Raw genomic sequence first — 57,493 nt, forward strand, 5'->3', positions numbered from 1 at the left:
ATTATATATCAAAATCCTTGAGAATAGGGTGTCAACTTTATTTATACAACATCATTGACTCGCTTTCAGAGCAGAGCGCAAAGGATTTTTTGAAAATATGCTTAAAAATGGTTTCCGCGCATTTGCGCGGAAACCAAGATGAACAGAGGTGAAATCCCATGCCAGACGAATATAGAATTGCCGCTGCATACATCCGCGTCAGCACCGAAGACCAGACAGAGCTGTCCCCTGCCAGCCAGCTTGTGGAGATTCGCAAGTGGGCGGCAAAAAACGGCTGGATTATTCCGGAGGAATACGTCTTTGTGGACGAGGGAATTTCCGGACGAAAGGTCACAGGGCGGGGCGCTTTCCGTCATTTAATCGGCACGGCAAAATTGAAGCCCAAGCCCTTTGATGCAATTTTGCTATGGAAGTTCTCCCGGTTTGCCCGGAACCGGGACGACGCGGTGTTTTATAAGTCCGTCCTGCGCAAGCAGCTCCACATTGAGGTACTTTCCATCAGCGAGCCGATTGCCGAGGGAAAACTCGGCATTCTCATGGAAGCGCTGATTGAAGCCATGGACGAATATTACTCCATCAACCTTGCTGAAGAAGTCAAGCGCGGCATGGAGGAAAAGCATCGCCGGGGCGAACTGCAATCCAATCCTTCCTTCGGATACACGGTGCAGGACAATGTTCTGGCTCCAAAGGAACCGGAGGCCACTTACATAAAAGAGATATTCCGCCGCTTCTCTGAGGGTGAGGGCTTCTTCCACATTGCCAAGTGGCTGAATGATATCGGTGCCCGGACACACCGGGGGAATCTTTTTGAAAACCGCACCGTGGAGTATATTCTTCGCAATCCGGTTTACATTGGAAAGCTCCGCTGGAATCCCTCCGGCATCACTCGCCGCGATTTTACGGACCCCGCTATTGTGCTGGCCGACGGAAAGCACGAGCCTTTAATAGATATGGACACATGGAACATTGTGCAGTCCCGCATCGCGGAGCTGAAGGCCACATGGAAATATCATGGGCGGCCTCTGGGAAGCAATAAGGACTGGATTTCCGGCCTGATCCACTGCTCTTCCTGCGGTGCCACCTTGATTTTTGCAAAGCCGAACTATTGGAAGTGCAATCACTATGTTCGGGGCCGCTGCAAAACCTCCCAGCACGTTTCCACGGACCTCTTAAAAGAGGCTATTATCCGCCGTCTTCAAGTTGACCTTCAAACCAGCTCGCCCATTCAGTACGAGATCATTCGGGCAAAGGATGTCGGCGAGGACGAATTAAACGCGCTGCGCACTCAGCGGGATTCTCTCGCAAAAAAGCTGGACCGTTTGCGTGATGCATACCTTGCCGGAGCCGATACTGTCGAGGAATATAAGACCACAAAAGAGTCCACTCAGGCAAGGCTGGCCGATGTGAACACGCAGATTCAAGCGGCAGAAAAAAAGAGCGCCAAGATTGGCACCCCCACTGCTATGAAAAAATCTATACGTTCCGTCTTAAAGACGATTACTTCCGATTCCACTACCATGGAGCAGAAATCCGAAGCGGCCCATTCCATCATCGAATACGCCACCTGGGACAAAGCCCAAAACCTCCTGCAAATACATTATCGCCTTGTCTTTTAATTTTGCTTCGTAGTCTGCTGCACTACGGGGGACCACACGGAGAGCTTGGTGCATCGCTGCGGTATCTCAGCCAGCGGTACTCCATGCCCTATCCCGAGCTGAAAGGGCTTTTAACCGATATAGGGACAGAAGAACTAGGCCATTTGGAGATGGTGGGTACCATTGTCCATCAGTTAACCCGGAACCTCACGGAAGGTGACGTGAGAGAGGGCGGCTTTGCCCCCTATTTTATCGACCACACCACCTCGGTCTACCCCACCGCCGCGTCCGGCTCTCCCTGGAGCGCAGACGGTATTGCCGTCACTGGTGATACCATCGCAGATTTGACCGAGGATTTGGCGGCAGAGCAAAAAGCACGTCTGACCTATGACAACATTTTGCGGATGAGCGATGACCCGGATGTCACCGACGCCATTCGTTTCCTCCGCGCCAGAGAAATCGTCCACTTCCAACGCTTTGGCGAGGGACTTCGACTGGCCAAGGACCGGATGAACGAGAAAAATGTGTACTACATGAATCCGTCCTTTGACAAATAAGCGGACTGCAATGAATAAAAGGCGATATGACTGTAAAGTCATATCGCCTTTTTTACTCGCCTTCTCTTTCGAGGCAGTTTACCACACTTCAGCCCATTTGAGACGGCGGACGTAGACTATCCTAATTCTACCATAAAAAATCGTTATTGATTTTTCTGAACTGCCGATATCAGGATTGGCCTGTCGCAACACGTCCATACCGAGGCCCCATTTTTCCAAGGTACCGGTGCGGAAGTTCTCTATAATAACGTCACTTTTAGCCACCAGTTCCAAAAAGGGCTGCTTGCCCTCTTCGTAGTGGAAATCCAGCGTAATGCTCTTTTATTACGTCCCATAGATGGCCAACGTATACTGACGCCATCCTTCAGCGGCCCATGGACAGGCAATGACTGTGGTATATCAAGAACCCGAATTCCCTCCAATACTTCTATTGTGCTCTTCCTCTTTCTGTAAATAATCAATTTTCTCTGCAATCAAATTCTGATTTTTTATCATTTTGCTTGTGACAATGTGGGTATGATTATCAGCCCCTTGCAGTCCACCACATATTTGGCGTGCGGCTTGGCTGGCATAGAGGTTTCCGTCCCCACCCCTGAAGAAAAATTTCGGTTGGATTAGCATTATACTGTGCGTTGTGGCATTGATAATGGGCACAATGTCCATTTATTGAGTTTACATTCCTTTTGCAATGAACTAGTACATGACCTGAGCAAATGCCCCGGGTCTTGTGCTAAATATTGCTAAATCAGATCATATTGGCTAAATACCTTGCAATTCTGGCGGATCATATGCAGTAACATCTGGGTACTCCTCCAGAACACCCGGCTTTACAAATAGGATACCACAACAGGAGTGGTTTCGTGGAAATCTTTGATTGGGAAGATGTTCATCTTGTTATTCAACTCCTGATTTAATTTCAGTACGCTGGGAAGAGGCAGAAGCTGGCCGTATAATCCCGCATGGATGCAGGTCTGGGTGGCTGGAAACATGGACGCAGTCGAGACTGGCTCCGATTTTCTCCAGATGCCGCTTTAGCAGCATACTGGAATTGAAGTATGGCAAGTTGAGCGCAAAGGGCATCTGCTGAAAATTCCGTAGGTCAGCGCCTTACGTCTCCTGCAATTCCGGCGAAGCTGCACTGACGATACGCAGATGCACATCTGAAGAAGCATTTTTAAAATCGTTGATGAGGTTGGGCATCAAACTACGGAATCGCCCTTCCGTAGTTCCCAAAGTAATTTCTCCGCCTCGATCGTCCCGCAAATTACGCTCCAGCGATTTCACTTGGCACAGCGCTTCATACATGGATTGTTCTGCCGAAGTCAACCAGAAAGAAGGCTTGCGCTCAAACAGGGTTATACCAAAATCTGTCTCCAAATTGGACAGATACTTACTCAAATTCTGGTGAGAAATGAATAGATGCTCCGCCGAACGGGTCATATTGCCCTCCTTGGCCAGAACTAGGAAGTAATGATAATTGGTAAACATGAGATTCATCCCTTCTTCTTTAGCTTACGATACCGTCCGGAAAAGCTCAGGCGATTTAAGCATAAACACTGTAACAGTATGGCGATTTCTCGTTCTTTAGAAATTTATAAGGGAGTTCTGTGATAAAGGCAGCAAAAGCTTGTAAAAAGGAGTATGACTGTAAAGTCATACTCCTTTTCATGCATTGTATACTAGGAAACTTTTCGGGTACATCTATCAGCGTCAGACCAATCCAGTGAGCAAGATAGTTCATCTCGTTTCACGGTCAAAACGTCCTTTTCAGATTTCATCTGCCGCAGAGATAGGGGGGGGAAGATTAGGAATGTCGACAATCAGATATGCAATCCGCGTCATGCTCTTCCCTGCACCTGCTCTTCCCTGCACCTGCTCAGCTCTCATTTCAGCAGCGCCGCAAACTCATCCTCCGTCAGCACGGGGATACCCAGCTCCTGGGCCTTTTGAAGCTTGCTTCCTGCGGCGTCTCCCGCCACAACATAGGCCGTCTTTTTGGAAACGGAGCCGGATGACTTCCCACCCCGGGCTTGAATCATCTCCTCGGCGGACTTGCGGTCGAACTGGGTCAGCGTACCGGTGAGAACGAAGGTTTTTCCTGCGAAGCGGTCGTCCACCGCCTCTTCCGTGCAGGTAGTATTCACTCCGGCGCTGCGGAGCTTTTGCAGCAGGTCCTGAGATTGAGGGCTTGCAAGCCAGTCCAGAATGAACTGAGCCGTGACGGCTCCCACGCTGTCAATGCATGTCAGCTCTTCCGGTGTGGCACGCTCCAGCGCGTCAAGCGTTCTAAAATGCTGCGCCAACACCCGCCCTGCTTTTTCACCCACCTGCCGGATGCCCAGCGCGTAGAGCAGCTTCCCAAGGTCATTTCCCTTAGATTTCTCGATGGCAGCCACCGCGTTGGAAGCGGACTTTTCTCCCATGCGCTCTAACTGGGCAAAGTCCTGCTCCGTCAGGCCATAGAGGTCCGCGGCGGAGTGAATCAGCCCGGTTTCAATCAATTGTTGAAGCACGGCGGGTCCAAGACCGTCGATGTCCATAGCGTCCCGGCTGACAAAGTGCGTAATATTACGCAGAAGCTGGGCCGGGCATTCCGCGCCGGTGCAGCGAACCGCCACCCCGTCTTCGTCCCGGGTCACAGGTGCGCCGCAAACCGGGCAGTTTTTTGGCAGCTCATAGGGAATCGTCCCCTCCGGCCGCTTGGAAACGTCCACCTCCACGATTTCGGGGATAATCTCTCCCGCCTTCTGGACCAATACGGTGTCGCCCACGCGAACGTCCTTTTCAGCAATATAATCCTGATTATGCAGCGTGGCGCTCTGGACGGTAGTGCCTGCCAGATGGACCGGTGCAAGCACCGCCTTGGGCGTCAGCACTCCAGTGCGACCCACCTGAACCACAATGTCCAGAACCTTGCTCGGCTTCTGCTCCGGCGGATACTTGTAGGCAATGGCCCACTTAGGGCATTTCACAGTGCTGCCAAGCGATTCTCTGTCGGACAGCCGGTCAATTTTAATCACTGCTCCGTCCATATCGTAGGGATAGCTCATTCTCCGCTCGTTGATGTCATAGATTTCCTTCAGGCACGCGTCGGCGGTAAGGACCGTTTTATGGGGGATAACGGGGAAATGCTGGCTTTCTAAATAGTCCAGCGTTTCAGAGTGGGTGGCAAAGCTTCGTCCCTGCGCCAATTGCAGGTTAAAAATCCGGATGTCCAGCCGCCGTTCCGCCGCAATTTTCGGGTCAAGCTGGCGCAGGGAGCCTGCGGCTGCGTTTCGGGGGTTGGCCATGAGGGGCTTCCCCTCTATTTCCCGGTGGCGGTTGATTTCCTCAAACACGGAGCGGGCCATATAAACCTCTCCCCGGACAATGAGCCGGGGCAGCTTCTCCGGCAGCGTCATGGGAATGGAGCGGACGGTGCGCAGGTTCTCCGTCACATCCTCCCCCACTCTGCCGTCGCCTCTTGTCCCACCGCTGACAAATACGCCGTCCCGATACTCCAGCGCCACCGACAGTCCGTCTACCTTCGGCTCCAGAGAATACGCCGCATTCCCATCAAGCGACTCCTCCATCCGGCGGCAGAAATCCTCCACCTCTCCGGCGGTAAACACATCCTGCAAGCTCTCCAGCGGAACCTCGTGGCGATAAGGGGAAAAGCCATCCTTCAGCTTGTCCCCCACGCGCTGGGTGGGGGAATCCGGGACGATTTCCTCTGGATGCTCCTGTTCCAACTGCTGAAGCCGACGGTTTTTCATGTCGTAATCATAATCCGATATGGTGGGTTCGTCCAATACATAGTAGCGGTAGGCATTCTCGTTGAGCTCCTCCCGCAGTCGCTTCATTTCCTCGCGATAGTCCATGCGCTCGTTCCTTTTCCTTTCCTGCCCGGACTGAAAGCGGGAGGGCTTCCTCCCGCTCAGCCCTTGTTGAGAATCAGCTCTCTGGCGTCATCTGCTTGATCACCCGTATTGCTGAAATAGGTATAGCTCTCCGGAACCGTACCCACAATCACCGTTTCGGCCACGGTAAAGGCGTTGCTCACCTGCGTGGCGGTGTTAAAGCCCGGCAGCAAGATTGCCACGGATACATCCACCTCCAGCAGAATCCGATGCTTGGTCTGGTTGATCCCCGCGGTATCAAACTGGTTTTCCAGATGTGCCCTAGACGATCCCACGGACTGCATCCGCACCTTTACCCCCGGCCCACGCCCGGACAGCAGAGCAGACCCGGTAAGGCTGCCCACAGGGATGGACAAGTCTTTTGTGGATACGTCGGAGAGCCGCTCTAAAATCACCTTTAAAATTTTGGACTGCAAGCGGTTAAACTCCGGCATATTGCTTTTTACCGCCGTAATTTTCCCTTCGTTGTCCTTTTCAAAGGAAATTAAATCGTCATATTTAATCTCCCCACTGTCAATTGTTTCATTCACCGCCTGTGCGACGATGCCGTTCACCGTGTTGCTTACCCGGGTAACAGCCAACTGGGTCAGTAGCTGTTTCATCTGAAGACCCGCCACGGCGGCAAAGATCCCCAGCGCCAGAAACACCGCCGCCAGCAGCAGCCGCACCAGCGTCCGCCGAGTCAGGGGGCGGCGGTAGTATCCGTAAGATCTCATAGAATCACCCCATTGGAAGATTCTATGCGAAAGGGGCTTTTCCCTATTTCAATCCGGACACAATCTGCTTAAAAGCCCTGCCCCGCTCCATAAAGTTTTTAAACTGGTCAAAGGCCGCGCAGGCGGGGCTCAGCAAAATTACATCGCCCTCCCCTGCTCTCTGTGCCGCCGTTTCCACGGCAGCGCGAAGCTCAGAAACAGTCAGCATTTCCGGAGTTCCTTGATAATTGGGCGCATTTTCAACGCAGCCGCGGATTTTTTCCGCCGTGGCCCCGCAGAGAATCAGAAGCTTCACATGCTCCACAAGCTCCGGCCCCAGCGTGTCGAAGGGAATGTGCTTGTCGTAGCCCCCCGCAATAAGAATGACTTTTTCCGGGAAGGACCGCAGCCCCGCGATGGTACGGGAAGGGCTGGTTCCGATGGAGTCGTTGTAGTACCGCACACCCCGCAGCGTCCGCACCAGCTCAATGCGGTGCTCTACACCGGCAAAGGTCCGGGCCACCTCCCGCATTGCTTCATCGGGCACCAAACCGTCCATGGCAGCAATCGCCGCCATATAGTTTTCCACGTTATGAACCCCGGGAAGCAGGATATCGGATGTGTGCATAATTTCCCGCTCTGCCCCGTCTGCCCGGGAGACAATCACATCGCCCCGAAGGAATACGCCCTCCTCCGGCTCCTCTTTGCGGGAAAACAGCCGACGGCGGCCGACGGCGCGGCCTGCTTGCTCAGCCGTAATATCGTTGTCAGCATTAAATACGGCAATATCCGATGAAGACTGATGTGTAAAGATGTTTTCCTTTGCAGCTATATATTCCGCCATATCCCTGTGTACATCCAAATGATTGGGTGCCAGATTTGTAATTACGGCGATGTGGGGGCTGCGGGTCATGGTCATCAGTTGGAAAGAACTCAGCTCCAATACGGCATAGTCCTCCGGTCGCATTTCATCCGCCTCGCACAGCAGCGGACGGCCGATGTTTCCGCCAACGTGAACGTTTTTTCCGGCCTCCCGCAAAAATTCGGAGATCAGAGTGGTCGTGGTGGTCTTCCCGTCGCTTCCGGTAACAGCGATCAGCATGCAGGGAGCCACTTGAAAGAAGACCTCCATTTCGGAGGTAATCTCGCTTCCCCGTGCCGCTGCTGCCAAAAACTCCGGAACGTCCCGCCGCAATCCCGGCGTGCGAAAAATCACGTCCTGAGTCAGATCCTTCAGGTATTCGTCTCCCAGCTTCAGCGTTACGCCAAGACTTTCCAACCGGCCGGCCTCACAGCCCAAATCCTCCCGGCTTTTGCGGTCGCAGGCGGTGACGCGAACGCCCGATTTTGCCAAAAGCTCAATCAGCGGCGTGTTGCTGACGCCGATCCCCACAATGGCCACGGTTTTTTCCCGAATGGATGCAATATATTCCTGTAACGTCATAAGCGGTCCCTCCAAAAGCGCCCGCAGGGGCGGAAAAATTACTCAGAACAGTATACCGCAAAGCGGTAAAAATAGCAATCAGGCCCCATAAATTTTTCATCTTCTTTGCTGTTGACAAGCAGTGAAAGAGCGGGTAAAATAAACGGGCAAGTAAAACAGACAGTCGCGTAGGCAGGCCGAAAGGCCGTCTATGAGGAAAGTCCGGGCTCCACAGGGCAAGGATAACGGGTAACGCCCGCCGAAGGCGACTTCAGGAAAAGTGCAACAGAGATATACCGCCTTCTTTTGCCGTTCCATGGCGGTCGGGCCGCGTCGGCTAGCGCCGTCCTCGGACGGAACGCGGAATTGTCGGCTTCCGTGGATTGGCAAAAGACGGTAAGGATGGAAAGGCGAGGTAAGAGCTCACCCGACGGCTGGAAACAGTCCGTCGCTGTAAACTCTATCCGGAGCAACACCGTGGGGAAGCAATAGGTTGGCCCGACCGCTTCCAGGAGGTGGCTTGAGCGCGTCGGCGACGGCGCGTCGAGATAGATGACTGTCAAATACAGAACCCGGCTTACAGTTTTGCTTGCATCAGATATGGCCCTGGCTGCGGAATACGCAGCCGGGGCTTGTTCTTTTCTTCAGTGCCCTTCGTTCCCTTTTCGACCCTCCTTCTTTCGTAAGCTTTATACTGATATATTCAATAAAACCTAAGTTTTGTTGAATATATCAGTATAAAGCAGCCCGGGAGCAGTTTGCTCCCGGGCTGCCTGTTTTTTCAATATAGCCTTTAAACTGCTTCGGTCAGCAGACAAATGGGGCGGCTCAGCTTAGTCCTGCTCCCAGTTGTGCCAGACGTTCTGCACATCCTCATTGTCCTCCAGCATATCAATAAGCTTATCCATGTTTTTCACATCGCCCTCGCTGCTGAGCACAATGGTGTTCTGGGGGACCATCTCGATGTCGGCGTTGACAAAGCTGTACCCCTTCTCCTCCAGTGTCTTCACAACAGTGTTGAAGGAATCTGGGTCGGTGTTGATCTCAAGAGCCGGTCCGTCGGCGGTAAAGTCCGCCGCGCCGGCTTCCAGCGCATCCATCATCACGGTGTCCTCATCCAGCTCTCCATCCTCGTTGTCAATGACGATGACGCCTTTGCGGTCAAAAGACCAACTAACGCAGCCAGGCGCTCCCATGTTGCCGTTGCACTTGTCAAAGGCATGGCGAACCTCCGGCGCGGTGCGCTGGCGATTGTCGGTGAGGGCCTCCACAATGACGGCCACGCCGCCGGGACCGTAACCCTCATAGGTAATGGCCTCAAAGCTCTCCGTATTGCCCGCGCCCATGGCTTTCTCGATGGTGCGCTTGATATTGTCGTTGGGCATATTCACTGCCTTGGCCTTTGCAATGACCGTGGCAAGACGGGAATTATTGTTGGGATCGCCGCCGCCGCCTTCCTTCACGGCAACGAGAATCTCCTTTGCCACCTTGGTGAATGCCGCGGATCGTCTCGCGTCCGCCGCTCCCTTGGTTTTTTGGATATTATGCCACTTGGAATGTCCAGACATATGTTTATTCTCCTTTAATGTAGAATTGAATGACTTCCCGGTGGGAAGTGGATTTTTCAATAGAAAGCCCGGGGAATTTTCCTTGCAACCAGTCAATCAGCGCATGGCAGACCGGGTCCTCCGTGGGGAAATGGCCTGCGTCCAGCAGATTGATGCCCTTCCCCGCCGCGTCCAAAAACGCGTGATAGCCTAAATCCGAGGTCACAAAGGTATCACAGCCAGCAGCGGCTGCCGCATCTGCGTATTCGCCGCAGGCTCCACCGCCCACGGCCACGCGAAGCACCGATTTTCCGGCGTCGGCATAGCGCACGCCGTTGCAATCCAGTGCCTGAGAGACATAGCCGGCAAAATCCCGCAGCGCCATGGGCGCCGGGAGCCGCCCCATGCGGGCAAGCCCATTTGTCCCCGGAAGGGGCCCAGGGTCCTCCAGACGGAGAGTATAGGCCAGCACGTCATTCACGCCGCCCTCCGCCACATCCAAATTCGTATGCATGCAGATCACGCACATATTCGCACGGACCAGCTTCCGCAGCAGCCGCCCCTGCGGGGTATCCTCCCGCAAGGTTTGCACCGGAAGCCACCGGCAATTCATCACCGGATGGTGAGCGACAATCAATTGGCAGCCCTTTGCAATCGCCTCATCCGCAACCGCTTCCGTCACATCCAGCGCCGCCAAAGCGCGGGTAATTTCCGCAGCCGGGTCGCCCACCAGCAATCCCACGTTGTCCCAATCCATTGCACCGGCTTTGGGCGCGAGTTCAAACAGACTTTTCTCAATTTCAAGAGCCGTTGGCATGACGCCACTCCTCCCATAATTCCAACAAGGACCCAATTACATCCCTCAGCCGGTCCGCCTTTTCCCACGTTTCCGGTCCGCTCCCTCGGTTAAGCCCAGCCACCGCCGTCTGGAGCCTTAAAATCTGCTCCACAAGATATCGTCCGCCCAGCGGGTCCCCCATCAGATGAGCGCCACCGTATATCTGCCCCGGAGACAGGCTCTGCGAACCGGCTCCAACCTCCAGCACAGGATAAATAGTTCCCCGGTCCTCCACCAGACGCTCTCTGCTAATGGCGTAGCTGTTGGCACTGAGAAAGGTCCGCAGCTCCTCCGCCCGCGACTGGGGCTGGAGCAGCAATGTATGACTGCCGTCGGCCGTCCAGGGGGCGGCGGCGAGAATGGAAACGATGTTCTCTCCGCCCATCCCCGCGATCACCACAGTATCCGCCTCTTCCGCCTCCACTCCGGCAAGCCCATCGCACAGCCGAAATTCAATTCGCTCCAAAACGCCAAAGCGGCGCGCGGTGTCTTGCCCCCGGCCCAGAGGACCGGACCGCAGATCGCAGGCGATGGCGGAGCGAAGCCGTCCCTCCAGCGTCAGCCAAACCGGGAGATAGGCGTGGTCCGTACCCACGTCCGCCAGAGTGGCACCTTGAGGGACCCAGTCCGCCAACAATTGAAGCCGGGCCGACAACTCGGGTTTCCGTGCATTCATTCCGTCATCAGTCTCCTTCTGGCCCGCTGTAAACGGGAAAATTTCTGCCGTCGCCCGGCAACCGCTGACAAACGGAACGCATACGGATTTCCCGTATGCGTTCTGTCAGATTCTTCCTCGGAAAAGCTTTATTCCGCAGCCTTGTTGGCTTCCTCGTTGACCAGTGTCAACAGCTTGTCAACGTCCACGCCATGGACCATGCAAGCCTCTTCCACGGTTTCGCCGCGAGAAGAAGGGCAGCCCAAGCAGTGCATTCCAATGGAAAAGAAAATCGGCGCGGTCTGAGGAGCCACGTCCAGAATATCACCGATGATGGTGTCCTTTGTAATTTCAACCATAAATTTGCCTCCAAAAGTTCAGTTTATCGGAGCAAAGCTCCGTTCACTTTTAAGTATTATACCCCGTTTTCTCTCTAATTTCAAGAGAAATCCGGGGAAAATTTCATGTAAAAAGGCAAAACCTGCCCTTTTTGCGCTAAACCTAAAAAAAATCGGCTTTGCAGTCCTGTTTCGTTTCTTGAAGATACATCGCACCTTTAAAAAAAGCCAAAAAAGGAACGCCCTTTCGGACGTTCCTCTGAGATGACTTTCGTTATCTCTGCTCCTCGCGCATCTTGGCGAAGCACTCGCTGCAATACACAGGACGGTCGGACTTGGGCTCGAAGGGAACGCGAGCCTCTCCACCGCAGGATGCGCAAACAGCGGCGAAGTACTCCCGGGGACCGCGGGAAGCGGTCTTGCGGGCATCACGGCAGCCCTTGCAGCGCTGGGGCTCGTTCTGGAAGCCGCGCTCGGCATAAAACTCCTGCTCACCGGCGGTGAACACGAACTCCTGGCCACACTCTTTGCACACTAAAGTCTTGTCTTCGTACATGATTTTACCCTCTCTTTGAAAAGAAAAATATATTGCGCTCAGCTCTTGCTGAAATCGCCGGAAAGAAGTTGCCGCGCCACCTTACGACGGATCCGCTGCACGGCGTTGTCCACGGATTTAGGGGATTTGCCCACGGTTTCGGCAATTTCCCGACAAGATAAACCGTCTAAATAATACCCCAAAATCTTCGCTTCAAACTCGGACAATTGTTTCCGAACACCAAACAAGAGACTGCTCGTGTGCTCCCTGTCGATCAGAAAATCTTCAGGGCTGCGCTGCGTCAGATCCCGGGTACCAAGGGTGTAGGAGTCGCGATCAAAGAAGGGTGTATCAAGAGAAACCGACTGGTTCAGAGGCATGTGCTTGCCGCGGGAAGCGGCGCGCAGAACTGAAAGCAGACGATTGCGGACACAGGTTTCGGCAAAGGTGCGAAAAGCGGCGTCCCTTTCTCCGTCGTATTCCCGGACGGCCTTCATCAGTCCGATCATTCCCTCCTGCAGCAAATCCTCGCTGTCACCCCCGATCAAAAAGAACGGACGGGCACAGGAACGGACCAGACGGGTGTATTTGGAAACCAGACGCTCCTCCGCCCCGCGATTCCCGCGGGAGGCACGAACACACAGCTCCTCATCCGAAAGGCCGTCTGCACAGAATGAATTAGACTCTTCGCACTTGCACATACGTTATTATACCTTTTGAACACAAATTTTGTCAAGAGAAATATAAAATTCGTTAAAATTTCTTTTGAAAATTCTGGTAATTCCGCTCTGCGGCATCTTTTAAATTTCAATAGTTTTCACAAAATCCGCAAGTTTTTCAGCCGTTTTGCGCGCCTTTTCGATGGTTTTTGCCTCCACCATGACACGAATCAGTGCTTCTGTTCCGGAGGGTCGCACCAGAATACGGCCCTCGCCGCCCATGGCCTTCTCAGCCGCCTCCACGGCGCTTTGCAGTGCGGAGGAGGCCATAATCGCCTCCTTCACGCCCCGCTGATGGTCCACGGGCACGTTGATCAGCTCCTGAGGATACGTCGGACAGACGGACACCAGTTCCGAAGCCTTTTTGCCGGAGGTCTTCAAAACCTGCAAAAATTGGAGCGCGGTGACCTGACCGTCTCCGGTGGTTTCAAGGTCTGTGAAAATGGTGTGCCCGGACTGTTCGCCGCCGATGCGGAAGTCGCTCCGAAGCATTTCTTCCAGCACGTTCCGGTCCCCTACATCGGTACAAACCAGCTCCAACCCGCCCGTGCGGCAAAACTCGTGGAGACCCAGATTGCTCATCACGGTGGCAACCAGCGCGTTTCCGTTGAGCTTTCCCCTGCGCTTCATGTCCGCGGCGCACACGGCCATCACCTTATCGCCGTCGATAGGCCCGCCGGTTTCGTCCACCAGAAGGCAGCGGTCCGCATCCCCGTCAAAGGCCACGCCTACGTCGTACTTCCCTTTTACCACCGCAGCCGCCAAATCCTCAAGATATGTGGAGCCGCAGCGGCTGTTGATGTTCAAGCCGTCGGGCTGAGTGTGGATGAAATCCGTGTGGGCCTTAAACCGACCGAACAGCTCCGGCGCGGTGGCGCTGGACGCGCCGTTGGCGCAGTCCGCAAGAATGCGCAGCCCCGCAAGGTCGCTCTCCACCGTACCCGCCACAAAATCTATGTAATCCCGCTTCAGTTGGCGCATTCCGTGGTGACGGCGTCCAATTTCGTTACGGGTGCGGGACTTGATACGCGCATCGGACAGAATTTTCTCCTCCACCCGCAGTTCCACCTCGTCGGACAGCTTGTAGCCTTGGGCGTTGAACACCTTGATGCCGTTATGCTCATAGGGGTTATGAGACGCGGAAACCACAATGCCCGCATCGCCCCGCTCCCGCACCGTCAGATACGCCACAGCAGGGGTGGGAATTGTCCCCAGCGGCTTCACATCGCCGCCCACGTCGCAGATGCCTGCCATGAGGGCAGATTCCAGCATATCGGAGGAAACGCGGGTATCTTTACCGATCAAGACCACCGGGCGGCGGCCCAAATCCTCTGTCAGTACAGCGGCAACGGCCTGACCCACGCGAAACGCCTCCTGCGCCGTAAGGGTTTCTCCCACCACGCCGCGGATACCGTCGGTCCCAAAGAGTTTGCCCATATTTACATACCTCGTTCTATTCAAAAATCAAAAAGAGAGCTGCTCGGGCTGCTCCGTCCCGCCCGGAACGCTCAGCCCCAGATGGGAATACGCCCGATGAGTCACGCAGCGTCCCCGAGGCGTGCGGGTGAGAAAGCCCAACTGCATCAGATACGGCTCGTAAACGTCTTCCAGCGTCACGGACTCCTCCCCGATGGTGGCGGCCAGCGTCTCCAGTCCCACCGGGCCTCCGCCATAGTTCTCAACAATGGACGAAAGCATCCTCCGGTCCACCGAGTCAAGGCCCAGATAGTCCACCTCCAACGCATTTAATGCGTGATCCGCAACTGCCTTGGTAATGACCCCATCGGCCTTCACCTGCGCGAAATCTCGCACCCGTCGAAGCATCCGGTTGGCAATCCGGGGCGTTCCCCGGCTGCGCTTAGCAATCTCAAACGCACCTGCGTCCTCAATGGGGACATTTAAAATTCCGGCGCTGCGCGTGACAATCAGAGCCAATTCCTCCGAAGAATACAGTTCCAGCCGCAGCGTCACGCCGAAGCGGTCCCGCAAAGGCGCGGAGAGCTGGCCCGCCCGGGTGGTGGCCCCAATCAGAGTAAACCGGGGCAGGTCGAGACGGATGGAGTTTGCGGAAGGGCCTTTGCCCACGATAATGTCCAGCGCATAGTCCTCCATGGCTGGGTACAAAATTTCCTCCACCGCTCGGTTCAGCCGGTGAATTTCATCCACAAACAGAATGTCGTTCTCCGAAAGATTCGTTAAAAGCGCCGCCAGATCTCCCGGCTTTTCAATGGCGGGACCGGAGGTAATGCGGATGTTGACCCCCATTTCCCCCGCGATAATTCCCGCCAGCGTGGTCTTGCCAAGTCCGGGAGGACCGTGAAGCAGCACATGGTCCAGCGGCTCCGTCCGCTGCTTGGCGGCGGCGATGAACACGCTCAGATTCTCCTTGGCCTTCTCCTGCCCTATGTAGTCCCGCAGCGCCCGGGGGCGCAGGGAAATCTCGCCGCCATCCTCTTCAAGAAAGGTTTTGGCGACGATAGGCTCTTCATAAATGTCGCTTCCAAAGTCAATGCTCAACTGCTCACATCCCCCAAATCAGGCGCTTTTCTCTGTGTGGTGCTTTTCCTTTACAGAGATTCCGCTATATCACGTACGGTGTCCAGAAACGCTTCCTCACCCAAGGTGTTGAGCTTAAAAAACATGGCCTGACTTCCCCCGGAGGTAATCACGGAGAGGAACAAATCCCTTCCATACCCCATCAGGGTCAGATTCAGGCTGACCCGGTTTCCTCCAGCATAGCTGTACCGCTCGTAAACCCGCACCGCACAGCGCACATCAGCAACAGCATAGTCACTGCCGTCCTCGTAGGTGGCGGAAGCGCTGCCATTTAAAATCCCCGCGTGCAAGACATTCAGCGAGCTGTCAAACTCCCCCTGAAATCGACGCTCGTATTTTGCCATAGCCGTTCTCCTTTCCTGTATAGCGGCTGCGTACAGCCGTGCTTTTCTTCAAAGCGCGGATCGTATCGCTCCGCTTCAATCCCTTTTCCTCTTTAATTCGCCGGAAGCAAACTTTCCGACACTTCAGCCTTCAGGCATCTCACGTACACCCAAGATTCCCGCCTACCGTGCCATTTTTTTCAGACAGGCCCGGATAATCTCCTCCAGAGGAAGACTTAGTGTGTCAACACCCTTTAACGCCTCGGCCGTTTCTGCCGAGGAATAGCCCAACACACTCAAAGCGGCGGCGGCCTCCATGGTTTTATTGGTTAGATCAGCGCTGACGGCGCCGCTCCCCGTGCCCAGAGTAAAGCCGCTGGCGGCGTTCTCTTTGCTCATTTTATCTTTCAATTCCAAAATAATGCGCTGGGCAATTTTCTTCCCAATACCGGGAGCTGCCGTCAGGGCCTTTTCGTCCCCGGTAATCACCGACATGGCCAGTGTTTCCGGGGTGGAAACGGACAGAATCGCCAGCGCGGCCTTGGGTCCCACGCCGGACACGCCGATAAGCAGCTTAAAGCTGCCAAGCTCCGCAGGGCTCCCAAAGCCGTACAGCCCGAAAGCATTCTCCGCCACGTGAAAATGAGTGTACAGCTTGGCCTTCTCTCCTTTTTTCAGGCCCGCCAGCGTGTGCCCCGTGGTGGCGCAGGCATAGCCCACACCGCCACAATCGATCACCGCCAGATTGGGTTGTACCTCGGCAACAATACCGTTTAGATAGTAAAACACAGGATTCCTCCCATTCTTCGTTCAAATGCAGGTTGCGTCCTGCGCCCTGTCGGTCAAATCGTCTCCTTTACACCGCTCATCTGCGGAAGCCGTGAAGTAAAACTCCTTGCATGACAAAGGGCCAGCGCCAGCGCGTCCGCCGCGTCGTCGGGGCGGGGAACAGATTTCAGGTTTAGAAGCCGCCGGGTCATGTCCATCACCTGACGCTTCTCTGCTTTGCCATACCCCACCACCGCCATTTTCACCTGCGAGGGCGTGTATTCGTACAGCGGTATGCCACATTTCTCAGCGGACAGCAAAATGACACCCCGTCCGTGGGCCACAGCGATTCCGGTGGTAATGTTGTTGTTGAAGAACAGTTCCTCTATCGCAATAACTTCCGGCTTCAGTTTGCTGATTAAAGCCTCCATATCCCCGGAAATCTGATAAAGCCGCCGGGAAAGCGGCAAACCCGCAGGGGTGGTGACGGTGCCGTAGGTCACCATGCGCGCGCTGCCTCGGTCCGCTTCCACCAGCCCGAAGCCAATGGTAGCCACGCCGGGGTCAATTCCCAGAATCCGCATAGCCCCCCCCCTTTCGCACAATCAAAGTTATTATAGCAAATCGCAGCGGGATGCGCAACATGAAAAAAGGAACGCCTGTTTCAAGGCGTTCCTTTTTTGCGCTGTCTTTTATCTGATGGGAACCTTCACAGGAATGGGAAGGTCCGCCACACGGGTAAAGACCGGTTTCAGCCAAACCTCCGGGCCGACAGCCGCAGGCAGCGGCACCGTTTCGTAAAAGACGCCGGATGTACTGCCGTCCAGATATTCGCCGGTAGCGGGGTCCTGATAGGTGTAGGAAGAGCCGGATGAGGAAAAGGACTGCTCCTCTCCATTTTCATCCAGGTATCCGTTCCAAAGGCTGTACATATTATTTTCCCGATACTGTCTTGTCCGGAACGTCAGCAAGTTTCCGCTGTCAAGTCGTTGAATTCCCGCAAGCTCCGCGCCGTCCGGCAGGAGGCCGTGCTCTCCCGTGGCTAAATTCAGCCAAATGCGCTCCCGGTCTTTATCCAGCCAGCGTACCTGCGTAATGTAAAGTGTTAATTCCTTACTGTGGCTGAAATACGTGGAGTCCATCCAATAGGTCACGGTGGACGGCGAGGCTTCTTCTCCGCTGGCGGTAAGCCCGTTGCGCACTGGGTCGAACCGTTCACCCTGCTCGTTTTCCACATAGAACTCCAGACCCTTCAGCCACGCGGTGTTTTCCGGCGCATAGCCGAAGTCCAGCCGCAGGTGGGTGGGATAAATCTCTGCCCGCTCCAGTATCAGCGTCTGGTCGTCGATTTGGAATATCCGCTCCACCTCCACAATATCGCCTTGGGCGGTGAACCGGGGAGCTATGGAAAGATCAAAGGTAAACGTAGTCAGAATGTCCGGTTCGCGGTCGTGGGGGGCGAAATACGTTTCGTCCATGGACTCTTCGTCGGTCTTTGTCTCCGTCCCGTCGTTCTTATAGGTGTTCTGATAGACATCCAAAAGCAGAGTCAGGCGCTCCGGCACATCCAACTCCATAAAATTCACCGTCATCTGCCGCAGCTCCCCATTGGGTGTGCCGTATGACCCGCTGGAACTGCCGTATCCTCCTTTGTTGTCGGGCAGCTTTATGCTGGCGTCTGCTTCCAGTTCTTCGTATCGGTCGGAATCCAGAGAGTAAAAAATCTCCAATTGCTTCTGGTCCACAATCAGGTATTCCACCCGGGCGGTAATTCCGTCTTTGCTTTCTTCCTGTCCCACAGGCTGTACATAGTCATGCTCCACGGCGGCGGAAAGAGACGGCGACCACGATACCGCCCTTGCCAGTTCCCGCAGCACCGGCACACCGCCGCAAGCCCGGGCAAAGGGTGGAAACAGGTTCACCAGCAGCATGAAGCCCAAGAAGCACGCCGCAAGGCTCCCGGCGGGAACGCCAAAAAGGCGGACACGCCTGCGGGCTTTGCCGTTTCGCTGCAAGGCTCTCGTTACCGTATATTCAAGCTGCGGCGGCTCCGCAATTGAAGCTCGCAGCGCCGCGTATTCTTCATTTCGATTCATGGTTCTCCCTCCTCCAGTTCCAGTCTCAGCAACGCCAGCGCCCTGCGCTGGCGGGTAACCACCGTTCCCTGCGGGATGCTTAATGCCCGTGCGGTCTCCGCCAGCGTCAAATCCCCAAAGTAGCGCAGTGCAATTATCTGCCGTAACTCCTGTGGAAGACGGGCTACCGCCTCCCGCAAAGGCAGCGCATCGTAGTCAAAGCCCTCTTCCGCTTCCGGCAAATACTCATCCGGGCGCAGACGCTTCAGCCGTCGCAGCTCCCGTCCGCACTCGTTGATTAGAATGCGGGTAAGCCATGTTTCAAAATAGTCCGGCTCACGAAGCTGGTGGAGGTGCCGCAGCGCCTGATACACCGCTTCGTCCACGGCCTCCAGTGCTGCCGCCTCGCCCCCCAGATACGCAAAGGCCGTGCGATATAGCCGCGCCCGCATGGCCTCCGTTCTCCGAACAAATTCTTCCCGGTCCACCCGATCCCCCCTCTCTAACCATTAGAGCATTCATCCGCCCCTTTTGATTTGCCTCAACGGTATTTTTTTTACAACAAATAAGGGGCCGGCACGGGAAAGCTCCCGCACCGGCCCCGGCTAGCTCCTGTTTAATTCACGCCTTGGGATGGGCTTTGTTATACACGTCCTTGAGCTGATTTTTTACCACATGGGTATAAATCTGCGTGGAAGAAATGTCCGCATGGCCCAGCATCTCCTGAATGGAGCGCAGATCCGCCCCATTTTCCAACAGGTGGACGGCAAAAGAGTGACGCAGGGTGTGGGGCGTGATGTCCTTTTGAATCCCCGCCTTGTCCTGATAATACTTGATAATCTTCCAAAAACCCTGACGGCTCATACGCTCACCGTTCATATTTACGAACAGGGCTCGCTCGTCCATATCCGCAATAATTTCCGGGCGGACGCTCAACTCATAATCCCGCAGGGCCTTTACCGCCGCAGGGTACAGCGGGATAATGCGCTCCCGGCCCCGGCTGGCGCAGCGCAGAAATCCCGCCGACAAATTCAGATCGTCCACATCCAGCGCAATCAGCTCGCTGACGCGGATGCCGGTGGCGTACAGCAGCTCCAGCATGGCGTGATCCCGGAAGCCCTTGGTGTCCATACAGCGGGGCTGCTCCAAAAACAGCTCCACTTCCTTGCTGGTAAGAATTTCGGGATACCGCCGTTCCGCCTTTGTAGCCGTCAGTCCCCGTGCGGGGCTGGCTGCCATGGAGCCGGAGGAAACCATGAAGCTGTAAAAAGACTTGACAGCGGCCAGAAACCGCGTTACCGAGGCGGCGGATTTGCCCTTTGTATGCATCCAGTCCATATAGCGCTGAACCATCTCCGGTGCTGCGCGGCGCAGCTCGCTGCCCTCCTCCACATGGAGAAACTCCTGAAATTGGGTCACGTCCCGCAAATAGGCGGACACCGTATTGACGGAGGAACCTTTCTCCGCGGTCAGATATTTTTCATAAAGCTTAAGGTAGTCCGCCGCCACAGTAAAAGTCCCCCTCTCCCGACGCCGCTTGGCATAACCCTTTTCCGGCACGGTTTTTTAAATTTTATGTCACCGAAGAATCATTCCCAAAACCCAGTTTAAAAGCCACGGAGTCACCAGCAGCTCCGTCAGTACCCCGGCGGACAGAACCGCGCTCACCACCGCAAACCGAAGCCACCATGCTTTGTCATAAACCGGGGGTGAGGGCCTTCCGCCCTTTTCAAGAGACAGCGCTGCCAGCGCCACGGATTTTTCCAGCGCCGGGACCGCCACCGCAAAATAACACGGAAGCGTGATCAGACACCGCAGGCCAAACACCGCCAGCGCCAAAAGCACGCCGCCGGGGCCGAAAGCCGCCGTAAGACAACACACGGAAAATGAAAGAAAAAAGCCGTATGCCCCTGTGACCACCGGAAGCAGCGCCGCGCCCACCGAGGCAAAGCCCAGCAAAAACGCCAGCAATGGATAGCGAAAATAGACCGCCAACGCGGAAAGCACCGTCCTACCGGTTGGCTCCGGAGGGGTGCTCAGTGAAAAATAGCCGTTTAAATACTCCGTCAGCTCTCTGGCTGTTTCCGCACTTACGCGGGCAGAAAGAACCTGTCCCAAAAACAGGCCCACAAGAAAACAGGCGGCTAACAGCAACAAGCGGAGCCACGGACCGTGTCCGCTCCGCATCAGGCGGCGACCGCCCACCGACCCCACAAACAAAGCGCCTCACCTCACGCAAATCTATGCGGTAGGCGGACAGGTTAGAAGTCGGTTAACGTAAATATCGTCCTTACTAATATATTGCTTTTTTTCAAGAACCGCAAGGGCTTTTCAGGAATCCCCTATTTTTTGTAAACTATGACAAAATGTTATGTAAACATTGTTATGTAAACTTCATAAACCGAACATTTATAAGATCCCTTTCGCCGGCGCAAACGTCAAGATGTGGGGTCCGCCCAAGAGCGGACCCCACTACATCTGTGCCGACATACTATCCCGCTTTTCAGAGCCTTGCTAAGGCCGTCTTTGGAAAAATCTGAAAGAATCCCAAAATTTTGGTGAAAATCACAAGGGCTGTACTAGCTCCTCTTCCCCACCTTTATCCGGCGACCAGTCGCGGAGCGGGATTGCTTTTTCTTTTTGCCCCGTTTTCGACCCAGCATCGCCGCCAACAAGCCCCCCGCCAGCGCCGCTGCCAGCAAAATAAAGCTTCCTCCGGACCAGATCAAGTCGTCGCAAAGCAGTACTCCGCCCAAGGTCAGCGCAGCCGCAAAAATTGCTGCGGACCCCAGCGCGGCCCACAAAGGCCCCACCTCTGTACGGCGAATAGACAGTGCCCCGCCGGCATAGGATGCCAACACTCCGCTCGCCGCCTGAAAACGGAACGCCATTTCCTCCGGCATGATCCCCTCCAGGGTCAGCAGCGCCAGCAAACATTGAAACCCGATGTAAAGTCCCAGGGACAGCGCCGCCCCCTCTAAAAATCCTGCCCATCCGGGCATTTTTCGTTTGGCCATAAAAAGCCCTCCCCCGTCATATGCTCTTTGCCAGCATATGACGGGAGAGGTTTGTTTATGAGGGGTAGTCCCGGTTTTGCCCCGGCGGTTTTACACCTCGGGGTCCCAAGACTTCTTTTCGCCGTCTCCGGAAGGCTGCTCGATCTCAGCAGACTGCTCCTCAGCAGCGGGAGCGGCAGGCTCTTCGTCAGACTTGCTCTCCTGCTTCTGCTTGGCCTTAGGGTCGGTAGAGGTCTGCACGCCGGTGGTGGACACGGCCCACTTGGTAATTTCTATGCGGACGCGATCCTCACTGGTTTCAATAATAATCGTGTCCTCGTTCACCTGCACGATGGAACCCACGATTCCGCCGATGGTGGTGAGCTTGTCACCCTTTTTCAGACTGTCGCGCAGCTGCTGGGCAGACTTTTTCCGCTTGTTTTCCGGACGGATGATCATGAAGTAGAACACGCCGATCAGAACTACCAGCATCATGATTGTTGTAGGATCCATAGGGCAAATACTCCTTTGTGTTATCAGAATGAATTTATTATATCCAAAGCAGCCAAAATTTGCAAGCCCTTTTTCAAGGCTTACACCCGCTGCTCCAGTTTACCGCTGTATTTCTCCCGGAATGCGTCAAACGTCCCGGCATCCAGCGCGTCCCGGATTTTGCGCATCAACTCGTTATAGAACCAGAGGTTGTGCAGCACGGACAGCCGCAAGGCCAGCACCTCGTCCGCCTTAAACAAATGCCGCAGATATGCTCTGGAAAAGCTGCGGCAGCAGGGACAGCCACAGCTCTGGCCCACCGGGGCAGGGTCCGTCTCGTACTTCCGATTCATGATGTTCACCGTCCCCTCCCAGGTGAACAGCTTTCCATGCCGCCCGTTGCGGGAGGGCATCACGCAGTCAAAAAAGTCCACACCCCGAGCCACGGCTTCGATGATGTTGCTGGGGGTACCCACACCCATGAGATACCGGGGTTTTTCCTTGGGCATATGAGGTTCCACTGCGTCGATGATTTCGTACATCACCTCCGCCGGCTCCCCAACCGCAAGGCCGCCGATGGCGTACCCGTCGCAGTTGAGCTTTGCAATTTCCTCCATATGCCACACCCGCAGGTCCGCAAACGTGGCCCCCTGATTGATACCGAAGAGCATTTGCTTGGGATTCACTGTGTCCGGCAGTGTGTTGAGCCGCCCATGCTCTGCAATACACCGCTCCAGCCACCGGGCCGTCCGTTTGCAGGATGCCTCGGCATATTCGTGTGTGGCGGGATTCTCCACGCATTCGTCAAACGCCATGGCAATGTCGCTGCCAAGATTGGACTGAATTTGCATGGACTCCTCAGGTCCCATGAAAACCCGATGCCCGTCAATGTGGGAGGCAAAGGTCACGCCCTCCTCTCGGATTTTCCGCAGAGATGCCAGAGAAAACACCTGAAACCCGCCGGAATCTGTGAGAATCGGGCCGTCCCAGCCCATAAACCTGTGCAGCCCGCCCATCTCCCGCACAACTTTGTCGCCAGGCCGCAGATGCAGGTGATAGGTATTAGAAAGCTCGATCTGGCAACCGATTTCCTTGAGGTCCAATGCGCTGACGCCGCCTTTGATGGCACCCTGCGTGCCCACATTCATAAACACCGGGGTCTGGACCTCGCCGCCGTGGGCGCAGGAAAACACGCCGCGCCGCGCCCGGCCCTGATACGCAATCACTTTAAACATGAATGGCTCCTAATTCCTGAAATATTAAGCGGCAAAGCCGCACCTGGTGAAACTGTGAGACTACCCTTCTTGCATATACAGCGCATACGCATGTATATCCGATGCATATACAAAACCGGGTATGCATTCAGTCCGCCGTCGGATGAATATAACCTCCCATGCGTTGAAAACTTAGCACGGAGACAGCTTGAAATGCCGGACTGCAAGCCCAAATTCTCATCCTGCTGATTATACACGGAAGCGCAAAACATTGCAAGCGCAGTGTCAATTCTATGCCTGCAAAAGCACTTTTTCCGAAAAGCATTTGTTTTGAATTTACTTTGTACGGCAGCTTATTCCGCACCGGGTCATTCTTTTATCGTCAGGCAATTTTATCGTATCACCGAGGGCAAAAAGGTGCCGCATCCTTCTTTCAGCAAAAGAAGCGATGCGGCGTTTTTCCATTGATTTTTATGCCAAGAAAGAGAAGGTCAACGATGAACCCGGAACCGACGGGCGACAACAATGCCCGCCGCAAGAAGCAACACGGCTGCAACCAGATAATAATAATATATCTGAACGGACGTGGCGGTAGTTTCCTGTTGGCTCCCGATGCCCTGCGGGCGATTTCCGGAAGGCGCTCCCCCCTGCCCTCCGCCTCCGGGAGGAAAGCCTTGCCCGAAGGTCTGCGCATCCTCCTGCGCGGCACTATCCTGAGTTGCACCGTCCTGTGAAGCATTCTCTCCGGATTCCGATGAAGCATTTTGATTCTGAGTCTGACCTCCATTTTCCGTACCCGCGGGAGGTGCCGTTTGCATACCGTCCTCTCCCTCACCCTCCGTATCACCGGGAGCCGAAGACGCTTCATCAGATTGTTTGTCCGCCTGGGTATCCGTCTGCTGGTTGCCCGGACGGGAATTTTCTCCGCCGCCCATGCCGCCTGCATTGGAGCCCATGCTCTTTATATCAATCACGGAAGCGTCTACGAAGCTTGAGTTATCCGCCGTTTGATTCTCGCTGGTGGAGGGAATGGTTCCGTCAAGCTGCCCCTGTACGCTCTTGGCTCGCAGCAGGCAGAAGCTTTTGAGCATTGCCGAGGCTTTGGTAAACTCCTCATAGGTGCAAAACGCGGTGGGGTCCTTTTCAACATATGGGGAAATCAGCGCAATGGCACTTTCAATCATTTGCTCAAACTCACCGCTGTCAAAATAGCTGGAAATGAATTCGCCGAAAAGCTGATGGTAAAGCTCCAGATAGGTTTCATTTTCAAGCAGTTTTCCCAAAAGAGGACGTTCCTCCAGCGTGGCGCCGGAAACCGGGGTGTCAATCGGAAAATTCACAAGTGCCGTGGTGGAGGTCGTTCCGCTTTGGGAATTTCCGCCGCCTGAAAAAGCGCCGAAGGCGAGGTTATAGTCCCAGGCAATCATCGAAAGCATCCCGTCTTTTTCGTAGAGATAATAGTTGTGCATCATACTTCCGGTATAGCTGTCAAAATTCAGCACGAAGTTGTGTACGACAAAATATCGCAACACTTCTTCAATATTGACAATTTCCTCAAGGTTTTCCCCCGCCGAAAGCTGCTTGAGGGTGGAGATCAGCCGATCCTTATCGCTATCGGTGATATCGAAAACGGCATTGTCAAAAATGTTGGAATAGCTGTCGTAGTCGTCGTCCGAGTAGACCAGTGCCACAGCGGTACTTCCACCGCCCATGCCGCCGGCTCCTCCTCCCTGCCGTCCGCCTCCGGGACCGCCTTGATTTTCAGCAGAGGGGGCCGTACGTTCGCTGTTATCCCCAGCATCCTGTTTCGCCGCCGTGTTTTGTTCCCCATTTTTATCTGCGGCTTGCCCGGTCTGCTGCTTCGTACTTGCATCGACGGTTTCCTGCGTCTGCTGCTCCGCATTTTCATCGGCAGTTTGCCGGAATTGCTGGCGGTCGTTTCCTGCGGGCATTTCCTGGGTTTTATCATTGTCCCCATTGCCGCCGCCCATCATATTCATGCTGTCGGGCTTATAAATCTGCCCGGAATCCGAGCCATAGTTTCGGCTGGCATAGGCGTCTTCAATTCCCTCCACCGCCAGATATAGGCCCCAGTCCTCTCCGTTGACGGTGATATAAATGAAGCTGCACAGGGGAGAATCCGCGTCAAACGCATTCATCATCTGATAGCTGACATAATCCTTCAAATAAGTATTGTCCTGCACAATGTTGTTGAGGGCCAGCTTATCCAGCCCGTAATAGGTTTGGCCCGTCTGGTAATGGTCAAACTCAATTTTAAAGCTGTACCGGTCGGAATCCGAGCTTACAATGCTGGAAAGAGAGGAGTTTCCCTTGGTGCGCAGGCCGATGTTCTTCACTGAATTACCGTCCAGCACAATGCTGGCGGCAATATATTCTTTATCCGAGGCGTTGTCCAGCATCTCCTGCCAGTCGTCTTCCTCCACCACTATATCCAGCGTGTGGACGCGGTCGGTGGAGAAGAGCGATTCCACATAGGGCATTTCCGTCTGCGCCACCGACAGTCCGAAGGATTCGCCAAATACAAACAGAATGGTTGTCAGCAGCATAGCTGCAACAATCGCTATACAAATCGGCGTCGTGTACTTATGCCTTAACATGGACGCTCCTCCTATCCCATATACTCCCCATTATAACTGACCAGCACGATATTCTGCACGCCGGGCAGCTCGCTCAGCGTATTGACAAATGCGGTATCATCCGATTTGAGACGAATTTCATAGTTCAGTTCAACGCCCTTTTGACTGACTGTTTTGCTCTTGATCACGCTCTTTTTGACAAAGCCCTTCAACTGCCGGGCCGCATTTTGTTCGCTTTCGGCATCCAGACAGGAAAGCACGACAATGTAGGGCGTATCAACAGAGCTGCGGTTTACAAAGACCAGCAGAATGATGCCGATAAACAGGCTGCCGAATACAGCCAGAGGAATCATGCCCGCTGCCAGAACAATTCCCGAAGCGATGGACCAGAAAAGGAACACGATATCCAGCGGTTCCTTAATTGCCGTGCGAAAGCGGACGATGGAAAGCGCGCCCACCATGCCGAGGGAAAGCACAACGTTGCTGGTAACCGCCAGAATGACAAGGGTTGTGACCATGCTCAATGCAATGAGAGAAACGCCGAAGCTGGCGGAATACATCACGCCTTTAAAGGTTTTCTTATAGATAAGAAAGATGAACACACCGATGCCAAAGGCAAGGCCCAAGGCCAGCACCATATCCAAAAGAGAGATGCTGGTTACGTTCTCCAGAAAGCTTGATTTAAAAATATCGTCAAAGGTCATGAAAATAATCTCCTTTATCGTTTCATTGTCTTGTTGATTTCTTATCCGTAGGTGCGGCACAAAGCATATTTGGAGCAGGCCGATGCTTTTCGGTTCCCCAATTGAAGCAGGTCGGCGATAAAGCCCGGAATAAACTCGTCGTATTTGACCTCCAGAATCACAAGCTCATCCCCCGCCGGAAGCGTCGGAACATTCTCGCCCAAAAAGTCTTTGGAGCGCAGTCCAGTGCGTATATCCCGGTCAAAGGTGATGCGGACGTTGCCCGCCCGATAGGTGAACGGCTCCCGGGTATAGTCCACAATGGTTTTTGGCTGTAAGAGCTGGCCGTTCATTTTACTGTAAAGCTCGGCCACCAAAGGGCGTTTCTGCTGGACCATCCAGTCCCAGTCTCCTTGCAGCAGCATGGTTGTCTCTTCCTTTGAAAGGCGGCTGGACTCCTTGTAGGAAAGTCCGTTTACTTTGCTTTTCTTCTCCAGCTTTATAAACTCCGTATCGTCGTTATAGCGGCGGAGTCGAAATTTTTCCCTGCGGTTGACGCCGTTCAGCTTTTCAAGCAACGCTTTATCCCCCGGCGTGTCAAAATAGAGACTGTGGATGATATACTCTCCGTTTTCACCCACATTGCGGTCGTGGGGTAAAATGGCCCGCAGCTTGTTGCGCAGAATCATATAGTCCATATAATTGAGACTGTGCTTAAATTCGTGACGCGGTTTCATGGGTAACCTCCTTGCAATTTGGTATGCGCAAAGAATAACCCGTCTGCCTTGAAGCTACATTGAGATTTGATTCAAGATTTTTTCAAGCATTTCTGTTATAATGAGAGCCATAAGGAGGGATTTATGATGAATGTATTGATTATTGAGGACGAGCCCCAGCTCTCCGATGTGCTGGTTGCTTTGATGAAGCAGGATAAATACGCCGTGGATGCGGTTTACGACGGCGTCTCCGGCGAGGAATACGCCATGACCGGCATTTACGACGTCATTATATTGGATATCATGCTTCCCCAAAAAAATGGTCTGGAGGTTTTGCGCGCCCTGCGCGAACAGAACAACTCCACCCCGGTGCTGCTGCTGACAGCCAAATCCGAGGTGGAGGATAAAATAGAGGGTCTTGATATCGGGGCGGACGATTATCTCACAAAGCCCTTTGCCTCTGGAGAGCTTTTGGCCCGCCTGCGGGCGATTTCCCGCAGAAAGGGCGAATTTACCGGAGACGAGCTGGCCTGTGGAGACACCCGGATGAGCAAGCGCAGCTATGAGCTGAGTTATAAGGGCAACTCCGTCAAGCTGGGGCAAAAGGAATATCAGATTGTGGAAATGCTCATGCAGAATCACCGCCAGATTATCCCCAAGGAGCGGTTTATCGAAAAAATTTGGGGCTATGAGAGCGATGCTGAATACAATGCCATTGAGGTGTATGTTTCCTTCATCCGCAAGAAGCTGGCTGTCATCGGCTCGCCCTTGCAGATCAAAGCGGTGCGGGGCGTGGGATATATCATGGAGGAAACGGAATGATTAAGCGGCTGCAAATTAAGTTTGTCTGCATTATGATGGGCGTCCTGTTTCTGGTTTTTACAGTGCTGGTGGCAACACTGAATATTTTCGTGTATATGAGCAACGCCGAGCAGACGGACAACATTTTGCGGATGGTGGCCGAGCAGGACGGAATGGAGTTTTTTCTTCCTCCCGGCCGGACGGAAGAGGACGCGCATCAGGAGCTTTTAGTCCCTCCGCGCTTTGACTCTCAGTCCATGCGGGCGGCGCGTCTGTTTTTTGTCAAGCTGGACAAGCAGGATCAGGTTTTGCAGGTACAGCACGATATGATGTTCGGCTTTACACAGGAGGAGGCGGTCTCTTATTCCGAAGCGGTATTGCTGAGCGGAAAAGAGAGAGGCTCCTACGACGATTATCAATATCTGATTGCAGAAAAGGACTATGGCAAAATCGTCGTATTTGTGGAGAACAGCCGGGAGCTGAAAATACTGGACGAGCTCATTTTTATCTCCATGATCGTCACGGCGGTGACCTGTGTGCTGTTGCTTGGCTTTTCCGTGCTTTTATCCAAATGGGTGGTCAAGCCCGTAAAAGCGACCTTTGCAAAGCAGCGCCAATTTGTCTCCGACGCAAGCCACGAGCTGAAAACACCTCTGACCATTATTTCGGCCAATGTGGATGTGCTGGAGAATGAAATCGGAGAAAATATCCGGCTTCAGCAAATTCGGGATCAGGCGGACCGAATGACCCGACTGGTTCACGATCTGCTTGCCCTGGCCAGAGCCGACGAAGGCGCCAATCAACTGGTGGCAACCGAGTTTGATTTAAGCCGCGCGGTGCTGAGCACCCTTCTGGCCTTTGAAAGTCAGGCTTTTGAGGATGGGAAAAATCTGGATTTCAACGTGGCGGAGGGCCTTCGGTACACCGGCGGAGAGCCGCAGATCAAGCAGCTTGTTGCCATCCTGATGGACAACGCCATTAAGCACTCCGGAAAAGGGGATGAAATAAAAGTAACGCTGCGCCGGGAGAACGAAAAGACGGTTTTGGAGATATACAACACCGGCGCCGGAATTCCCGAGCAGGAAAAAGATCGGATTTTTGAGCGGTTTTATCGCAGCGACGCGTCCCGCTCCACCAAGACCGGCGGATACGGTCTTGGCCTCGCCATTGCCAAGTCATTGGTAGAGCTTCACAAGGGAAAGATCTCCGTGTCAGGGAAAGAGGGCGCATGGACTTGCTTTACTGTGACGCTTTAGCGCGTGATTTTGCCCCTCACCAAAATCAGCCGCGAACCCCCGTCGGAGAAAATACGACTGGAAATGGGCAGCGGATTTTTATAACAGGCAGGTAAGTTTTAAAATCGCAAAAATCACGGTAAAAGTCCCGGAGAGCCTTCATACAAGGCTCTCCGGGACTTTTTTTATAGCGGCAGTCTTCAATAAATAAACATCGCGTCGCCAAAGCTGAAAAACCGATACCTCTCCCGCACGGCTTCCTCATAAGCCGCCAGAATGTGCTCCCGTCCTGCCAGAGCGGAAACCAGCATCACCAGCGTGGATTCCGGTAAATGGAAATTGGTAATCAGCGCGTCCGTCACCTTGAAGCGATAGCCGGGATAGATATAGATGCCGGTCCAGCCGGAGCGGGGCTCCATGGTCCCATCCTCCTTGGCCCAGGATTCCACAGTGCGGCAGGAAGTAGTGCCTACGCAAACCACCCTTCCCCCGTTGGCGCGGGTGCGGTTGATGAGGTCCGCCACCTCTTGGGAGATGGTGCAGAACTCTTTGTGCATCTCGTGGTCAAGGATTTCCATTTCCTTCACAGGGCGGAAGGTGCCAAGGCCCACATGGAGCGTCACATACCCAATCCCCACGCCTTTGGCAGAGATTTTCTCCAGTAATTCTTTTGTGAAATGAAGGCCCGCCGTGGGGGCGGCGGCGCTGCCCAGCTCCTTGGAATAGACGGTTTGATACCGCTCCCGGTCCCGCAACTCCTCTTTGATATAAGGCGGCAGGGGCATTTTGCCAAGGCGCTCCAAAACCTCCAGGAAAATCCCCTCATAGTGAAATTTCACAAGGCGGTTTCCGCCCTCCACCTCTTCTGTGACCTCCGCCGTCAACTCTCCCTCGCCGAAGGACACCTGTGCGCCGGGGCGCAGCTTTTTCCCGGGGCGGACCAGACATTCCCAAACGCCGTCTCCCCTATCCGTCAGCAGCAGCACCTCGCAGGCGCCGCCGCCGGGAAGGCGCTGGCCCAAAAGGCGGGCGGGCAAAACCCGGGAATCGTTTAATATCAGGCAGTCTTTTTCCGTTAAAAAATCCGGCAGCTCATAAAAATGATGGTGCTCCCAAGCGCCCGTATGTTTGTCCAGCGTCAGCAGACGGGATGCATCCCGCTTTTCAATGGGCGTCTGGGCAATCAGCTCCTGCGGCAGGTCATAGTAAAAATCGCTGGTCTTCATCTGTACTTCTCCATGGGTCCGCGTGCCTATACTTTTGAAAAACTCCGCCAAGGAAGAATTTTTCGATCTAACGCGGCTCTGCCGCGCTTTTGGCGGGCGGCTTGCCAATGTTCCGCATCACTCCACGGTGATGTCCGTATAATAAAAATTCAGAATGTCACGGTAGGAATACCCCTGCTTCGCCATGGCCAGCGCGCCGTATTGGCTCAGCCCCACATTGTGTCCGTTTCCCGTGCCGGTAATCACAAAGCTGCCGGGAGACGCGGAGGATGCGGAAGACGGAACCGCCGCGCCGGAGGTCCCGCTCAGCGCCTGCACACCCGAGGAGGTGAGGACATAGGGCGCGTTTCCCGTATAAGGGGCCACCGCCCCGCTGCCGGAGACGGTGTAGGCTCCACTGATGGAAGACAGCGTGCTGCCGGAGCCGTTTACATAGTAGCCCGAGGCAGAATTCATTCCGCTGTCATCCCCGTTGATGGAAAAGCGCATGCTTTTCACATTCTTACTATAGGTAGTGCTGTAAAACGCCATGCGGCAGGTTTCGCCCTTCACCGTCAGGCTCTTTCCCGTTGTATCCACAAAAGTGACCTTGTAAACGTTTCCGGTGGAGGTGCGCTCTGAGACATAGGCATTTTTCACCGTTCCGATGGAATAGCCGCTGTTTTGCAGCACCCATGTCAGCTCCGAGGGCGTGTAGGTCACGGTATAGCTGTAATTGGGGATGGAGACGGTGGCCTCATAGGGGTCGGCTTTTCCCATCAGGTATCCCACCGTGCCGCCCCAGACGTTTTCAGCACTCTCGGTGGCGCCGCCGTCGCTGGAGTGATACACCGTTTCGGCAAGCGTCCCCCGGTACCACACCCGCTGCCCCGCCGTGGAATCCACGGCGGCGTCCGTATCCCCGCCGGCGGCGTTCACGCCGTTGTACACCTGACAGTCCGTGGTGTTGCACAAATCAAAGCCGTAGGTATTTAGATGCTTGGCGGTCACGGAGGCATAGGTCCGGGCGCACACGGCCTGAGCCTGCAATGCGGCCTCGGGCCAGCCTTTCCCCATTTCATAGGGAAGAACGCCCTTCACATAGTCCTCCAGTGATACCACGTTCACAACATACAGTCCCCCGCCTGTGACCCGCGGATATTCAAAGCCCCCGGCATACCGATAGCCCTTGAACCAGGTAGGCCCGCCTACCGGCAGAACACCGAGGTTGTAAATACCCTGACTGTCAAACTCAAAAAGAACCGCCGAAGAGGACGTATCCGTTACCGCCACGGCGGTGGACGTGCGCCCGCTGCCGCCGCCGCTCTGGCGGGCGTAATACTGCCCGCTCACATAGGCAGGCCAGCCGCCCATACCAGCAGCGGCAGAGGCTGCCTCCGCATAGGAGCCGTAAGGCCCCGACTGATCAAAATTGCCAAGGTCCGCCCCCGGCCGCATGGTAATGGCTGCTTGAGCAATGCTCCCAAGAGGAACAAAGTTCCTCCCATCGTCGTAATAGCCGAGAGAATATCCCCCGCTCTGGGTATTTTCCAGATTGGCGGAGGAGACGGCGGAGCTTCCGAATCGCAGCCCCACCTTCACTGTGCCGTTTACGGCGGCGGAGGCCGACACGGTGCCAAGGGCCAGAAATATGACGAGAATCGACAGAACCCCTAATAGTTTTTTCATACATCCTCCCCATGGCTTTCCCCTTGACGGAACAAGAAAATAGTGCTACCATAATACAAATGTCCGCAACAGGTGAACAGAAATTTTCACTCAAACGCAATACACTTATATTATAGTACAGGAAAGCCCTACATTCAACAGAAATTCGACGTTCCCCGCCAAATCATATCACATAGGAGGCAAATCTTGATGAAACAGTACAAAGTGGGCGTTGTAGGCTGCACCGGCATGGTGGGCCAGCGCCTCGTCACCTTGCTTGAAAATCACCCATGGTTCCAGCTTACCGCTGTGGCCGCCAGCGCACGCAGCGCGGGAAAAGCCTACGGGGAGGCCGTGACCGCCCGCTGGGCCATGGAGGTTGAAATTCCGGAGGAGGCGAAGGCACTGACCATTCTGGACGCGGAAGCCGACGCGGAAAAGCTCGCCGCCCAAGTGGACTTCATCTTCTGCGCCGTGGATATGAAGAAGGAGGAAATCCGGGCGCTGGAGGAGAGATACGCGAAGCTGGAGTGCCCCGTAGTATCCAACAACTCCGCCAATCGCTGGACGGAGGACGTGCCCATGGTGGTGCCGGAGCTGAACGCAGAGCATCTCAAGGTCATCGAGGCCCAGCGCCGCCGCCTTGGCACAAGGCGGGGCTTTATTGCCGTGAAGTCCAACTGTTCTATCCAGAGCTATGTTCCCGCGCTCCATCCCCTGCTGAAATACGGCGTTGAGCAGGCGCTGGTTTGCACGTATCAGGCCATTTCCGGCGCGGGAAAAACCTTTGAACGCTGGCCCGAGATGGTGGACAACTGCATCCCCTACATCGGCGGCGAGGAGGAAAAGTCCGAGCAGGAGCCTTTGAAGGTCTGGGGCAAGGTGGAGGATGGAAAAATCGTCGCCGCCAGCGCGCCGGTCATCACTGCACAGTGCTTCCGCGTGGCCTGTCAAGACGGGCATATGGCCGCCGTGTTCATGAAATTTAAGGACGGCTGCAAGCCTTCTATTGAGCAGATCAAAGAAGACTGGGCCTCTTTCCGCGGCCCCGCGCAGGAACTGGAGCTGCCCTCCGCTCCCAAGCAGTTCCTCCACTATTTTGAGGAGGCCGACCGCCCTCAGACCCGGCTGGACCGGAATCTGGAGCACGGCATGGCGATTTCTCTTGGCCGCCTGCGGGAGGACAGTCAGTATGATTACAAGTTCGTGGGCCTAAGCCACAACACCCTGCGGGGCGCAGCCGGCGGAGGCGTGCTGCTGGCAGAGCTTCTGTGCAAAAAGGGCTATATTACCGCGAAATAACAAACGCTGTAAAGGAAAAGCGCCTGCCCGCAGTTTGCGGGCAGGCGCTTTTGTAATTCTGATTCTACGTAGGTTCAGCGGGCATTTCCCGCCTTTTGCAGCTCGATATAATCGTCATAGGTGCAGGCCTTATCGATGATGGTTCCATCGCTCTGGAAGTCGATGATGCGGTTAGCCACGGTCTGTACAAACTCATGGTCGTGGCTGGCGAACAGCACCACGCCTTTGTATTCAATCAGGCCCTTGTTGACGGCAGTGATGGATTCCAGATCCAGATGGTTGGTGGGCTGGTCCAGCACCAGCGCGTTGGAGCCGAACAGCATCATCCGAGAGAGCATACACCGCACCTTCTCGCCGCCGGAGAGTACCTTGACCGCCTTGAACACGTCGTCTCCTGAAAAGAGCATCCGTCCCAAAAAGGAGCGCTTGAAGGACTCCGTGCTCTCCTCCGCGTTGTCCGCCGTATACTGACCCAGCCACTCCACCAGATTCAGGTTGCAGTCGTTGAAAAAGGCAGAGTTGTCCAGCGGAAAATAGCTGGTGGAAATGGTGGTGCCCCACTTGAAGCTGCCCGCGTCTGCTTCCATCTCCTCCATAATGATGCGGAAGAGCGTGGTTTTTGCCAGCTCGTTTTCTCCCACAAAGGCGATCTTGTCTCCTTTGTTCACCCGGAAGGACACGTCGTTCAAAAGCTGCCGCCCGTCGATGGTCTTGTTCAGGCCCTCCACGGTCAATATTTCCTTCCCCGGCTCCCGGTCCAGCGCAAAGCCCACAAAGGGATACCGACGTGAGGAGGCGGGCATCTCATCCACCGTCAGCTTATCCAGAAGCTTTCGGCGGGAGGTGGCCTGTTTGGATTTGGACTTGTTGGCGGAGAAGCGCTGGATGAAGAGCTGAAGCTCTTTAATCTTGTCCTCGTTTTTCCGGTTCTGGTCCTTCATCATCTTCTGAACCATCTGGCTGGACTCATACCAGAACTCGTAGTTGCCCACATACATTCTGATTTTGCCGTAGTCCACGTCGACGATGCTGGTACACACGTTGTTCAGGAAATAGCGGTCATGGCTCACCACGATAATCAGACCCTCATAGTCCATCAGGAAATTCTCCAGCCATTCAATGGCCTGCAAATCCAGATGGTTGGTAGGTTCGTCCAGCAGGATGATGTCCGGCTTTCCAAACAGTGCCTGCGCAAGCAAAACCTTTACCTTTTCCTTGGCGGTAAGAGAGGACATCTGACTGTATAAAATGTCGTTGGAAAGACCCAGTCCCTGAATCAGGCGGCTGGCGTCGGATTCCGACTCCCATCCGTCCATGTCGGCAAACTCCGCTTCCAGCTCGCTGGCGCGCACGCCGTCCGCATCGGAGAAATCCTCCTTCTCATACAGGGCGTCCTTCTCCTTCATGATGTCGTACAGACGCTGGTTGCCCATGATGACCGTGTCCAGCACAGTGTACTCATCGTACTGGAAATGGTCCTGCTTCAAAACCGACATCCGCTGGTTGTCAGAGATGAACACGTCTCCGGTGCTGGGCTCCAGCTCGCCGGAGAGGATGCGGAGGAAGGTGGTTTTGCCCGCGCCGTTGGCGCCGATGATGCCATAGCAGTTGCCGGAGATGAATTTCAGATTCACGTCCTTGAACAACGGCTGGCCGCTGAAATTTAAGCTGAGCTCACTGACTGTAATCATTCTCGTTTTCCTTTTTATTATTTTCGTATTTCAGCGCGGCAGCAGGCGCGCCAAGGCGCGTCTGCCGCTGCTGATGTTTCCGTATTTTACGGCGGCTTTAGATTCACGGCGACGGTTAAATTTGTGCCCGGTGGAAGATTTTCTTGCCCTTCTTAATGACCACACCCTCGCCGGAGAACTCCTCCCGGTCGTATACGTCGGTCACCTCCGCCTTTTTGTCGTTCACCATCACGCCGCCCTGCTGCACCAGCCGCCGGGCCTCGCCGTTGGAGGCGCAGAGTCCGCAAGCCGTCAGAAGATTCAGAACGCCGATTTTTCCGTTTTCAAACCGCTCCTCTGTCAAATGAGTGGAGGGCATGTTTTCCGCGTCGCCGGTGCCGGCGAAAAGGGCGCGTGCCGTCTCCTGCGCCTTTTCCGCCTCGTCCTCGCCGTGGACCAGCTTTGTCAGCTCATAGGCCAGAATCTCCTTGGCCCGGTTGAGCTGGCTTCCCTCCCACTTGTCCATGGCGTCAATCTCTTCAAGAGGCAGGAAGGTCAGCATCCGGATACACTTGAGCACATCCGCGTCCGCCACATTCCGCCAGTACTGGTAAAAATCGAAGGGGCTTGTCTTGTTGGGGTCCAGCCACACCGCGCCTGAGGCGGTCTTGCCCATCTTCTTCCCCTCTGCATTCATCAGCAGAGTGATGGTCATGGCATAGGCATCCTTGCCAAGCTTGCGGCGAATCAGCTCCGTGCCGCCCAGCATATTGCTCCACTGGTCGTCGCCACCAAACTGCATGTTGCAGCCAAAGGCCTGGAACATATGATAGAAGTCATAGGACTGCATAATCATATAGTTGAATTCCAGAAAGGATAGACCCTTCTCCATCCGCTGCTTATAGCACTCGGCCCGCAGCATGTTGTTCACGGAGAAACAGCAGCCGACCTCTCGCAGCATGTCCACGTAGTTCAGCTTCATTAACCAGTCCGCGTTGTTGACCATCATGGCCTTGCCCTCGCCGAATTCAATAAACCGCTCCATCTGCTTTTTAAAGGCATCGCAGTTATGGCAAATCGTTTCGGTGGTCATCATCTGGCGCAAATCCGAACGACCGGATGGGTCGCCGATCATGCCGGTACCGCCGCCGATCAGGGCGATGGGCTTGTTTCCTGCCATTTGCAGCCGCTTCATCAGGCACAGCGCCATGAAGTGGCCCACATGCAGACTGTCCGCCGTGGGGTCAAAGCCAATGTAGAACACGGCTTTTCCGTTATTCAGAAGCTCTCGGATTTCCTCCTCGTCCGTCACTTGTGCGATCAGGCCGCGGGCCTTCAATTCCTCGTAAATTCCCATTGTCTCAATTCTCCTGTCTAAGAAGTTTTTATATGGGACGAAACGTGGAAAAAGCGCCCTCCGTCCCATGGGGACAGAGGGCGAATCGCTTCGCGGTACCACCTCTGTTCGCGCCGCCTTCGCAGGCGGACGCCTCTTGCCGCACCCAAGGTGCGGCCGCGCTGTAACGGGCGCTGCCCGAGCGCGCCTACTGGGCCAAATTTTAGCCGTTTGGACGCCGGTTCAGAGGTGTATTCACTCACGCCCGCCCGCCTCTTTACACCAGCCAGAGGCTCTCTTCGCGGCACCGCGCAGGGTACTTCTCCCCATCATCACTGTATTACTGTATACGTCAGACAGTATACCCGTTTTTTCAGTGTTTGTCAAGAAGACGGGTCTGACTTGAAACGGGGCAAACATTCTCGCGGGTAAGCTCAGTACCTGCCCAGGTCGGCAGAGCCATCCGCGGAGGCAGTTTTGCCGAAGGCAAAGTCGTTTCCGGGAAGAATGGCGTTCAGCCCAACGCCCGCGATTGCGGCGATGGCCAGCCCCGTCAGCGTCACATGGGCGTCCGCCACGGCGAAGGTCAGCCCGCCGGTGCCGTTAAAACCCAGACCGGAAACCAGAATTACCGCCGCAATGAGAAGGTTGCGGCTGCGGGTGAAGTCCACCTGATTTTCCACCACGTTACGTACGCCCACGGCGGAAATCATCCCGTAGAGCACGAAGCTGACGCCACCGATGACCGCCGGGGGAATGGAGTTGATGACGGCGGCAAATTTGGGGCTGAAGGACAAAATGATGGCATATAGGCCAGCCAGCCGCACCACTTTAGGGTCGTACACCCGGCTGAGCACCAACACACCGGTGTTCTCTCCATACGTGGTGTTGGCGGGACCGCCGAACATGCCCGCCAAGGCCGTGGCCAGACCGTCGCCCACCAGCGTGCGGTGAAGGCCCGGGTCTTCCAGAAAATTCTCTCCTACCGTGGCGGAGATGGCAGATACGTCGCCCACATGCTCCATCATGGCAGCGATGGCTATGGGCGCCATGACCAAAATGGCGGACACGTCAAACTTCGCCAGTACGAAGGGCTGCAGGCCCACAAAGCCCGCCTGTCCCACAGAGGTGAAGTCCACCTGCCTTGTAAGCAGGGCCACCGCATAGGGAATGACCACGCCCAGCAGAATGGGAATGATTTTCAGCATACCCTTCCCCCAGATGTTGAAGGCGATAATGGTCACAATGGCCAGCAGCGCCAAGGGCCAATTGGTGGAGGCGTTGGTCACGGCGGTGGGGGCAAGAATCAAGCCGATCAGGATGATAATAGGCCCGGTGACCACCGGTGGGAAGTAGCGCATCACCTTATAAGGTCCCACCACCTTGAAAAGCAGCGCCAGCACCAGATACAGAAGGCCAGCAACCACCACGCCGCCCAAAGCATAAGGCAGCTTTTCCGCGCCGGTCATAGCGGCGTACTTTCCGCTGTTCAGATCCGCCACCGCGGCAAACCCTCCCAGAAACGCGAACGAGGACCCTAAAAACGCCGGAACCTTGAATTTCGTGCAGACGTGGAACAGCAACGTACCAAGTCCGGCAAACAAAAGCGTTGTCTGGATGGACAGGGGCAGTCCGTAGCCGCTGACGATGATGGGGACCAGAACCGTTGCCCCGAACATGGCAAACATGTGCTGAAGGCCCAACAGCATCATCTTCGGGATGCCCAGGGTCCTTGCGTCCCGGACAGGGGCGGAATTTTTCTCGTTCATGGCAGATCTCCTCTCTATTTTGCGCAAAAAAATACCGGCACAAAGGCCGGTCAAATGGGGTCGCAAAAAAAGGCAGTGTTAAGACCCTTCCAAACCGTCATAACTCCAGCCCCCTCTCGCACTTATCCGTACGATTATACAAAAACAGAGGATGAATTGCAAGAGTGGATTTCTCCCGCCTTTTGAAAAATTCCTCTATCATTTTTGGTGATTATGACGACGCTAATTCTTTCCCCAGCCGATGCGTCGGCTGGGGGCCACTCTTTCGCAACGGGCCTCACGCGGTATACGACCGCTCTACGTTCACCACCGCAAAATAATCGCCGTCCAGCGCCCGTACCGCAGTGCAGATTTTGGTGCGAACCTCCTCGTCCGTCAGTCGGAATTTGAAGGGCACCGCCGCATCAAAAATCAGGTTCGTGTGCGTTGGTCCCGTCACCATGCGAAAATCGTGGATGGAGATTTCCTCGTCGATGCAGTCCACCAGCGCTTCCACACGCCGGCGGGTTTCCTTCGTCACGCCGTCGTCCGTCACGATGGGGTCCATGTGAATGACCGTCTCGCAGCCAAGTGTGCGCTTCAGCTCCCGCTCGATGTTGTCAATCTCGTCGTGAAGCACCAGTACGTCCTCGTTGGCGGGGACCTCCGCATGGAGCGAGATCATGCACCGCCCGGGGCCGTAATCATGGACAATCAAATCGTGAACCCCCAAAATGCCCGGATGGTTCGTCACAATGTTTCGGATGTTTTTCACAAATTCAGCGGAAGGTGGCTGCCCCAGTAGGGGATTCAGCGTGTCCCTGGCGGAGGAAAGCCCGGACCAGACGATGAACAGCGCCACCAGAATGCCGCACCAGCCGTCAATATTCGCATCGGTGAAGCGGCCCGCCAGCGTCGCCAGCAGGACCACGGCGGTGGCCGTGCTGTCGCTGAGACTGTCTATGGCGGCGGCGTGCATGGCGGTGGAGCCAATGCGCTCCCCCACCGTCCGGTTGTAACGGTACATATACAGCTTTACGAAGATGGACGCCACCAGAATGACCACGCTCTGCCACGAGAATTCCACCGGCACGGGACGCAGAATTTTCTCCAGAGAGGTCCGGGCCAGTTCAAAGCCCATCAAAATGATGAGCATAGACACCAGCAGACCGGAGATATATTCGATTCGCCCGTGGCCGAAAGGATGCTCGGAATCCGGTCGATGCCCGCCCAGACGAAAGCCCGTCAGCGTGATAACGGAGGAGCCCGCGTCGGAGAGGTTATTAAACGCGTCGGCAGTGACGGCGATGGATCCGGAGACGGAGCCTGCGAACAGCTTCCCCGCAAACAGCAGGATATTTAAACAGATTCCCACAGCCCCACAAAGAACGCCGTAGGCCGTCCGCACCGACGGCCCGTCAGCCCGGTCTTTAATAAAGATTTTTGCAAGAAGTCGTATCATACCGTCAACTCCTTTCCCGCTGGGGCACCGCTGTTTCGCCCGCTTCCGGCACAATGTCCGCAAGGGACGCAGTCCCTTATGCCCCGCCGGGAATTGTCAGCCGCAGATGGCAGCACAAATCATCCAGATCGTCCTCCGTGGCGGCGGGAATCCGCAGCTTCGCGCCGCAGTCCTTACAGCTCAAATCCACGGCGGAACGGCGGATGTCCATGGCATAGTCATGGCTTCCGCATCCGCAGGTAATTCCGTTTTCCCGGGCGGCAATCTCCTTCAGTTCGGACAGAACCTCATACATAATCACGCTGTCCAAAAACGGCTCGCCGCCATTCTCCTGATTTCGTTTTTCCTTCTCCGCCAGAACTTCCAGCGTCCGCAAATGCTTCTCCACGCTTCCCTCGTCCCCCACGTAGCAGCAAAACTCCTGCGATTGAGCGCAGCCGAAGGCCACGCCGCCCTCCCGCGTCAAATCCTCCGGGGCACACCGGGTGGTATGCGTCTCGCCGCACAGCCCGCAGGGGACAAACAGCTTGCACCGCTGCCCGTCAAATTCCGTCCGCAGGGCCGAGCCGCCGCAGCCGCACTCCACCTCCACGCCGGAGGCCTCCAGCGCGAACAGGGACCGGGCCGCCATCACGGGTTTTCCGCAGGCGGGACAGAGATAGCCAAAGGTCCTCATTTCATTTTCCATGAATTCACCTCAAATATTCGTTTCTGACAAGGATCAATTGTTAAATTGACAGTATACCACGATCCGGTCAAATTTTCCAGTGGTTTTTGACGGTTTGCATCACAGACTCACCGTTTCACCGGAGGCCAGAAAATAGAGTGCCTTACGAACCACCTTCTTCTCCAAAACCCGCTCCAGCGCCGCACCGTACGCCGCAAGCTGCGGACGGTAATGCTCCGCACGGCGAGCCACCGCTTCACCGAACACACGGTCTGTTTTGAAGTCCACCACGGTGAGTCCCTCCGCCGTCTCGAAGCAGCAGTCCACCACGCCCTGAAGAAGCACCTGATCGTCCCCCGCGTCCCCGTCCAGTTCCGTGGCCGGAATCAGAACGGTGAAGGGATACTCCCGCAAAACATTTTTTCCCCGGCGAATCTCCTCCCCCAGCGGAGAGAAAAGCAATGCTTTTAGCTGTGTGATGTCCACGCTGTCCGCCTGCTCCCGCGTCAAAAGGCGCTTTTCCGCAAAAGTCGCCACCTGCCCTGCCGCGTCCGGGTTGAAAAAGTCCAGATATTGAAGGGCCAGATGAGCCGCCGTGCCCCGCTCCGTGGGGGTAAGCCCTCCGCCGGACTGTCGGAAACGAGGCTGGTCCAATGGCCGCAGCACCGTTGGGTGGGGTGCGTTTTCCAACGCTTCCTCGTCCTTCTCCCGGCCCTTGAGCTGGGTGGCCGTCCGCTTGGCGGGAAAGCGGGTGGCGGCCTCGTAAGGATAGGTCAGCTCCAGAAGGCTCAAATCCGCCTCATGCTGCGCCTTGTCCTCTTCGCTCTCCGATTTAGTCGTTAAAATCTCCTGAAAATCCTCGCTGTCATGGATAAATACTTGCCATGTATTTTCGTCCCCGGCATAATAGTTTTCCGGTTCCACGCCCGCAAGATCTCGCAGAGGCTTTGCCTCCGGGCGGCACAGCAGGGGCAGCAACAGCCACTCCCCATAGCTTCGGCAGATCGCCGCCGTCTCCGGCGGAACAGGGCAGGCGGCAAGACTGGTTAATTGCTTCAGCTCACCCGGAGCGTGATAAAGACTGTGAATCAAAATCAGCTTTTCCTTGGGCCGGGTCATAGCCACGTACAAAATGCGCTGCTCCTCAGACTGGTTTTCCCGACGGAGCTTTCCCTCCAAGGCCCGGCGGGCCATGGTGGGATAGTAAATGCGGCGGTCCAAATCCACTCGCCGGGGGCCAAGGCCCAACTCGGGATGCACCAGCACCGGGGTATCAAAGTCCATCCGGGAAAAAGCCCGGTCCAAATCGCACAGCAGCACAATGGGAAATTCCAGCCCCTTGGATTTGTGGACGCTCATCAGCCGCACGCCCCCCGCGTCAGATTTTCCCCGGGTTGCGGGGGCTCGGTCGCTGTCGATGAGCTTTTGAAGCTGTTCCAAAAACAGAAACAGACCCCGGCAGCCGTTGGCCTCGAAATTCTCCGCGTGCTCCGTCAGCGCAATCAGGTTTTCCTTCCGCTCCTCGCCTCGGTCCATGGCGCCAAACACGCCCAGTGCGTTCAGCTCGTTGTAAATCCGCCACAGCAGGCGCTCCACGCTCATGTCCCGGGCCAGCAGACGCAGACTGTCCAGCGTCTCAAGAAAGGAACGGCAGTCCTCTCCCCCGTCTCGGCACACCGCGTCGTAATAATCCCCGTCCGCGGTGCATGCCCGCACACGGGCCAGCCGGTCCGGCGTAAATCCGAACAGGGGCGAACGCAGCACGGCAATCAGCGGCACGTCCTGCCGGGGATTGTCGATGACCTGAAGAAGGCTCAAAGCGGTGGCTACCTCCATGGAGGAGAAGTAGTCCCCCTGCTCCTGAAAGGAACAGGGTACGCCCCGCTCTGCCAGCGCCGCCGAAAACGCCAATCCCCGGCTCCCTGGCGAGCGCATCAGAATCACGATATCCTCCGCCCGGCAGGGCCGCAAAACACCGTCCTCGCCGGTGACGGGGTACCCTTCGTCCAACAGCTCTCGAATCCGCTTCGCCGCAAGGCGGGCCTCCGCAATGCCCTTTTTTACCGGGCGCTCCAGTTCTGCCGACCGCTGATGGGCACAAATCAGGTGGTATTCCGGGGCGCAGTCCCCCCGCTCCGGGTAATACTCCGCGCCGAAATACAGCTTTTCGTCCGGACCATATTCCATCTCTCCCAGCTCCGGGGACATGATGTTTTCAAAAATAAAGTTGGCCGCATCCAGAATTTCCCGGCGGGAGCGGAAGTTCTGAGACAGCAGAATTTTCCGTTCCTCCCCCGCCTGCGCATCGGTATGGTGCTTGAAGGCGGCGTATTTCCGCAGAAAAATGGTGGGGTCCGCCAGCCGGAAGCGGTAGATGGACTGCTTCACGTCTCCCACAGTAAAAAGATTCCGTCCCCCGTGGGACACAGCCTGAAAAATGTGGTTCTGAACCTCGTTGGTGTCCTGATATTCGTCCACCAGAATCTCCATATAGCGGGCCGAAATCTGCTCTCCCAGTTCCGTGGGCGTTCCGTCCTCCCCCGTTAAAAGCTCCAGCGCCAGATGCTCCTGATCCGAAAAGTCCGCCTGATTCAGCCGCAGTTTTTCCCGCCGATAGCGCCGGGAAAATTCCCCCGTCAGCTCCAACAGCGCGGCCATGGCGGGGGCCACGGCAGTCAAATCCTCCATGGCCTCCTGACCGGTGACGTTCAGCTCGGCCCGCAGCTTTTTTACGTCGGCCTTGCATCCGTCCCACAGGGATTTCAGCCGCAGGACCTCGGGGTCGTCCTTGCGGCCTTTGGGTGTGGTCAGACGGGGAAAGTCCACCGCCTCCGCCATCATTCCCGCTTCGTCCCAGCTCTTTTTCGCCGCTTCATCCAGCGCGTCCAGCGAAGCGGCAGCAGACAAAAACTTTTCACCGTATCCGGTATGTAAAGCCGTATCGCTTTCCACGCTTTGAGCGGCAGACCGAAAGATTTGCGCCCACGACGCCGCTCTGCGGGCGGCTCCTTCCAACAACTCCTTGGCGTAGGGCGTCTCATCAAAGGTTCCGGACAGGTTCAGCCAGGATTCCCGGTTTTCCTCCAGCCACCGCTCTGGATAGGCGTGGCTCTGAAGCTTTCCGTGAAGCTCCAGCACCAGCTCCGCCAGTGCGCCGTCGTCCCGGCCTGCACCCAGAGTATCCGCCAGCAGGGTACCGCCGGGAGCGTCGTCCAGATTTTTATAGAAATCCTCCAGCGTGCGATCCAGCACCCGGCGGCGCAGCAGCTCCGCCTCGCCCTCATCCAGCACCCGGAAGTCCGGGGTCAGGCAGTGCCGTTCTCCTTCCTTTGCCAGCAGGTGAGCGTTTTCCCGCAGCAGCGCCGTGCAGAATGCGTCCACGGTTTTCACGTCCGCTTGGTACACCCGCATGAGCTGGCGGCGAAGATGGGCGTTGCCGGGATGCTCTCCCAAAAGCTTTCCAAGCTCCGACGCAATTTTCCCCCGCAGCTCCGCCGCCGCCGCCTTGGTATAGGTGATGATGAGAAAGTCGTCGATGTTGCAGCCGTCCTCCAGAATATAGAGAAACAGGCGCTCTACCAGCACCTTTGTCTTACCGGACCCTGCCGCCGCCGACACCAGCAGGCTTCCACCCCGGTTCTCCGCCGCCGCGCGCTGGGCGGGGGTCAGTTGAATTTTAGCCACGTCCGTTCTCCTCTCCGTCCAGTTCCTGCCAGAATTCCGCCGCCGTCACCTTTCGGATGTAGCGTAGGCGGTCGCCGCCCCGGCCATCCTCAAAGTGACAGGCCCCGGCCCAATCGCAAAACCGGCACACACTGTCATTCTCATCGTGGCAGCAGGGGTCCGCGTCGATCACGCCGTCCCGCACCTCGGCGGCAATGTCGTGGAGCAGGCGCTCCACGTAGCTGCCAAGCCGCCCAAGTTGGGCGGCGGTGGCAATCCCGCCGGAGAGGTTTCCCTCCCGGTCTACCCGCAAAGGAAGATACTTCGGCTCCGTCAGAGCATCGTGCTCCATGGCCTGCAAAACCTCTGGCTCGTTCAGCAAAAGGCCGCTGCGACGCAATGCCTTCGCCCTCTCCTGCGCCAATTTCTCCGGGGTCACGTTCCGCTCCTGCGCCAAAATCTCATCCCGGGCCGGGAGATACAGCACCCCGGCGGGAACCACCTCCTGCCCAAAATAGGCGCTGCCCTGATTTTTCAGCGTGAACAGGTACAGCAGCATTTGGATGTCCAGTCCCATGCGGACCTCCGCCAGATCGAAGGTCTTCTTCCCGGTTTTGTAATCCACCACCCGGAGGTAGAGCTTACCGTCCTTCACCCAGCCGTCGATCCGGTCTACCTTCCCGTTCACCCGCAGCTCCCCGTCTGGCTCCGATACGGTGACAGCGGGCAGCGTCCCCTTGTCCCCGAAGGACAGCTCAAATTCCACAGGCACGAAGTCCGACTGCGCCAGTTCCCGCGCCGTTTCCTCCACCACGGCATAGGCCGTGGTCCGCAGCCGGGAGAAGAGATAGCGGAACCGGGCCGTCCGATCTTGGAGATTGGGCAGCTCCTCCTGTACGTATTCCTCCATAAAACGGTCGGTCAGCTTAAAAAGCATTTCCCGGGAAACAGTTGTAAATCCGCCCTGTTTCGCCACTTCTTCTGTGACATTTTCCAAAATAAAATGCAAAAACGTGCCGATTTGCGGCGCATCAAAGGAGGCCGTCCTCCGTTGGCGTGCCTTTAGCCCATACTGCATGAAATAAGCAAAATGGCACTGGCGCAGCCGTTCCAGCCGGGAGGCGGACATACTGAATTGCTCACCGTACAGCGCCCGGACGGCGGGCAGACTCAGCCGCCCCCGGCCCATGGCGGCGGCCCGCTCCATCGCTTGAAGCCGGGCCGTCCACTCCGGCCTTTCCGCAAACCAGCGCCAAACCGGTCCTCCCGGATTTGCCCCCGCTGCTTCCAGCGCCGGGGCAATGGCCGCCAGACGGTATTCCCTTTTTCCGCTCTCCCGCTCCACCCGGTTTTCCGGGAACAGCTTTCCCAGCCGCTCCACCACGAAGGAGGGCCGAAGCTGCGCTCCGTTGACGTCGGAAACGGGATAGCTGACAGTCAGCCCGTCCGTGGGCTGGGCAAGGGCCGCATAGAGGTTTTGCAGCTCCACGTTGAATTGCTCCATCCCAGTGGGGGCCAGACGAATCCCCCTGGAGGCAAGCTCCTCCCGGTCCTCGTCGTTCAGCACGCCGCCCCGCTGTGCCACGGCGGGCAGAACATGGTCGTTGGCCCCCAGCAAAAAGAGGTACTTCGCTGTGTGGCGGTCGTTTCGTGTGATCTCACTGGCGGACACCTGATCCAGCGCGGGAGGAATGGTTCCCACGCTGTACTGGGTCAGCAGCAGCCGGAATAGGCGGGAAAACGTCTCCGCGTCCATGGCCTGATCTCCCAGAATTTCCACGAACTGGTCCAGCACGCCGCAAAGAATCCCCCAGAGCTGGCCCGTTTCCTCCGCCGTCTGTAATTCTCCCTGATTTCCAAGGGCACGAAGCTGCTCCTCCAGAGCGGATTGGAGGTGCAGCGTTTCCATAAAGCTGTAAAGCGCATTCACCTGATCCCCCGCTGTTTGCGCGGACTTCATCCCGTCCGACAGCAGCTTTAGCGGTCCGCGCACCCGGCAGCGCAGTTCATTCAGCTCTCCAAGCTCGGCCTGCCGCGCGTCGGTCCACGGTGCGCCATAGCCGCCGGGATTGGCGGACCAGTCCGCTTCCCGCAGCCAGAGGGTGCCATGGATTTCCCAAGTGAGGGCATAATTTTCCAGCCGGTCACACTCTTCGGGCGAAAGCCCCGCCAGACCGGTTTTTAGATAGTGAAACATATCCTCGTATTCGCACCCGCCGGTGACGGCGTCCAAAGCGCCGGTCAGCAGAGATAGCACCGGCTTTTCCAGAATGTCGCTTCGACGGCTGAGGTACACCGGAACGCCGTACCGCTCAAAGACGTTTTCGATGACGGACGCGTAATCCTTCATGTTTCGCACCGCCACGGTGATGTCCCGGAAGCGGCATTTGCCCGTTTTCACCAGCCGCAGAATGTCGGCGGCAGTCTGCTCCACCTCTGTGAAGGCAGAGTCCGCCTCCCGCAGCCGCACAGTGAGGGCTTCCCCATTCCAAATCTCGTCTCCGCCAAAAAATGACCGCTCCACAAGACCCATGGCCGAGTCGTCATAGGACGTGACGAACTGAATTTCAAAGGGCACTCCCGCCGCCTCCGCCAATCGGCGCAGCCGGTCCCGGGTGCGCACGGATACCTCGAAAATCTCCCCCGGGTCATGCTCGTCCCCCAAAAGCGTCACTGTCACGCTGGCGGCGCGCCGCAAAAATACGGACAGAATTTCTACTTCCAGTCCGTTAAAGTAGGAAAAGCCATCCAGATACACGTCCGTTCCATCGGCATATCCAGACTCCTCCAGGTGATCCCTCAGCTTTACGATACGATCTCTGCCGTCCTTTTCCGGGCGGTGAAGGTGCGCCTCATAATCGGCGTAAATCAGCGCAAGGTCCCGCAGCTTGTCCCCCATAGCGCCGGGAATATCCTCCGCCTGCGCGGCCAGAGTCATGGGCGAGACGGCATAGCTGGTCAACTCGTCCAACAGCCCCAAGAGCTGTTCCAGAAACCCGGCCCGCTGGCTGGGACGGCGATAGACCTTCAGCACCGGGGCAAGCTCCGTCAGGGATCGTTGCAGCAGCAACAGCTTTCCTCCCGCGTCAATGCTCACGTCCGCCGCGCCGCCTGTGATGGCAAGTACACGGGTGGCAAGGCGGCGAAAGCTCAAAACCTCTGCATGGCGGCTGGCGGTGTCGCCGCAGACGCGGCACAAATCCACCTCCGCCTGATGGGAGGCATGCTCCGGCACCAGCAGAATCTGGCGGGAGGAATCGCCCTTTTCCGCAATTTCCTTTAAAATCCGGCGGGATTTTCCACTTCTTGCCCGTCCCATGAGAATTTTCAGCATGGCTTTCTTCCCTTTCCCCGTATTGGGCCTTATCCCCTGCAAAAGCACCTCCGGCGCCTTTTCAAAGGCTCGAATACCGCATGCGCGTCACGCTCCTGCGGTCAAAATTGTTCATCTGCGTTATCTTGACATGATACCACAGTTCGACGCAATTGAACACCCGATTTGCATTTTTGCCCCGGGCCTGCTACACTGAAGAAAATTGTCGAAAAGGAGCCGCGCCCATGCATATTCCCAGTTCCACCACCGGAGAAATTGAGGTCCTTTCCTTTGACGCGGCGCTGGAAGCCGCGCTGCGCCCCAACCCGGCTTACGACGCCGACAAGTGGCTGTACGTTCCCAACGCTTATTCCGAATACCGTTACATTCTGGGCACTCGGGGGGAAAAACCCCTAATTTGCTTAGGGATTAACCCCTCCACCGCTGTGCCGGACAAGCTGGACCCCACCGTCAGCTCCGCCCGGCGCATCGCCCTGAACAACGGGTACGACAGCTTCCTCATGTTCAATGTCTACGCCCAGCGGGCCACCCGGCCCAACGACATGGAGCACTCCTGCAACGCCTATCTCCACGGAGAAAACCGCAGGGCCTTTGCGTATCTCCTGTCCCTGTCTCCCCGGCCTGCCGTCTGGGCCGCGTGGGGCAATATCATTGAAAAGCGGCCCTATCTGATGGACTGCCTGCGGGACTTCGCCGGGGAGGGCCGCTCCGCCGGGGCTAACTGGTTTTCCGCAGGCCCTCTCCTGAAATCCGGGCATCCCCACCATCCGCTGTATCTCCGGCAGGACACGGCCCTGTTGGATTTTGAGATTGACACATATCTGAGCGGACGGTAAACTTCTTTCACCGTCCCGCACGAAAATTCCCGCTTTGATAAAGGCCTTCCCACGAGGAATACCTTGTCCAAGCGGGAATTTTCCGATAAGGCGCACTTTTTTTTCAATTCGTTCATATACTGCCTTGACAACGATTGTTCAACCACCGACAGGAGGCTATCATGGACGACAAGACCAGACAGACCATTAACCAGCTCAATCAGGACCCGGCCACGGTTCAGCGCCTGCTTACCTCGCAGGACGGACGCAGGCTGGTGGAAATGATGTCCCAAGCAAACGGAGGCGCTGCCATACAGCAAGCGGCAATGAGCGCCATGCGAGGCGACTCCACCCGGATTACGCAGATGATTAACCAGCTGATGCAAAGCCCCGAAGGGGCTGCACTGGTAGAACGCATCAATCAGGCAACCCAAAAATAAACCGAAAAGGGGCGGACGGAATGGCGGAATTTGAGGATAAGCTGAACGCGATACTGTCGGACCCCAACAGCATGGCGCAGATTATGCAGCTTGCGCAGTCCATTGGCGGGGGGAACGGCTCTGCCCCGGCCTCTCCGCCAGGGCAGGCGCAGGGCGGCTATCCCCCGTATTCTCCGCCGGGGCAGGGCTATCAGGCCCCCCCGCCGGGGAATTATCCTCCCCCGCCGGGACCTGCCCCCGGGGAAAATCCCCTGAGCTCCTTACTGGGCAGCATCGACCCGAGCACCATTGCCCGCCTGATGCCCCTGATTGGAGAGCTGGGCAGTCACCAAAACAACAACAGCCGTGCGCTGCTGTATGCTCTGCGCCCCTACTTAAAGGTCGAACGGCAGACAAAAATCGAACGGGCGCTCCAACTGGCGCGCATTGTCCACATTGGGAAAAAATTCATCGCAAACTGGGAGACGTAAGGGAGGATGAGGGATGTATAACCGCTATATCCGCAACGACGACGGCTCTTATTCCCGCATTCCCGAAGAGGACGCACGGTCCGGTCCCGGAGGACCTTCTCCGTCCAGCGGCGGTTTTGGGCCCGGTCCCGGTGGACCTCCTCCCCCGCCCAGCGGCGGCTTTGGAGCTGGGCCCGGCGGACCCCCTCCCCCGCCCGGCGGCGGGGGAGGAGGGCCGTTTCCGCCCCCCAAGGACCCATTTTTTGGCCCGCCGCCCCCTCCGCTTCACGGCGAAGGCTTCTCCGCCACGCTGCGGCGGTTGCTGGATAAGCTACATTTGGACAACGTGGATTCCGGTGATCTGATTCTCCTTCTGATGATCTTCTTCCTGTTCCGGGAAGAAGCGGACGAGGAGCTTTTAATCGCTCTGGGTCTTCTGCTGATCCTTTAAAAAACGGCTTTCCCGCAGTGGGAAAGCCGCTTTTTTCCTATTCAATTGCGGTCAGCACCGTTCCGTCGGGAAGTGTAAAATCCTGGGTGACGGGGCCAGCCGCATCCAGCGTGAGAGAACCCATGCGATAGATTGTCTCGCCGTATTTCAACCACTCTGCCGCCGCCAGAAGGCCCGTATCCACACTGATCCAGTACCGCAGGACAAAGCCGTTTTCATCCTCTCCCGTTTCCACATAGATACAGTTGACCCCGGAAAGAGATCGATAGTCTGCCTTTTCAATTTGATTTACCGGCAGGGCAAGCACATCCTCATAGGTGGGGACGCCCTGCTCCTGATCGGCGGCGATATCTCCGGCGGGACATTGATAAACCTCGGCTTGGCTGCCGTACCAGATATACGTGGTGGTTCCGTCGGTGAGAGAGTGGCGGATTTGCTGGCCCTTCGGCGCGTAGTCCGTTCTGGTCCAGTCGCCGCTGACGGAGACAAGCACCTGTGTTGTGCCGCTGCCGCCGGTCCAAAACCGCTCCTCGGCAATGCTCCGCCGGTAGGCGGCGGGGCGCTCAAGCGACTCAATCGCAGACTGCACCGTCCCCGGCGCCACGGCAATCAACGCAATGCCGCCGTCCTCTCCGCCGCCCGAAGCCGAAGAATCCCCCGTGGGCAAAACGGTATCCGGCAGCACAATGCGGGAGGAACGGCGCAGGCCATTGCTCAAAAGAATTGCCACCACCAGCAAAATCAGGATGACAAATCCGGCAACGGTAAATTTTCCAACCTTGCTGTTTCTCATGAGGCCCCCCTCTCCGCACGTCCGGCTCAGACGCCGGAATAGTCCTCCGGCGGGTCGCGGCGCAGGCCGAAATGCCACTCCACCGCGTCCGCAATGCGCCCGCAGGCACGTCCGTCGCCATAGGGATTCACGGCGCGGGCCATTTTGTCATAGGCTTCCCGGTCCCGCAGCAGACGGGTGGCCATAGTCACAATATCGTCCTGCGCCACCCCGGCAAGCTTCACCGTCCCGGCGGCCACGGCCTCTGGCCGCTCCGTCTCCCGCCGCAAAACAAGCACGGGCTTGCCGAGGGCGGGGGCCTCCTCCTGAAGTCCTCCCGAGTCGGTCAGCACCAGATAGCACAGGGCCATCAGGTTGTGCATTTCGTCGGCAGGCAGCGGGTCGATCAGGTGGATCCGGGGTGCGCCCCGGAGATATTGGTCCACGCTCTCCCGCACCACGGGGCTGAGATGAACGGGATACACCAGCTCCACATCCTTGTTTTCTTCTGCAATCCGACGCAGGGCAATCATGATGTTTTTCATGGGCTCGCCGTAATTTTCCCTGCGGTGGCAAGTGACAAGACACACTTTTTTCTCCCCGTAGGGAAGGCGGTTCAGCTCCTCTGTGGAAAAATAAAAGCCGGGACGGACGGTGGTACGCAGCGCGTCAATCACTGTATTGCCGGTAATAAACAAATCCCCCCGCACACTCTCCCGGCGCAGGTTGTCCCGGTTGCCCGCCGTGGGACAAAAATGAAGATCCGCCAGCCGGGAGGTCATCACCCGGTTCATTTCCTCCGGAAAGGGAGAATACTTGTCATAGGTTCGTAATCCTGCCTCCACATGGCCCACCTTCACCTGATGGTAAAATGCCGACAGCGCCCCCGCGAAGGTAGTGGAGGTATCTCCATGCACCAGAATTAAATTCGGTTTCAGCGCATCAATAGCCTCATCCATCCCCAGAAGGCACTTGCTGGTGATGGTGGAAAGCGTCTGCCGTGGGGTCATAATGTCCAAATCCCAGTCCGGCTTCAGGTCGAAAACCTCCAGCACGGAGTCCAGCATCTGACGATGCTGAGCGGTGACGCAGCAAAGGCTCTCGATCCCCTCCCGGGCAGCAAGCTCCTTAACGAGCGGCGCCATTTTAATGGCCTCCGGCCGGGTGCCAAAGACGCTCATGACGCGAATTTTCTCCATTACTGATCCTCCTCTCCTTCCCAGCCGTCCGGCTCTTGCGCCTTCGGCTCGGCGTCTGCCAAAGCCGAGGCTGTCTCATCCTGCGGAGCTTCCAAATTCCCGTCGCGGGGACTGGGAAGATTTTCCTGTTCCGATTCCTCCCCGGCGGGAGGAGCGGCAACTTCCGCATTCTCCTGCTTTTCGGCGCGGTGTCCGTGGTCCCTCAGCTCCTCCATCTCCTCGTGAAGCTCTTCCCGGACCTCCTTGGGGAAGATCACTCTGGCGGCCACCACAGCCACCACGCACAGCGACACGAAGAACATCATGGCCCGCAGCTCCCCGCTGGTGGTAAGCACCACAGCGCTGAGGCCCAGAATCGCGGAAATCACGTACAGCGTGGCAACCGCCTGCTTCTGGTTCAATCCCATGTCGATCAGGCGGTGGTGAATGTGGCTCCGGTCCGCCTGCATGGGGCTTTGCCCGTGGGCGAGGCGGCGGAGGATGGCAAAGGCCGTGTCGAAAATCGGCAGGCCAAGAATCAGAAACGGCACCGCGAAGGAAATGATGGCCCAGGACTTAAACAGCCCCTCTACGGACATGCAGGCCAGAATATACCCCAAAAACGTGGCTCCCGTGTCCCCCATAAACATCTTGGCGGGATTGAGGTTATAGGGCATAAACCCCACGCACGCACCCACCAGCGCCGCCATCACCACGGCCACCTGCACCTCGCTCACAAGCAGGGAAATCACCAGCACGGTGGTGGCAGAAATGGCAGACACGCCGATGGCCAGTCCGTCCAGCCCATCGATCAGGTTCACGGCGTTGGTAATGGCCACAATCCACAGCACGGTCACGGGAATGGACAGCACGCCCATGTCCCAATAGGGATTGGGAGAAAAGAGGTTGGGATTGCTCAGTACATGGATTTGCACGCCGTTCAGCGTGGGAATCAGGGCCGCCCCAATTTGGATCAAAAACTTAAATTTGGCGGGCAGCGGCGTGATATCGTCCACCACGCCCAGCACCACGATGATCACCGCTCCCAGCAAAATGCTGCGGAACTGATTTGTCATTTTAGCAAACAGCAAAATGCTGACGATAAAGCCCAGAAAAATAGCCAGCCCCCCCAGCCGGGGGATAGGGATATGGTGCATCCGGCGGTTATCCTTGGGCACATCGATGGCGCCCACCTTATAGGCGAACGCCTTCACCACCGGAGACGCCAGAAAGCTTACCACCAGCGCCACCACCAAAGCCAGAAACACCCCGGCCAGCAAGTTTGTATTGATTAGCATTGCGACAACGTTTCCTTTCACCGCGCGCTTTTTCAGCCTTCATGGCGGCGCGCGCCGTAATCACCGGTCGATAAAGCCGACCTTTTTGTAAACCTTGCCCAGCGTCCGCCCCGCCACGCGGGACGCTCGCTCCGCGCCGTCGCGGTAGATGGCCTGAAGGGCCGCTTTGTCCGCAAGCAAACGCTCCGTCTCCTCCCGGATGGGGCGCAACAGCTCCACCACCGCTTCACCCACGGCGGCCTTGAAGTCCCCGTAGCCGTGCCCGGCAAATTCCGCCTCGATGGCGTCAAAATCCCGATTTGTGCACACGGAGTAAATCTGCATCAGGTTGGACACGCCCGGCTTTTCCTTCTGGTCATACCGCACGCAGGCCTCGGAATCCGTCACCGCCTTTTTGAACTTGCGCAGAATATCCTCCGGCTTTTCCAGCATATAAACGCAGCCGTTCTGGTCCTTATCGGACTTGCTCATCTTGCTTTCGGGAGAGGACAGGCTCATAATCCGCGCCCCCACCTTGGGAATATAAGGCTCGGGAACCTTGAACACGTTGCCGTAAATCCCATTGAACCGGGTGGCAATGTCCCGGCAGATCTCCACATGCTGCTTCTGGTCGCCGCCCACCGGCACCAAATCCGCCTGATACAGCAGAATGTCCGCCGCCATCAGGGCCGGGTAGGTAAACAGGCCTGCATTGACGTTTTCCGTGTTTTTTGCGGACTTGTCCTTAAACTGGGTCATACGGCTCAGCTCGCCGAACATGGTGTAGCAGTCCAGCACCCAGCCCAACTGGGCGTGGGCCGGGACGTGGGACTGAATGAACAACGTATTTTTCTGCGGGTCCAGGCCGCAGGCAATATAGGCTGCCACCTGTGTCAGCGTACGCCGCCGAAGCTCCGCCGGCTCCTGCCGGACCGTGATGGTGTGCATATCCGCCAGCATATAAAAGCAGTCGTACTCGTCCGCCAGCGCCGCCCAGTTGCGGATGGCCCCCAGATAGGAGCCAAGGGTCAGGTCGCCGGAGGGCTGAATTCCGCTGAGAATCCGCCGTTTAAGCGTCTCGTTTTCCATGATACCACCTCAAAATCCGCCGCTCTCGCGCCCTTTGGCCAGAAAGCGGCAATATAGCCTAATTATTGTAGCACGAAGCATTGGAAAGTGCAATCTGTTTTGGTGATTTTAGCCCGGCGCGTGCGGCTTTGCCCCGGCCGCGTTTACCGCAGGAAACCCCTTGACATTCCGGGCTGCAAAAGCGATAATAAATTGTTAAACAATACATGGAGGTAAATTCATGGCCACAGATAAAGCATTCTTTGACGAAATGGAGTCCCGCATCCCCAAGGGGAAAGTCCGCACCCGTTTCGCCCCCTCCCCTACCGGCTATATGCACGTGGGCAACCTGCGCACCGCACTGTACACTTGGCTCATCGCCCGCCACGCGGGGGGCACCTTCCTCCTGCGCATTGAGGACACCGATCAGGGCCGCCTTGTAGAGGGTGCCACCGACGTCATCTACAAGACAATGGCTCAGTGCGGCCTTGGTCACGACGAAGGCCCGGACGTGGGCGGCCCGGTAGGCCCTTATATCCAGTCGGAGCGGCGGGAGCTGTACGGAAAGTACGCCGAGCTGCTGGTGGAAAAGGGCTTTGCTTACCGCTGCTTCTGCGGCAAGGAGGAGGACGAGGCGCAGGAGGTTGCCGAGGGCGTGAAGGTCAAAAAGCACCAGTGCGGCTGTCCTGACCTCCCCTTCAACGAAATTCAGGTCAAGCTGGACGCGGGCAAACCTCATGTCATCCGCCAGAGAATCCCCCGTGATGGCAGCACCACCTTCCATGACGTGACCTTCGGTGACATCACCGTGGAAAACGACACGCTGGACGATCAGGTGCTCATCAAGTCCGATGGACTGCCCACCTACAACTTTGCCAACGTGGTGGACGACCATCTCATGGGCATCACCCATGTGGTCCGGGGCAGTGAATACCTCAGCTCCGCACCCAAGTACAATTTGCTGTATCAGGCCTTCGGCTGGGAGATTCCCACCTATGTCCACTGCTCTCCCGTCATGCGGGACGCGCACAATAAGATGTCCAAGCGCCACGGAGACCCCTCCTATGAAGACCTGATCGCCCAAGGGTATCTCACTACCGCCGTTCTGAATTATGTCGCCCTGCTGGGCTGGGCGCCTAAAGGTGAGCAAAAAGAGCAGGAGATTTTCTCTCTGGACGAACTGGTGGAGGCTTTCGACATTGCGGGAATCTCCAAGTCCCCTGCGATTTTTGACATGGCAAAGCTGGATTACTTCAACGCCACCTATCTCCGCGCCCTTGCGCCGGAGGAATTTGCGAAAATTGCGGAGCCATATATCCGCCAAAGCGTGAAAAAAACCGCCATCAACCCCGCGGACATTGCCGCGCTGTTGCAGGCCCGGTGCGAAAAGCTGACGGAAATTCCGGAAAAGGTGGACTTTTTTGACGCGCTTCCCGCCTATGATGTTGAATTTTATGTCAATAAGAAGTCCAAAACGGATAAGGACATTTCCAAGGCGATGCTCTTGGCCGCTATCTCCACGCTGGAGGCCCTGCCCACTTGGGACACGGACGCAGTCCATGGCGCGCTGACGAGCCTTGCGGAAAAGTTGGAGGTAAAAAACGCCACGCTGATGTGGCCCGTGCGCATCGCGGCGGCGGGTAAGCTGGTGACGCCCGGCGGCGCGGTGGAAATCTGCCGCATTCTTGGGCAAGACGAAACGCTGAAAAGACTGCGCCACGGCCTCTCCCTGCTGGGCTGAGCGCTGATTGAGACTTCTCCATAAGAAATTCAAATTCAGAAGGATGGGTAGCCCAACATGAGTAAAATTGTGATTCCCGCCGGTTACAAAATGCCCCTGACCAACAACCAGCTTCAGCGCGCCATCGAATTTATCCACGCCGACTTTCAGAAGAATTTGACAGAGCGGCTGGACCTTCACCGGGTTTCCGCCCCGCTGTTCGTGGACGGGGCCACGGGCCTGAACGACGACCTTAACGGCGTGGAGCGCCCTGTGAGCTTTGACATCCCCGACGTAGGGACCGACGGGCAGGTGGTTCACTCTCTCGCCAAGTGGAAGCGTCTGGCGCTGAAGCGGTATGAGTTCAAAGCCGGAACGGGCCTGTATACCGACATGAACGCCATCCGCCGGGATGAGGAGGTGGACAATCTCCACTCCGTGTACGTGGACCAGTGGGACTGGGAGAAGCACATCCAGCGCGAGGACCGAAACCTCCAGTACCTCAAGGATACCGTCCGCACCATTGTTGGCTCCATCTGCGACACGGCCGAGGATCTGCGCAAGAACTATCCGGCGCTCACCTTCCGCCCGGACCGGGACGTGTTTTTCATCACCACGCAGGAGCTGGAGGACCGTTTCCCCGACCTGACTCCCAACGAGCGGGAGAAGGCCGTTTGCCAGAAGCACCGCACCGTGTTCCTCATGCAGATCGGCGGGAAGCTCAACTCCGGGAAGCCTCACGACGGCCGCGCCCCGGACTATGACGACTGGACGCTGAACGGCGACATCCTCATGTGGAATCCTGTGTTGGAGCGCAATTTCGAGGTTTCTTCCATGGGCATCCGGGTGGACGAGGCGGCGCTGGACCGCCAGCTCGCCCTCTCCGGCCACGACGAGCGGAGAAGCCTCCCCTTCCATAAGATGCTGCTAAGCGGTGAGCTGCCTCAGTCCATCGGCGGCGGCATCGGTCAGTCCCGGCTGTGCATGTTGCTGCTTGGCACCTGCCACATCGGCGAGGTTCAGGCCAGTCTTTGGGACAAGGACACGATTGCCGCCTGCGAAGAGGCGGGTATCATTCTTCTGTAAGTCTTCCTGTGCCTTCAATAAGTTCCCGGCCCAGCCTTTCGGCGGGGTTTCATAGGGGCAAAAAGTGAACTGGGTATCAATCTCCGTGACAGGGCGGACAGTTTTTGCTGTCTGCCCTGTCCTTTTGCGTACGTGCCAAAGCCCGTACTGTATGCTGTGGCGTTGCTGGCAGCGGCAAGACTCCCGCATGGTGATGAATTACAATTTGAAATCTTCATTCATTGTGGTATCATTACCGTACAGACAAAATCCGTAATGCACAGAAAACCACAAACGATTGGCTTTACCAAAAGCCGATATTGACGCCGAGTAGCTCAAGCAGCTTTTTATTTTTCGGAGAAATTGGAGCGTATCATTGAGTTGTAGGAGACTTTTCGTAAAGCAACGCAAGCTCTGAGGGGCAGAGTAAGGGTAAATTGAAAATGAAGGAGGAAAATGATGAAGCGTATTATGATTGTCGAAGACGACCGCAATCTAAACCATGGCCTGTGTCTTGCGTTAAAGGATCAGGAGTTTCAGATTATTCCGTGTTTTGATCTGAAATCCGCGCGTGAGCTGCTTGCCGATGGCGCGCCGGATCTCATTTTGCTCGATATTAACCTTCCGGATGGCAGCGGACTTGCCTTGCTTCACGAGATAAAAGTCAGGAGCGAATCCGTTCCGGTGATTCTTTTAACTGCCAACGATACTGAGATGGATGTGGTGACGGGGCTGGAACACGGTGCGGACGACTATATCACCAAGCCCTTTAGTCTGGCGATTCTTCGCGCGAGGGTCAAGGCGCAGATGCGCCGTGACGTGCCTCCGGCATCCAACACGTCTGTTCTGGAAATTGACGGCTATCGGTTTGATTTTGAGCAGATGGCATTTTATCAGGAGGATACTCCCGTTGAGCTAAGTAAAACGGAGCAGAAGCTTCTCCGTC

At 56.2% G+C, this 57,493-nt stretch carries 53 protein-coding genes and 1 other RNA gene (1 of these 54 cut by a window edge); 13 read left to right on the forward strand and 41 right to left on the reverse strand.

Features of this window, described 5'->3' with window-relative positions; all coding sequences use genetic code 11:
• Nucleotides 1–158: 158 nt before the first annotated feature.
• A complete protein-coding gene (locus tag RTU96_RS06055; RefSeq protein WP_312635560.1) occupies nt 159–1,616 on the forward strand; it encodes a recombinase family protein in 1,458 nt (485 codons plus the stop codon).
• A 2-nt stretch (nt 1,617–1,618) separates the two neighbouring features.
• Nucleotides 1,619–2,152, forward strand: coding sequence for a manganese catalase family protein (locus tag RTU96_RS06060; protein ID WP_312635561.1), 534 nt, complete (start codon nt 1,619–1,621; stop codon nt 2,150–2,152).
• Nucleotides 2,153–2,230: 78 nt separating this feature from the next.
• Here the strand turns inward: RTU96_RS06060 and RTU96_RS06065 are convergent, their stop codons facing one another.
• From RTU96_RS06065 to murD, 7 genes are all read right to left on the reverse strand, one after another.
• The gene (locus RTU96_RS06065; protein WP_312635761.1) at nt 2,231–2,467 is read right to left on the reverse strand and encodes a CoA transferase; all 237 of its coding nucleotides are present in this window, start codon (nt 2,465–2,467) and stop codon (nt 2,231–2,233) included.
• Nucleotides 2,468–2,551: 84 nt separating this feature from the next.
• Nucleotides 2,552–2,815 carry a hypothetical protein gene (locus tag RTU96_RS06070; protein WP_312635563.1) on the reverse strand — a complete coding sequence of 88 codons (264 nt, stop codon included), beginning with the start codon at nt 2,813–2,815 and terminating at the stop codon, nt 2,552–2,554.
• A 164-nt stretch (nt 2,816–2,979) separates the two neighbouring features.
• The gene (locus RTU96_RS06075) at nt 2,980–3,141 is read right to left on the reverse strand and encodes a hypothetical protein (protein ID WP_312635564.1); all 162 of its coding nucleotides are present in this window, start codon (nt 3,139–3,141) and stop codon (nt 2,980–2,982) included.
• Nucleotides 3,142–3,259: 118 nt separating this feature from the next.
• Nucleotides 3,260–3,640, reverse strand: a complete 381-nt coding sequence (locus RTU96_RS06080) for a LysR family transcriptional regulator (protein WP_312635565.1) — start codon at nt 3,638–3,640, stop codon at nt 3,260–3,262.
• A gap of 395 nt (nt 3,641–4,035) precedes the next feature.
• The gene (ligA, locus tag RTU96_RS06085) at nt 4,036–6,012 is read right to left on the reverse strand and encodes an NAD-dependent DNA ligase LigA (RefSeq protein ID WP_312635567.1); all 1,977 of its coding nucleotides are present in this window, start codon (nt 6,010–6,012) and stop codon (nt 4,036–4,038) included.
• Between the two features lie 56 nt (nt 6,013–6,068).
• The gene (gene yunB / locus RTU96_RS06090; RefSeq protein WP_312635569.1) at nt 6,069–6,767 is read right to left on the reverse strand and encodes a sporulation protein YunB; all 699 of its coding nucleotides are present in this window, start codon (nt 6,765–6,767) and stop codon (nt 6,069–6,071) included.
• A gap of 43 nt (nt 6,768–6,810) precedes the next feature.
• Nucleotides 6,811–8,190 carry a UDP-N-acetylmuramoyl-L-alanine--D-glutamate ligase gene (murD, locus tag RTU96_RS06095; RefSeq protein ID WP_312635570.1) on the reverse strand — a complete coding sequence of 460 codons (1,380 nt, stop codon included), beginning with the start codon at nt 8,188–8,190 and terminating at the stop codon, nt 6,811–6,813.
• Nucleotides 8,191–8,337: 147 nt separating this feature from the next.
• Between murD and rnpB the strand changes: the two genes are divergently transcribed.
• An RNA gene (gene rnpB, locus RTU96_RS06100) (RNase P RNA component class A) lies at nt 8,338–8,765 on the forward strand.
• Nucleotides 8,766–9,002: 237 nt separating this feature from the next.
• On the opposite strand, the gene RTU96_RS06105 is transcribed toward rnpB, so the two are convergent.
• From RTU96_RS06105 to RTU96_RS06205, 21 genes are all read right to left on the reverse strand, one after another.
• Nucleotides 9,003–9,737: a YebC/PmpR family DNA-binding transcriptional regulator gene (locus tag RTU96_RS06105; protein WP_312635571.1), complete on the reverse strand. Its 735-nt coding sequence runs from the start codon at nt 9,735–9,737 to the stop codon at nt 9,003–9,005.
• A 4-nt stretch (nt 9,738–9,741) separates the two neighbouring features.
• Entirely contained in the window at nt 9,742–10,533 is a 792-nt protein-coding gene (locus RTU96_RS06110; protein WP_312635572.1) for a Nif3-like dinuclear metal center hexameric protein, read from the reverse strand.
• Nucleotides 10,517–11,230: a class I SAM-dependent methyltransferase gene (locus RTU96_RS06115; protein WP_312635573.1), complete on the reverse strand. Its 714-nt coding sequence runs from the start codon at nt 11,228–11,230 to the stop codon at nt 10,517–10,519. Before RTU96_RS06115 ends, RTU96_RS06110 begins: the two co-directional genes overlap by 17 nt.
• A gap of 128 nt (nt 11,231–11,358) precedes the next feature.
• Nucleotides 11,359–11,568 carry a DUF1858 domain-containing protein gene (locus RTU96_RS06120; RefSeq protein ID WP_293009464.1) on the reverse strand — a complete coding sequence of 70 codons (210 nt, stop codon included), beginning with the start codon at nt 11,566–11,568 and terminating at the stop codon, nt 11,359–11,361.
• Between the two features lie 253 nt (nt 11,569–11,821).
• On the reverse strand, nt 11,822–12,103 hold the full coding sequence (locus RTU96_RS06125) for a zinc-ribbon domain containing protein (protein ID WP_293009465.1): 282 nt from the start codon (nt 12,101–12,103) through the stop codon (nt 11,822–11,824).
• Between the two features lie 38 nt (nt 12,104–12,141).
• Nucleotides 12,142–12,783: a sigma-70 family RNA polymerase sigma factor gene (locus tag RTU96_RS06130; protein ID WP_312635576.1), complete on the reverse strand. Its 642-nt coding sequence runs from the start codon at nt 12,781–12,783 to the stop codon at nt 12,142–12,144.
• 99 nt (nt 12,784–12,882) lie between these two features.
• Nucleotides 12,883–14,238, reverse strand: coding sequence for a phosphoglucosamine mutase (gene glmM, locus RTU96_RS06135; protein WP_312635578.1), 1,356 nt, complete (start codon nt 14,236–14,238; stop codon nt 12,883–12,885).
• A gap of 27 nt (nt 14,239–14,265) precedes the next feature.
• The gene (gene ruvB, locus RTU96_RS06140) at nt 14,266–15,318 is read right to left on the reverse strand and encodes a Holliday junction branch migration DNA helicase RuvB (protein ID WP_312635579.1); all 1,053 of its coding nucleotides are present in this window, start codon (nt 15,316–15,318) and stop codon (nt 14,266–14,268) included.
• Between the two features lie 50 nt (nt 15,319–15,368).
• Complete coding sequence (locus tag RTU96_RS06145; protein ID WP_312635581.1) at nt 15,369–15,701, reverse strand: DUF6054 family protein; 333 nt, start codon at nt 15,699–15,701, stop codon at nt 15,369–15,371.
• 162 nt (nt 15,702–15,863) lie between these two features.
• Nucleotides 15,864–16,469 carry a Holliday junction branch migration protein RuvA gene (gene ruvA / locus RTU96_RS06150; RefSeq protein WP_312635582.1) on the reverse strand — a complete coding sequence of 202 codons (606 nt, stop codon included), beginning with the start codon at nt 16,467–16,469 and terminating at the stop codon, nt 15,864–15,866.
• 53 nt (nt 16,470–16,522) lie between these two features.
• Nucleotides 16,523–17,032 (reverse strand): crossover junction endodeoxyribonuclease RuvC, encoded by a 510-nt coding sequence (ruvC, locus tag RTU96_RS06155; protein ID WP_312635585.1) that lies wholly within the window; start codon nt 17,030–17,032, stop codon nt 16,523–16,525.
• Between the two features lie 108 nt (nt 17,033–17,140).
• Complete coding sequence (locus RTU96_RS06160) at nt 17,141–18,544, reverse strand: DUF4179 domain-containing protein (RefSeq protein WP_312635586.1); 1,404 nt, start codon at nt 18,542–18,544, stop codon at nt 17,141–17,143.
• The gene (locus RTU96_RS06165; RefSeq protein ID WP_312635587.1) at nt 18,541–19,011 is read right to left on the reverse strand and encodes a sigma-70 family RNA polymerase sigma factor; all 471 of its coding nucleotides are present in this window, start codon (nt 19,009–19,011) and stop codon (nt 18,541–18,543) included. Before RTU96_RS06165 ends, RTU96_RS06160 begins: the two co-directional genes overlap by 4 nt.
• A gap of 133 nt (nt 19,012–19,144) precedes the next feature.
• Nucleotides 19,145–20,032: a site-specific tyrosine recombinase XerD gene (gene xerD / locus RTU96_RS06170; RefSeq protein WP_293009791.1), complete on the reverse strand. Its 888-nt coding sequence runs from the start codon at nt 20,030–20,032 to the stop codon at nt 19,145–19,147.
• 69 nt (nt 20,033–20,101) lie between these two features.
• Entirely contained in the window at nt 20,102–20,737 is a 636-nt protein-coding gene (locus RTU96_RS06175; RefSeq protein WP_312635763.1) for a stage II sporulation protein M, read from the reverse strand.
• 365 nt (nt 20,738–21,102) lie between these two features.
• On the reverse strand, nt 21,103–21,540 hold the full coding sequence (locus tag RTU96_RS06180; RefSeq protein ID WP_312635588.1) for a hypothetical protein: 438 nt from the start codon (nt 21,538–21,540) through the stop codon (nt 21,103–21,105).
• 90 nt (nt 21,541–21,630) lie between these two features.
• Complete coding sequence (yajC, locus tag RTU96_RS06185) at nt 21,631–22,032, reverse strand: preprotein translocase subunit YajC (protein ID WP_312635589.1); 402 nt, start codon at nt 22,030–22,032, stop codon at nt 21,631–21,633.
• An 80-nt stretch (nt 22,033–22,112) separates the two neighbouring features.
• A complete protein-coding gene (tgt, locus tag RTU96_RS06190) occupies nt 22,113–23,246 on the reverse strand; it encodes a tRNA guanosine(34) transglycosylase Tgt (RefSeq protein WP_312635590.1) in 1,134 nt (377 codons plus the stop codon).
• A gap of 470 nt (nt 23,247–23,716) precedes the next feature.
• The gene (locus RTU96_RS06195; protein ID WP_312635591.1) at nt 23,717–25,843 is read right to left on the reverse strand and encodes a CotH kinase family protein; all 2,127 of its coding nucleotides are present in this window, start codon (nt 25,841–25,843) and stop codon (nt 23,717–23,719) included.
• A gap of 11 nt (nt 25,844–25,854) precedes the next feature.
• Nucleotides 25,855–26,526 carry a DUF4956 domain-containing protein gene (locus RTU96_RS06200; RefSeq protein ID WP_294854395.1) on the reverse strand — a complete coding sequence of 224 codons (672 nt, stop codon included), beginning with the start codon at nt 26,524–26,526 and terminating at the stop codon, nt 25,855–25,857.
• A 41-nt stretch (nt 26,527–26,567) separates the two neighbouring features.
• On the reverse strand, nt 26,568–27,242 hold the full coding sequence (locus tag RTU96_RS06205) for a polyphosphate polymerase domain-containing protein (protein WP_312635592.1): 675 nt from the start codon (nt 27,240–27,242) through the stop codon (nt 26,568–26,570).
• Between the two features lie 126 nt (nt 27,243–27,368).
• Between RTU96_RS06205 and RTU96_RS06210 the strand changes: the two genes are divergently transcribed.
• Both RTU96_RS06210 and RTU96_RS06215 read left to right on the forward strand, forming a co-directional pair.
• The gene (locus RTU96_RS06210) at nt 27,369–28,043 is read left to right on the forward strand and encodes a response regulator transcription factor (RefSeq protein ID WP_397356593.1); all 675 of its coding nucleotides are present in this window, start codon (nt 27,369–27,371) and stop codon (nt 28,041–28,043) included.
• On the forward strand, nt 28,040–29,278 hold the full coding sequence (locus RTU96_RS06215; protein WP_312635594.1) for a HAMP domain-containing sensor histidine kinase: 1,239 nt from the start codon (nt 28,040–28,042) through the stop codon (nt 29,276–29,278). The genes RTU96_RS06210 and RTU96_RS06215 overlap by 4 nt, the downstream gene beginning before the upstream one ends.
• Nucleotides 29,279–29,457: 179 nt before the next feature.
• On the opposite strand, the gene queA is transcribed toward RTU96_RS06215, so the two are convergent.
• A complete protein-coding gene (gene queA / locus RTU96_RS06220; protein ID WP_312635595.1) occupies nt 29,458–30,483 on the reverse strand; it encodes a tRNA preQ1(34) S-adenosylmethionine ribosyltransferase-isomerase QueA in 1,026 nt (341 codons plus the stop codon).
• A 117-nt stretch (nt 30,484–30,600) separates the two neighbouring features.
• Entirely contained in the window at nt 30,601–32,151 is a 1,551-nt protein-coding gene (locus RTU96_RS06225; RefSeq protein ID WP_312635596.1) for a SpoIID/LytB domain-containing protein, read from the reverse strand.
• A gap of 189 nt (nt 32,152–32,340) precedes the next feature.
• On the opposite strand from RTU96_RS06225, the gene asd reads away from it, so the two are divergent.
• The gene (gene asd, locus RTU96_RS06230) at nt 32,341–33,432 is read left to right on the forward strand and encodes an aspartate-semialdehyde dehydrogenase (RefSeq protein ID WP_312635598.1); all 1,092 of its coding nucleotides are present in this window, start codon (nt 32,341–32,343) and stop codon (nt 33,430–33,432) included.
• A 74-nt stretch (nt 33,433–33,506) separates the two neighbouring features.
• Here asd and RTU96_RS06235 read toward each other — a convergent pair whose 3' ends face one another.
• From RTU96_RS06235 to RTU96_RS06265, 7 genes are all read right to left on the reverse strand, one after another.
• Nucleotides 33,507–35,123: an ABC-F family ATP-binding cassette domain-containing protein gene (locus tag RTU96_RS06235; RefSeq protein WP_312635600.1), complete on the reverse strand. Its 1,617-nt coding sequence runs from the start codon at nt 35,121–35,123 to the stop codon at nt 33,507–33,509.
• Between the two features lie 115 nt (nt 35,124–35,238).
• Entirely contained in the window at nt 35,239–36,459 is a 1,221-nt protein-coding gene (gene tyrS, locus RTU96_RS06240; RefSeq protein WP_312635601.1) for a tyrosine--tRNA ligase, read from the reverse strand.
• A 413-nt stretch (nt 36,460–36,872) separates the two neighbouring features.
• Nucleotides 36,873–38,207 (reverse strand): uracil-xanthine permease family protein, encoded by a 1,335-nt coding sequence (locus RTU96_RS06245; RefSeq protein WP_312635603.1) that lies wholly within the window; start codon nt 38,205–38,207, stop codon nt 36,873–36,875.
• Nucleotides 38,208–38,484: 277 nt separating this feature from the next.
• Nucleotides 38,485–39,648, reverse strand: coding sequence for a cation diffusion facilitator family transporter (locus RTU96_RS06250; RefSeq protein ID WP_312635604.1), 1,164 nt, complete (start codon nt 39,646–39,648; stop codon nt 38,485–38,487).
• 76 nt (nt 39,649–39,724) lie between these two features.
• Nucleotides 39,725–40,336 (reverse strand): hypothetical protein, encoded by a 612-nt coding sequence (locus RTU96_RS06255; protein ID WP_312635606.1) that lies wholly within the window; start codon nt 40,334–40,336, stop codon nt 39,725–39,727.
• Nucleotides 40,337–40,435: 99 nt separating this feature from the next.
• The gene (gene addA / locus RTU96_RS06260; RefSeq protein WP_312635608.1) at nt 40,436–43,999 is read right to left on the reverse strand and encodes a helicase-exonuclease AddAB subunit AddA; all 3,564 of its coding nucleotides are present in this window, start codon (nt 43,997–43,999) and stop codon (nt 40,436–40,438) included.
• The gene (locus tag RTU96_RS06265) at nt 43,992–47,312 is read right to left on the reverse strand and encodes a PD-(D/E)XK nuclease family protein (RefSeq protein WP_312635610.1); all 3,321 of its coding nucleotides are present in this window, start codon (nt 47,310–47,312) and stop codon (nt 43,992–43,994) included. The genes addA and RTU96_RS06265 overlap by 8 nt, the downstream gene beginning before the upstream one ends.
• Nucleotides 47,313–47,536: 224 nt before the next feature.
• Between RTU96_RS06265 and RTU96_RS06270 the strand changes: the two genes are divergently transcribed.
• The 4 genes from RTU96_RS06270 to RTU96_RS06285 all read left to right on the forward strand — a co-directional run bounded on the left by RTU96_RS06270 (nt 47,537) and on the right by RTU96_RS06285 (nt 49,467).
• Nucleotides 47,537–48,148, forward strand: a complete 612-nt coding sequence (locus RTU96_RS06270) for a DUF1643 domain-containing protein (RefSeq protein ID WP_312635611.1) — start codon at nt 47,537–47,539, stop codon at nt 48,146–48,148.
• A gap of 161 nt (nt 48,149–48,309) precedes the next feature.
• Nucleotides 48,310–48,567, forward strand: coding sequence for a hypothetical protein (locus tag RTU96_RS06275; RefSeq protein ID WP_293009811.1), 258 nt, complete (start codon nt 48,310–48,312; stop codon nt 48,565–48,567).
• 20 nt (nt 48,568–48,587) lie between these two features.
• Entirely contained in the window at nt 48,588–49,037 is a 450-nt protein-coding gene (locus RTU96_RS06280; RefSeq protein ID WP_312635612.1) for a hypothetical protein, read from the forward strand.
• 13 nt (nt 49,038–49,050) lie between these two features.
• Nucleotides 49,051–49,467: a hypothetical protein gene (locus RTU96_RS06285; RefSeq protein ID WP_312635615.1), complete on the forward strand. Its 417-nt coding sequence runs from the start codon at nt 49,051–49,053 to the stop codon at nt 49,465–49,467.
• Nucleotides 49,468–49,504: 37 nt separating this feature from the next.
• Here RTU96_RS06285 and RTU96_RS06290 read toward each other — a convergent pair whose 3' ends face one another.
• The 4 genes from RTU96_RS06290 to trpS are packed head-to-tail and all read right to left on the reverse strand — an operon-like array spanning nt 49,505 to nt 53,783.
• The gene (locus tag RTU96_RS06290; RefSeq protein WP_312635617.1) at nt 49,505–50,260 is read right to left on the reverse strand and encodes a hypothetical protein; all 756 of its coding nucleotides are present in this window, start codon (nt 50,258–50,260) and stop codon (nt 49,505–49,507) included.
• 26 nt (nt 50,261–50,286) lie between these two features.
• Nucleotides 50,287–51,438, reverse strand: coding sequence for a non-hydrolyzing UDP-N-acetylglucosamine 2-epimerase (gene wecB, locus RTU96_RS06295; RefSeq protein WP_312635618.1), 1,152 nt, complete (start codon nt 51,436–51,438; stop codon nt 50,287–50,289).
• Entirely contained in the window at nt 51,438–52,715 is a 1,278-nt protein-coding gene (locus RTU96_RS06300; protein WP_312635619.1) for an MraY family glycosyltransferase, read from the reverse strand. Before RTU96_RS06300 ends, wecB begins: the two co-directional genes overlap by 1 nt.
• A 60-nt stretch (nt 52,716–52,775) precedes the next feature.
• Complete coding sequence (gene trpS, locus RTU96_RS06305) at nt 52,776–53,783, reverse strand: tryptophan--tRNA ligase (protein WP_312635621.1); 1,008 nt, start codon at nt 53,781–53,783, stop codon at nt 52,776–52,778.
• A gap of 220 nt (nt 53,784–54,003) precedes the next feature.
• On the opposite strand from trpS, the gene gltX reads away from it, so the two are divergent.
• From gltX to RTU96_RS06320, 3 genes are all read left to right on the forward strand, one after another.
• Nucleotides 54,004–55,503, forward strand: coding sequence for a glutamate--tRNA ligase (gltX, locus tag RTU96_RS06310; protein WP_312635622.1), 1,500 nt, complete (start codon nt 54,004–54,006; stop codon nt 55,501–55,503).
• Nucleotides 55,504–55,560: 57 nt separating this feature from the next.
• Entirely contained in the window at nt 55,561–56,568 is a 1,008-nt protein-coding gene (gene asnA, locus RTU96_RS06315) for an aspartate--ammonia ligase (protein ID WP_312635623.1), read from the forward strand.
• Between the two features lie 438 nt (nt 56,569–57,006).
• On the forward strand, nt 57,007–57,493 hold the 5' portion of the coding sequence (locus tag RTU96_RS06320; protein ID WP_294854444.1) for a response regulator transcription factor. The gene runs 197 nt beyond the window's last position; 487 of the gene's 684 nt are visible here — the first part of the coding sequence; it begins with the start codon at nt 57,007–57,009; its stop codon lies beyond the right edge, outside the window.

Origin of the sequence: Oscillibacter sp., from assembly GCF_032018205.1 — a bacterium.
GTDB lineage: Bacteria > Bacillota > Clostridia > Oscillospirales > Oscillospiraceae > Oscillibacter.

What these genes read in the sequence shown, in the direction of transcription:
- gltX (WP_312635622.1), top strand. Translation starts at nt 54,004, where the DNA reads ATGGCCACAGATAAAGCATTCTTTGACGAAATGGAGTCCCGCATCCCC.
- RTU96_RS06055 (WP_312635560.1), top strand. Translation starts at nt 159, where the DNA reads ATGCCAGACGAATATAGAATTGCCGCTGCATACATCCGCGTCAGCACC.
- RTU96_RS06105 (WP_312635571.1), bottom strand. Translation starts at nt 9,737, where the DNA reads ATGTCTGGACATTCCAAGTGGCATAATATCCAAAAAACCAAGGGAGCG.
- RTU96_RS06125 (WP_293009465.1), bottom strand. Translation starts at nt 12,103, where the DNA reads ATGTACGAAGACAAGACTTTAGTGTGCAAAGAGTGTGGCCAGGAGTTC.
- RTU96_RS06290 (WP_312635617.1), bottom strand. Translation starts at nt 50,260, where the DNA reads ATGAGAAACAGCAAGGTTGGAAAATTTACCGTTGCCGGATTTGTCATC.
- RTU96_RS06275 (WP_293009811.1), top strand. Translation starts at nt 48,310, where the DNA reads ATGGACGACAAGACCAGACAGACCATTAACCAGCTCAATCAGGACCCG.
- RTU96_RS06245 (WP_312635603.1), bottom strand. Translation starts at nt 38,207, where the DNA reads ATGAACGAGAAAAATTCCGCCCCTGTCCGGGACGCAAGGACCCTGGGC.
- ligA (WP_312635567.1), bottom strand. Translation starts at nt 6,012, where the DNA reads ATGGACTATCGCGAGGAAATGAAGCGACTGCGGGAGGAGCTCAACGAG.
- RTU96_RS06235 (WP_312635600.1), bottom strand. Translation starts at nt 35,123, where the DNA reads ATGATTACAGTCAGTGAGCTCAGCTTAAATTTCAGCGGCCAGCCGTTG.
- RTU96_RS06280 (WP_312635612.1), top strand. Translation starts at nt 48,588, where the DNA reads ATGGCGGAATTTGAGGATAAGCTGAACGCGATACTGTCGGACCCCAAC.
- RTU96_RS06120 (WP_293009464.1), bottom strand. Translation starts at nt 11,568, where the DNA reads ATGGTTGAAATTACAAAGGACACCATCATCGGTGATATTCTGGACGTG.
- RTU96_RS06285 (WP_312635615.1), top strand. Translation starts at nt 49,051, where the DNA reads ATGTATAACCGCTATATCCGCAACGACGACGGCTCTTATTCCCGCATT.
- murD (WP_312635570.1), bottom strand. Translation starts at nt 8,190, where the DNA reads ATGACGTTACAGGAATATATTGCATCCATTCGGGAAAAAACCGTGGCC.
- RTU96_RS06130 (WP_312635576.1), bottom strand. Translation starts at nt 12,783, where the DNA reads ATGTGCAAGTGCGAAGAGTCTAATTCATTCTGTGCAGACGGCCTTTCG.
- RTU96_RS06265 (WP_312635610.1), bottom strand. Translation starts at nt 47,312, where the DNA reads ATGCTGAAAATTCTCATGGGACGGGCAAGAAGTGGAAAATCCCGCCGG.
- tgt (WP_312635590.1), bottom strand. Translation starts at nt 23,246, where the DNA reads ATGTTTAAAGTGATTGCGTATCAGGGCCGGGCGCGGCGCGGCGTGTTT.
- RTU96_RS06210 (WP_397356593.1), top strand. Translation starts at nt 27,369, where the DNA reads ATGAATGTATTGATTATTGAGGACGAGCCCCAGCTCTCCGATGTGCTG.
- RTU96_RS06110 (WP_312635572.1), bottom strand. Translation starts at nt 10,533, where the DNA reads ATGCCAACGGCTCTTGAAATTGAGAAAAGTCTGTTTGAACTCGCGCCC.
- RTU96_RS06145 (WP_312635581.1), bottom strand. Translation starts at nt 15,701, where the DNA reads ATGGCAAAATACGAGCGTCGATTTCAGGGGGAGTTTGACAGCTCGCTG.
- RTU96_RS06180 (WP_312635588.1), bottom strand. Translation starts at nt 21,540, where the DNA reads ATGGCCAAACGAAAAATGCCCGGATGGGCAGGATTTTTAGAGGGGGCG.
- RTU96_RS06160 (WP_312635586.1), bottom strand. Translation starts at nt 18,544, where the DNA reads ATGAATCGAAATGAAGAATACGCGGCGCTGCGAGCTTCAATTGCGGAG.
- RTU96_RS06250 (WP_312635604.1), bottom strand. Translation starts at nt 39,648, where the DNA reads ATGATACGACTTCTTGCAAAAATCTTTATTAAAGACCGGGCTGACGGG.
- RTU96_RS06195 (WP_312635591.1), bottom strand. Translation starts at nt 25,843, where the DNA reads ATGTTAAGGCATAAGTACACGACGCCGATTTGTATAGCGATTGTTGCA.
- RTU96_RS06070 (WP_312635563.1), bottom strand. Translation starts at nt 2,815, where the DNA reads ATGGACATTGTGCCCATTATCAATGCCACAACGCACAGTATAATGCTA.
- RTU96_RS06225 (WP_312635596.1), bottom strand. Translation starts at nt 32,151, where the DNA reads ATGAAAAAACTATTAGGGGTTCTGTCGATTCTCGTCATATTTCTGGCC.
- RTU96_RS06255 (WP_312635606.1), bottom strand. Translation starts at nt 40,336, where the DNA reads ATGGAAAATGAAATGAGGACCTTTGGCTATCTCTGTCCCGCCTGCGGA.
- RTU96_RS06115 (WP_312635573.1), bottom strand. Translation starts at nt 11,230, where the DNA reads ATGAATGCACGGAAACCCGAGTTGTCGGCCCGGCTTCAATTGTTGGCG.
- RTU96_RS06215 (WP_312635594.1), top strand. Translation starts at nt 28,040, where the DNA reads ATGATTAAGCGGCTGCAAATTAAGTTTGTCTGCATTATGATGGGCGTC.
- glmM (WP_312635578.1), bottom strand. Translation starts at nt 14,238, where the DNA reads ATGGGCAAACTCTTTGGGACCGACGGTATCCGCGGCGTGGTGGGAGAA.
- RTU96_RS06300 (WP_312635619.1), bottom strand. Translation starts at nt 52,715, where the DNA reads ATGCTAATCAATACAAACTTGCTGGCCGGGGTGTTTCTGGCTTTGGTG.
- RTU96_RS06075 (WP_312635564.1), bottom strand. Translation starts at nt 3,141, where the DNA reads ATGTTTCCAGCCACCCAGACCTGCATCCATGCGGGATTATACGGCCAG.
- asd (WP_312635598.1), top strand. Translation starts at nt 32,341, where the DNA reads ATGAAACAGTACAAAGTGGGCGTTGTAGGCTGCACCGGCATGGTGGGC.
- RTU96_RS06200 (WP_294854395.1), bottom strand. Translation starts at nt 26,526, where the DNA reads ATGACCTTTGACGATATTTTTAAATCAAGCTTTCTGGAGAACGTAACC.
- tyrS (WP_312635601.1), bottom strand. Translation starts at nt 36,459, where the DNA reads ATGGGAATTTACGAGGAATTGAAGGCCCGCGGCCTGATCGCACAAGTG.
- ruvC (WP_312635585.1), bottom strand. Translation starts at nt 17,032, where the DNA reads ATGCGGATTCTGGGAATTGACCCCGGCGTGGCTACCATTGGCTTCGGG.
- trpS (WP_312635621.1), bottom strand. Translation starts at nt 53,783, where the DNA reads ATGGAAAACGAGACGCTTAAACGGCGGATTCTCAGCGGAATTCAGCCC.
- RTU96_RS06270 (WP_312635611.1), top strand. Translation starts at nt 47,537, where the DNA reads ATGCATATTCCCAGTTCCACCACCGGAGAAATTGAGGTCCTTTCCTTT.
- wecB (WP_312635618.1), bottom strand. Translation starts at nt 51,438, where the DNA reads ATGGAGAAAATTCGCGTCATGAGCGTCTTTGGCACCCGGCCGGAGGCC.
- queA (WP_312635595.1), bottom strand. Translation starts at nt 30,483, where the DNA reads ATGAAGACCAGCGATTTTTACTATGACCTGCCGCAGGAGCTGATTGCC.
- asnA (WP_312635623.1), top strand. Translation starts at nt 55,561, where the DNA reads ATGAGTAAAATTGTGATTCCCGCCGGTTACAAAATGCCCCTGACCAAC.
- RTU96_RS06205 (WP_312635592.1), bottom strand. Translation starts at nt 27,242, where the DNA reads ATGAAACCGCGTCACGAATTTAAGCACAGTCTCAATTATATGGACTAT.
- yajC (WP_312635589.1), bottom strand. Translation starts at nt 22,032, where the DNA reads ATGGATCCTACAACAATCATGATGCTGGTAGTTCTGATCGGCGTGTTC.
- RTU96_RS06080 (WP_312635565.1), bottom strand. Translation starts at nt 3,640, where the DNA reads ATGTTTACCAATTATCATTACTTCCTAGTTCTGGCCAAGGAGGGCAAT.
- yunB (WP_312635569.1), bottom strand. Translation starts at nt 6,767, where the DNA reads ATGAGATCTTACGGATACTACCGCCGCCCCCTGACTCGGCGGACGCTG.